Annotated in this window: 40 protein-coding genes, 1 tRNA gene and 2 pseudogenes (1 of these 43 only partly in view); 9 read left to right on the top strand and 34 right to left on the bottom strand. The window is 71.2% G+C overall.

The window, feature by feature from the left end; genetic code table 11:
* Positions 1-112: 112 nt before the first annotated feature.
* Positions 113-988, bottom strand: a complete 876-nt coding sequence (locus ACFV9T_RS02850; protein ID WP_385436293.1) for an RNA polymerase sigma factor SigF — start codon at positions 986-988, stop codon at positions 113-115.
* Positions 989-1,609: 621 nt separating this feature from the next.
* On the opposite strand from ACFV9T_RS02850, the gene ACFV9T_RS02845 reads away from it, so the two are divergent.
* Positions 1,610-1,686 (top strand) — tRNA-Thr (locus ACFV9T_RS02845).
* Positions 1,687-1,731: 45 nt separating this feature from the next.
* Here the strand turns inward: ACFV9T_RS02845 and ACFV9T_RS02840 are convergent.
* The 16 genes from ACFV9T_RS02840 to ACFV9T_RS02765 all read right to left on the bottom strand — a co-directional run bounded on the left by ACFV9T_RS02840 (position 1,732) and on the right by ACFV9T_RS02765 (position 13,318).
* A complete protein-coding gene (locus ACFV9T_RS02840) occupies positions 1,732-3,117 on the bottom strand; it encodes a tyrosine-type recombinase/integrase (protein WP_385436292.1) in 1,386 nt (461 codons plus the stop codon).
* Between the two features lie 61 nt (positions 3,118-3,178).
* Positions 3,179-3,376, bottom strand: coding sequence for a helix-turn-helix domain-containing protein (locus tag ACFV9T_RS02835; protein ID WP_385436291.1), 198 nt, complete (start codon positions 3,374-3,376; stop codon positions 3,179-3,181).
* A 238-nt stretch (positions 3,377-3,614) separates the two neighbouring features.
* Positions 3,615-4,997, bottom strand: a complete 1,383-nt coding sequence (locus tag ACFV9T_RS02830) for a phage/plasmid primase, P4 family (RefSeq protein WP_385436290.1) — start codon at positions 4,995-4,997, stop codon at positions 3,615-3,617.
* Between the two features lie 358 nt (positions 4,998-5,355).
* Positions 5,356-6,261, bottom strand: coding sequence for a bifunctional DNA primase/polymerase (locus ACFV9T_RS02825; RefSeq protein WP_385436289.1), 906 nt, complete (start codon positions 6,259-6,261; stop codon positions 5,356-5,358).
* An 85-nt stretch (positions 6,262-6,346) separates the two neighbouring features.
* Positions 6,347-6,622 carry a hypothetical protein gene (locus ACFV9T_RS02820; protein WP_385436288.1) on the bottom strand — a complete coding sequence of 92 codons (276 nt, stop codon included), beginning with the start codon at positions 6,620-6,622 and terminating at the stop codon, positions 6,347-6,349.
* Positions 6,623-6,873: 251 nt separating this feature from the next.
* Positions 6,874-8,994, bottom strand: coding sequence for an ATP-binding protein (locus ACFV9T_RS02815; protein ID WP_385436287.1), 2,121 nt, complete (start codon positions 8,992-8,994; stop codon positions 6,874-6,876).
* Positions 8,995-9,090: 96 nt separating this feature from the next.
* Positions 9,091-9,423 (bottom strand): hypothetical protein, encoded by a 333-nt coding sequence (locus ACFV9T_RS02810; RefSeq protein WP_385436286.1) that lies wholly within the window; start codon positions 9,421-9,423, stop codon positions 9,091-9,093.
* A 38-nt stretch (positions 9,424-9,461) separates the two neighbouring features.
* Positions 9,462-9,638, bottom strand: coding sequence for a hypothetical protein (locus ACFV9T_RS02805; protein WP_385436285.1), 177 nt, complete (start codon positions 9,636-9,638; stop codon positions 9,462-9,464).
* Positions 9,639-9,655: 17 nt separating this feature from the next.
* Entirely contained in the window at positions 9,656-10,123 is a 468-nt protein-coding gene (locus ACFV9T_RS02800) for a hypothetical protein (RefSeq protein ID WP_385436284.1), read from the bottom strand.
* Positions 10,120-10,464 carry an RRQRL motif-containing zinc-binding protein gene (locus ACFV9T_RS02795; RefSeq protein WP_385436283.1) on the bottom strand — a complete coding sequence of 115 codons (345 nt, stop codon included), beginning with the start codon at positions 10,462-10,464 and terminating at the stop codon, positions 10,120-10,122. Before ACFV9T_RS02795 ends, ACFV9T_RS02800 begins: the two co-directional genes overlap by 4 nt.
* A complete protein-coding gene (locus ACFV9T_RS02790) occupies positions 10,464-10,631 on the bottom strand; it encodes a pRL2-8 (RefSeq protein ID WP_385436282.1) in 168 nt (55 codons plus the stop codon). Before ACFV9T_RS02790 ends, ACFV9T_RS02795 begins: the two co-directional genes overlap by 1 nt.
* Positions 10,628-11,980, bottom strand: coding sequence for a hypothetical protein (locus ACFV9T_RS02785; RefSeq protein WP_385436281.1), 1,353 nt, complete (start codon positions 11,978-11,980; stop codon positions 10,628-10,630). The genes ACFV9T_RS02790 and ACFV9T_RS02785 overlap by 4 nt, the downstream gene beginning before the upstream one ends.
* Entirely contained in the window at positions 11,977-12,267 is a 291-nt protein-coding gene (locus ACFV9T_RS02780; protein WP_385436280.1) for a hypothetical protein, read from the bottom strand. The genes ACFV9T_RS02785 and ACFV9T_RS02780 overlap by 4 nt, the downstream gene beginning before the upstream one ends.
* Entirely contained in the window at positions 12,264-12,752 is a 489-nt protein-coding gene (locus ACFV9T_RS02775; protein ID WP_385436279.1) for a Pycsar system effector family protein, read from the bottom strand. The genes ACFV9T_RS02780 and ACFV9T_RS02775 overlap by 4 nt, the downstream gene beginning before the upstream one ends.
* Complete coding sequence (locus ACFV9T_RS02770) at positions 12,749-13,015, bottom strand: DUF6284 family protein (RefSeq protein WP_385436278.1); 267 nt, start codon at positions 13,013-13,015, stop codon at positions 12,749-12,751. Before ACFV9T_RS02770 ends, ACFV9T_RS02775 begins: the two co-directional genes overlap by 4 nt.
* Before the next feature lie 102 nt (positions 13,016-13,117).
* Positions 13,118-13,318, bottom strand: a complete 201-nt coding sequence (locus tag ACFV9T_RS02765; protein WP_385436277.1) for a hypothetical protein — start codon at positions 13,316-13,318, stop codon at positions 13,118-13,120.
* Between the two features lie 772 nt (positions 13,319-14,090).
* Between ACFV9T_RS02765 and ACFV9T_RS02760 the strand changes: the two genes are divergently transcribed.
* Together ACFV9T_RS02760 and ACFV9T_RS02755 are read left to right on the top strand one after the other, a co-directional pair.
* Positions 14,091-14,858 carry a GntR family transcriptional regulator gene (locus tag ACFV9T_RS02760; RefSeq protein ID WP_385436276.1) on the top strand — a complete coding sequence of 256 codons (768 nt, stop codon included), beginning with the start codon at positions 14,091-14,093 and terminating at the stop codon, positions 14,856-14,858.
* Positions 14,842-15,414, top strand: coding sequence for a GNAT family N-acetyltransferase (locus ACFV9T_RS02755; protein WP_385436275.1), 573 nt, complete (start codon positions 14,842-14,844; stop codon positions 15,412-15,414). Before ACFV9T_RS02760 ends, ACFV9T_RS02755 begins: the two co-directional genes overlap by 17 nt.
* 100 nt (positions 15,415-15,514) lie before the next feature.
* On the opposite strand, the gene ACFV9T_RS02750 is transcribed toward ACFV9T_RS02755, so the two are convergent.
* Positions 15,515-16,252: a GntR family transcriptional regulator gene (locus ACFV9T_RS02750; RefSeq protein WP_385436274.1), complete on the bottom strand. Its 738-nt coding sequence runs from the start codon at positions 16,250-16,252 to the stop codon at positions 15,515-15,517.
* Positions 16,253-16,412: 160 nt separating this feature from the next.
* Here ACFV9T_RS02750 and ACFV9T_RS02745 point away from each other — a divergent pair, with 160 nt between their 5' ends.
* Positions 16,413-17,168 (top strand): GntR family transcriptional regulator, encoded by a 756-nt coding sequence (locus ACFV9T_RS02745; RefSeq protein ID WP_385436273.1) that lies wholly within the window; start codon positions 16,413-16,415, stop codon positions 17,166-17,168.
* Between the two features lie 304 nt (positions 17,169-17,472).
* Here ACFV9T_RS02745 and ACFV9T_RS02740 read toward each other — a convergent pair whose 3' ends face one another.
* The 10 genes from ACFV9T_RS02740 to bldG all read right to left on the bottom strand — a co-directional run bounded on the left by ACFV9T_RS02740 (position 17,473) and on the right by bldG (position 33,589).
* Entirely contained in the window at positions 17,473-19,014 is a 1,542-nt protein-coding gene (locus ACFV9T_RS02740) for an alpha/beta hydrolase (RefSeq protein WP_385436272.1), read from the bottom strand.
* Positions 19,015-19,185: 171 nt separating this feature from the next.
* Positions 19,186-20,406, bottom strand: a complete 1,221-nt coding sequence (locus ACFV9T_RS02735; RefSeq protein WP_385436271.1) for a DNA polymerase III subunit delta' — start codon at positions 20,404-20,406, stop codon at positions 19,186-19,188.
* Positions 20,407-20,475: 69 nt separating this feature from the next.
* Positions 20,476-23,679 carry a dTMP kinase gene (tmk, locus tag ACFV9T_RS02730; RefSeq protein WP_385436270.1) on the bottom strand — a complete coding sequence of 1,068 codons (3,204 nt, stop codon included), beginning with the start codon at positions 23,677-23,679 and terminating at the stop codon, positions 20,476-20,478.
* A gap of 91 nt (positions 23,680-23,770) precedes the next feature.
* Positions 23,771-26,710, bottom strand: a complete 2,940-nt coding sequence (topA, locus tag ACFV9T_RS02725) for a type I DNA topoisomerase (RefSeq protein WP_385436269.1) — start codon at positions 26,708-26,710, stop codon at positions 23,771-23,773.
* 209 nt (positions 26,711-26,919) lie between these two features.
* A complete protein-coding gene (locus ACFV9T_RS02720; RefSeq protein WP_385436268.1) occupies positions 26,920-27,117 on the bottom strand; it encodes a hypothetical protein in 198 nt (65 codons plus the stop codon).
* Between the two features lie 173 nt (positions 27,118-27,290).
* Positions 27,291-28,853 carry a methyltransferase gene (locus ACFV9T_RS02715; protein WP_385436267.1) on the bottom strand — a complete coding sequence of 521 codons (1,563 nt, stop codon included), beginning with the start codon at positions 28,851-28,853 and terminating at the stop codon, positions 27,291-27,293.
* Between the two features lie 175 nt (positions 28,854-29,028).
* A complete protein-coding gene (locus ACFV9T_RS02710; protein ID WP_385436266.1) occupies positions 29,029-29,595 on the bottom strand; it encodes a small secreted protein in 567 nt (188 codons plus the stop codon).
* Positions 29,596-29,867: 272 nt separating this feature from the next.
* Positions 29,868-32,306, bottom strand: a complete 2,439-nt coding sequence (locus ACFV9T_RS02705; protein ID WP_385436265.1) for a sodium-translocating pyrophosphatase — start codon at positions 32,304-32,306, stop codon at positions 29,868-29,870.
* Between the two features lie 411 nt (positions 32,307-32,717).
* Positions 32,718-33,158, bottom strand: coding sequence for an ATP-binding protein (locus ACFV9T_RS02700; protein ID WP_385436264.1), 441 nt, complete (start codon positions 33,156-33,158; stop codon positions 32,718-32,720).
* An 89-nt stretch (positions 33,159-33,247) separates the two neighbouring features.
* Positions 33,248-33,589 carry an anti-sigma factor antagonist BldG gene (gene bldG, locus ACFV9T_RS02695; protein ID WP_009716787.1) on the bottom strand — a complete coding sequence of 114 codons (342 nt, stop codon included), beginning with the start codon at positions 33,587-33,589 and terminating at the stop codon, positions 33,248-33,250.
* A 54-nt stretch (positions 33,590-33,643) separates the two neighbouring features.
* Between bldG and ACFV9T_RS02690 the strand changes: the two genes are divergently transcribed.
* The gene (locus ACFV9T_RS02690; RefSeq protein WP_385436263.1) at positions 33,644-36,100 is read left to right on the top strand and encodes a DEAD/DEAH box helicase; all 2,457 of its coding nucleotides are present in this window, start codon (positions 33,644-33,646) and stop codon (positions 36,098-36,100) included.
* Between the two features lie 147 nt (positions 36,101-36,247).
* On the opposite strand, the pseudogene ACFV9T_RS02685 reads toward ACFV9T_RS02690, so the two are convergent.
* The 6 genes and pseudogenes from ACFV9T_RS02685 to ACFV9T_RS02660 all read right to left on the bottom strand — a co-directional run.
* Positions 36,248-36,445 (bottom strand): annotated as a pseudogene (locus ACFV9T_RS02685) (Rv3654c family TadE-like protein); the annotation flags it as partial.
* A 200-nt stretch (positions 36,446-36,645) separates the two neighbouring features.
* Positions 36,646-37,086 carry a TadE family type IV pilus minor pilin gene (locus ACFV9T_RS02680; protein ID WP_385436262.1) on the bottom strand — a complete coding sequence of 147 codons (441 nt, stop codon included), beginning with the start codon at positions 37,084-37,086 and terminating at the stop codon, positions 36,646-36,648.
* Positions 37,073-37,270 (bottom strand): DUF4244 domain-containing protein, encoded by a 198-nt coding sequence (locus ACFV9T_RS02675; RefSeq protein ID WP_385436261.1) that lies wholly within the window; start codon positions 37,268-37,270, stop codon positions 37,073-37,075. The genes ACFV9T_RS02680 and ACFV9T_RS02675 overlap by 14 nt, the downstream gene beginning before the upstream one ends.
* 78 nt (positions 37,271-37,348) lie before the next feature.
* On the bottom strand, positions 37,349-38,176 hold the full coding sequence (locus ACFV9T_RS02670; RefSeq protein ID WP_385436260.1) for a type II secretion system F family protein: 828 nt from the start codon (positions 38,174-38,176) through the stop codon (positions 37,349-37,351).
* The gene (locus tag ACFV9T_RS02665; RefSeq protein WP_385436259.1) at positions 38,173-39,093 is read right to left on the bottom strand and encodes a type II secretion system F family protein; all 921 of its coding nucleotides are present in this window, start codon (positions 39,091-39,093) and stop codon (positions 38,173-38,175) included. Before ACFV9T_RS02665 ends, ACFV9T_RS02670 begins: the two co-directional genes overlap by 4 nt.
* Positions 39,090-39,407, bottom strand: a pseudogene (locus ACFV9T_RS02660) (ATPase, T2SS/T4P/T4SS family); the annotation flags it as partial. The gene ACFV9T_RS02665 and the pseudogene ACFV9T_RS02660, both read right to left, overlap by 4 nt.
* 54 nt (positions 39,408-39,461) lie before the next feature.
* Between ACFV9T_RS02660 and ACFV9T_RS02655 the strand changes: the two are divergent.
* The 4 genes from ACFV9T_RS02655 to ACFV9T_RS02640 all read left to right on the top strand — a co-directional run.
* Positions 39,462-41,006: a recombinase family protein gene (locus tag ACFV9T_RS02655; RefSeq protein WP_385436258.1), complete on the top strand. Its 1,545-nt coding sequence runs from the start codon at positions 39,462-39,464 to the stop codon at positions 41,004-41,006.
* Positions 41,007-41,115: 109 nt separating this feature from the next.
* Entirely contained in the window at positions 41,116-41,337 is a 222-nt protein-coding gene (locus ACFV9T_RS02650; protein ID WP_385436257.1) for a hypothetical protein, read from the top strand.
* Positions 41,338-42,393: 1,056 nt separating this feature from the next.
* Complete coding sequence (locus ACFV9T_RS02645) at positions 42,394-42,870, top strand: hypothetical protein (RefSeq protein WP_385436256.1); 477 nt, start codon at positions 42,394-42,396, stop codon at positions 42,868-42,870.
* A 2-nt stretch (positions 42,871-42,872) separates the two neighbouring features.
* Positions 42,873-43,027, top strand: partial view of a hypothetical protein gene (locus ACFV9T_RS02640; RefSeq protein ID WP_385436255.1) — the 5' portion only. 334 nt of this gene lie beyond the right edge of the window; 155 of the gene's 489 nt are visible here — the first part of the coding sequence; the start codon lies at positions 42,873-42,875; its stop codon lies off the right edge, out of view.

The raw sequence follows: 43,027 nt of genomic DNA, 5'->3' as shown, positions 1-43,027 counted from the left end.
GCGGGGGGCGGGGGGGGCGGTTGTTATCGGTGGTACAAAACAAAAAAATGTGGGGGGCCCGCCGGTTTCCCGGGCCGGGCCCCACTCATATGCCCCTAGAGCGACCAGCGCCCTAGTCGGCCAACATCCCACGCCGCAGCCGCGTCAGCGCCTTCGTGAGCAGCCGCGACACATGCATCTGCGAGACACCCAGCTCCGCGCCGATCTCGGACTGGGTCATCTCCTCGCCGAACCGCATCTGAAGGATGCGCCGGTCCCGTTCACCGAGCTGCTCCACCAGCGGCTTGAGAGCGTGCAGGTTCTCCACGACCTCCATGGCCGGGTCGACCTCACCGATCCGGTCCGCGTACGTGGTGACGCGGGTCGTACCGGTCTCGGGATCGGCGGGCGCGTCCAGCGACGAGGTGCTGTAGCCATTGCTGGCCACCAGCCCGTCGAGGACCTCCTCCTCGCTCAGCTCCAGATGCTCGGCCAACTCGGTCGTCGTCGGCGACCGGTCGAACCGCTGGAACAGCTCCTCGTTCGCCTTGGCCAGATCGATCCGCAACTCCTGCAGCCGACGCGGCACATGCACCGCCCAGCTGGTGTCACGGAAGAACCGCTTGATCTCACCGACGATGTACGGAACGGCGAAGGTCGTGAACTCCACCTCGCGGCTCAGGTCGAACCGGTCGATCGCCTTGATCAGCCCGATCGTCCCGACCTGAACGACGTCTTCCATCTCCACCGAGCGATTCCGGAACCGCCGGGCGGCGTACCGCACCAGCGAGAGATTCAGCTCGATCAGGGTGTTGCGCACGTACTGATAGTCGTGCGTCCCCTCTTCCAACTCGGTCAGACGGTCAAGGAAGACCTTGGTCAGCGCTCGAGCGTCCTGTGGCGTCACCTTGGTCGGGTCCGCTACGGCCGGCACGCCCACCACCGCGCACGTCCGCTCAGCCTCCCCCGCCGTCAGCTCCGACGAATCCACGGTTGCCGTGCCGTTCACTTCGCCCTCCCTGCCCTTCGGCTTGTTTCAGCTGAACGAGGACCCGCCTACCCATCATTCACACCCCCATGCCCATTTTCCTGGAGCGATGAAGACGCGCCGCGGACGACCCGCACACTTCAGCCCCCAACTGACGTAGACAGTCGCCCCGTTGGGACTCCCCCGCAAAGACCACCACCCCGCGGCGAACCACCGGCCTTCCCCAACTCGTCTACGACGGTGATCAGCTAAGGAAGGTGAGAGCCAGATGGGCCCCCTGTTCAGCGTGTTGATGGTCGTCGCGACCTTCATAACGATCGCCACATTCTTCACTAAAGCGGCCAAATCCGAATCAAGGGACACCCCCCTGAACGGCAACCGCCGCAGGCGCGGCTCCGGCAGCTGGTGGACCGGCGGAGGCGGCGGCTCCTCCTGCGGCGGCGGCTCCTCCTGCGGCGGAAGCTCATCCTGCGGCGGAGGGGGCGGCGGAGGCGGCGGTGGCTGCGGCGGAGGCGGTGGCGGAGGAGGCGGTGGCGGAGGAGGCGGCTGAACCGAACTCCGTCGCCCCGGAACCTCGTACGGAGCACCCCCCGAGACTGTGTAGACTTGGCGAAGCTGCTGCTGCCGATCAGGCACCAGCATGCCGCCTTAGCTCAGTCGGCCAGAGCGACGCACTCGTAATGCGTAGGTCAAGGGTTCGATTCCCTTAGGCGGCTCCACTGGAAACCCCAGCTCAGACCCTGTCTGAGCTGGGGTTTTGTGGTTCAGCGGATACGTCGGCGACGCTTCGCACGGGCCGCACGACTGTCCGTGGTCTCAGTTGTGGTCTCAGTCGCGGGTTTCTGCTGCGGCATGAAGGCGTCCCCCATGCGGCGCATGGCGTCCTTCGAGAGGGTGGACCGGCCCTTCACATACCGCCGGGTCTGGCTGATCTGGGTGTGCCGCAGGATCTCCATGATCGTGGGCATGTCCACGCCCAGCTCATTCAAGATCGTGCCTGCGGTGTGGCGGCTGCCGTCGTACAGGCGACGGTCGCTGATACCCGCCTCCTCCAGCAGCTCCTTGAATTCTTCCCAGTCGGCCCGAGGATCGAGCGGTCGGCCGTCCGGCCGCGTGAACACCGCGTCGTGCTCCTCCCACTCCTCGCCCGTGACGGCCCGTACCTCCTGCTGCTGGGCCTTGTGCTCGCGCAAGTAGGGGATGAACGGCGGCGGGATGGGCACGGGGTTCTGGCTCTTCTTGGTCTTGGGCCGGGTGAAGACCAGCCCACCGCCCTTCCGTTCGGGGCAGGCACTCGCGTGCGCGTCGCAGGTCTTCGTACACGGCTCGGGGCAACCGCGCTTGTAGATCTTGTGCGTCCTGCAGTCCGGCGGGCACGGCTCGAAGCGGTGCAGCCGGGCGCCGCAGGCGTGCGGGGCCTTGCAACCGTGGCGCCACTTGAGCCGCTGGAGCTGCCACCGGGGGTGGAACAGCTCGTTCTCCAGGTCGACGTACGCCCACCGGAGCCCCAGCGTCTCCCCCTGCCGGAACCCCATCCCGACACCGACCGCCCACCGCATGAAGTTGGGCCGCTTGGCCGCAGCCTCCAGAAAGGCCTTGGCCTCCTCGGTCGTGAACGGGTTCGCCTCGGTCTCATCGACGCTCGGCGGGTCCACGAGCGTGGCGACGTTCTCCACGATGATCCGGCGTCGGTGCGCGATCTTCAGTGCGCGCGACAGGATGCGGTGCACCTTGAGCACGTGCGACGGCGCATGTCCCTCTTCGAGCATGTCCGCGTACATCCGCTCCAGGTGCTCCGGCCCGAGCTTGTCCAGCCGGTGCTGGCCGAGCCCCGGAATGATGTCGTTGCGGGTCTTCGACCAGTAGTCGTCCAGGGAGCGCGGCTTGAGCTTGAGGCTCGCGATCGTGGTGAGGTACGTCGTCATCCACTCGGCCACGGTCGGCTTCCGCCCGGCGATGGGCGCGCGCCCCTCGTCCCGCAGCTTCTCCAGCGCCTTGACCTTCCGGCGTACCGCTGCCTCGGTCCTGGCGCGACGGTGACGGCGATCCGGGCTGCCGTCGTTCTTGACGCCCATGGTGACGCGGCCGTGCCACCAGCCGTCATTTCCCAGGTAGATGGTCGATTCCATGTTCAGCTTGCGGGGGCTCACGTGGTCCTCCAAAACAAGGAGGTGGGCCGGATTCACCGGCCCACCTCGGGTTGAACAGTGTTCAGTTGGCGGTGGCGAGACCCGCCACGAAGGTTTCGAGGTCGGCCACGCGAATCCGTCGTGACCCACCGCGCATGACGTACTTGAGCGTTCCGTCTGCCATCAGCTCGTAGATCGTCGAACGCCCGATGCGGAGTGCTTCCGCAGCTTCCTCGGGCGTGTAGAGAAGGGGCATGACGGGCGCGATAACGGTGCTCATGCGTAGATCTCCCAGGGTGAGAGAAGGGTCGTACGGGATGTGGTTGGCGTCACAATGCTGTGGGTCGCGGCCCATCGCGGCCCAAGGCTGTGACCTGCTGCTTTACCTCGCCCCTGTGCGGCCCATCGCGGCCCACCCAGTTGGAGGGCGGGCCGCGACGGGCCGTGGTGAGGCTCGGGTAAATACGCAGCTCAGACGTGGTGGGCCGCGATGGACCGCGACCTAGCGGATTGTGGATTCAACCGCCGAGGCCGATGCCGTTGTAGGTGGCGATCCGCTCGCCGGAGGGAGCGCGGGGCCGTGTGCGGTTGAGCTGGGGGATGACGGAGAGCAGGTTGCGGCCGAATACCTGCTTCGTGCCGGGGCGGACGTTGTTGTCCTCGGCCCACTCCCGCCAGACGGCCCACAGGTCATCCACGGGAACGCTGCACGTCGGTCCGGTGGTGCAGCGTTCGCGTACGAAGGCGCTGGTGGGTGAGGCGGTGTCCTGCATGGTGGTGACTGCCTCGCGGCTGGACGCTGGCTCAGTGATCCGGCCCGTGGACTCCAGCCGGGCGAGTCCGTCAAGGGCCCAGTTGAGGATGCCGGGCATCTCGGCGGCGAGCTTGCGCCCGAGGGTGGGGTCTTCCTTGCCCAGCCACGACACTGTCGTGTTGAGCAGGATGAAGCGGCGGGCGATGACTCCGGAGGAGTCGCCGAAGTGTGGCAGCTCGTTGGACAGGACCATCAGACGGGTAGGCAGCTTGCCCGTCCACGGCTCGCGGTACTTGCGGTCGATGTCGATGGTGTCCTCACCGGAGATGGTCAGCAGCCGCTCCACCACCTGGCTGTTCTCGTTGCCGGACAGCCGGGCGTCGGAGATGACGGCCAACGGCTTGCCGATCAGCGTGGACAGACCGAAGTTCGTGCCGAGTCCGGCGAGGGTGGGCCCGGCCAGGTTCTCCTTGCCCACCAGCTCTTTCAGCACCCGGGCGATGGTGCCCTTGCCCGAACGCGACGGCCCGACCATCAGCAGGATCTTCTGTTGCTCGGTGCGGCCGGACAGGACGTAGCCGAACCACTCCTGCACTGCCCGAATGGCCTCGGGGTCCTCGGGCCAGACCTGCCGCAGGAAGCGTTCCCAGGTGGGCGCGCTCGCGTTCGGGTCGTAGGCGAAGGGGACGGAGACGAGGTTGAAGAAGTCGGGGCTGTGCGGCAGCAGCTCGCGGTCCCGGACGCGCAGCAGCCCGTTCCGGCACGCCACGATGGGGCTTCCGTCCTCGTCGGCCGCCTCGCCGTCCAGCCAGGCGGGGGCGTCCATGTCCGTGGGCAGGAGAGTGATGGCGCCCAATGCGTCCAGCAGGTTGCCGATCTTCGGTTTGGTGGGTGCCCAGTCGCGGATCTCGGGCTGCCCGTCCTTGTCGGTGCCTGCCTGGTAGGTGACGTGCTCCAGCCGCTCGTACATGGACTTCTTCACCTGCTGCTCGTCCAGCTCACGCCAGCAGGTGCCGGTCCAGCGCATCCACGAGCCGCGCCAGCGTCGGCACAGCAGGTGCCCCTCCCCGGACTGCCAGTCCGGGAGGAGACGGCGCGCGACGGCCATCGGGTTGGTGGGAGCGGGCAGTTCTTCGGCGGCGGTCATGCGGCGGTCCTCCCTTCCCGGGGAGCGCGGAGCGGGCAGGCGGTCTTGTGGGCTTCGTGGTCGGCGACCAGGGCGAGCACCCGGCGGCGGCCGACCGCCCTGCGGTCGCGGCCGCACGCGCACTTCGATGTGGCGGTGGGCACGACCTGCCAGCTGGGCGGGGCGGTGATGTGGAGCCACGCGACGGGGTACCGGCCGTCGCCCCGCTGCTCGTCAGAGCAAACAGCAGAAGGGACGCCCTGACGGGCGACATCTTTCGGCGCGCTACGGCCGTCCGGAGCCGGGGCCAGTTCGGCGGGGTGCGGCTGGTCGGGGGAGAGGGTGGGGCTTTTACCTGCGGGGCGGGGCCTGGGGGCGGTCATGCCGTTTCCCGGGGCCAGGCGGTGCGGATGGAGTAGTCGAGGGCCTTGCGGATGGTGGTGCGGCACTCGGCCGGTGACAGTCCCGCCGACTCGCCCCCGCAGGTAAAAGCCGCTTCTACGGTGGCGCGGTCGAGGTCGCCCCAGGCCACGAACCGGCCCACCGCCCGTACGGCCCGCAGGAGTTCGGCCTGACGGCCGCCCTCGGGCGTGGTGGCCACCGCCGCTACCTCGCGTCGTAGTACCGCTGTGGCGTACCGGTCGGTGTCGCGGGTGGGCAGGGGCAGGATCGCGGCCCTGACGGGCCTCGGAGGGGCCGTCAGGGCCTTTTGGAGCCATTCGGGCAGGTTTGTAACGGGCGCGTCGGCCAGGACCGTGTATGGGCCTTGTGGCGTCATGCTGCCGGGAGCGACGACCTGCCCGCCCCACGCTCGGGTGTCGACCTTGCCGGTGAGGGTGCCGGTGGTGTTGGTGAACCGGATACCGGGCGGGGTGGTGAAGTACAGGTGCTCTCCGCCGCTGGGGGTCCGGATGCGGCGGGTGGAGGGGACGGTCTGCCCGGCGCGCTCGCAGAGCGCCAGGAAGTTGGCCGCGCCGTCAGGCGTGCCCTCTTTGTCTGTGGGCTTGAGGGTGTCGAGGTCGACGACGAGCAGCCCGGCGGGGCCGGTGGCGATGCCGACGTTGAACGGGCCGGTGGCCCAGCATCGTTCGATGCGGGCGGGGTCGGTGGTGGCGCGCTGCTCGAACGTGCGGTGTCCGCCCGTGCAGTCGCCGGTACCAGGGCAGCGGCGTTCCCCGTGCAGGGCGGGGACCTTGCTGCGCGGGTGCAGTGGGATGACGGGCCAGCCGCGTTCGGCGGCGTCCAGGGCTGCGGACAGCAGCGCGGATCGTGCTTCATGGGGCATGCTGGAGACCTCCAACAGGTCTGTTGAGGGACCGGAGAACCGGGGCGGCCGTGACTTTGGCGAGAGACGGCCGCCCCAGCCGTTTCTAGAACGGGGCGTCGGCCCACGGGTCGACGTCGGGGCGCCGCCGACGCAGCCACCGGGGCAGGCCCGGGAGCGGCAGCAGGGTCCAGCGGCGGGCCTCGTCCCAGCAGTCGCACGGGGCCCAGTCGGTACCCGCGTATTCACCGGTCTCGTAGTCGCCGTAGTCGTGTGCGGTGCCGCCGTCCCCGTCGCAGCCGGGGCAGTCGGGGCGGGGCGTGTCGGTGAGGATGAGCGCGCGGCGGGGCCAGGTGGTGCGCTGGATGCGGAGCCGGATCATGCGGCGTTCCTCGTTTCGTCGTGGAGTGCTGGCGGGTCGGGGTGTATACGGAATCTGCTTCGGAAGCGGGTCAGGGAGGCGGAGGCACCCCCTGCCGGGTGGAGTGTGGAGGGGGTTTCGGGGTGCTGACCTGCGGTGCCTCCCTGACTCCCTGAACGATCATTCGCGCAGGTCAGAGCCAGGGAGGCGGGTCAGGGAGGTGTTCAGGGACTTCTCCCTGCATCCCTGGCCCGCGCGGGTTCGGCTCCCTGTCACTCGGCGGCAGAAGCGGAATCCGTCTCGTCCCGCTCGGCGAGGGCACGGTGGACGCGGTCGCGGCCGACGACCATGCGGCCATCGGACTTGTACGGCTCGGCTCCGGTGCCCTCCAACACGCGCTTGAGGTCGAGGAACGACCAACCGCCATATGCGCCTTCATCCAGCGCGGCGAGGCGCTTGAGCACGTCGACTGTGAGCACGCGCGAGGTGTCCCCGAGCACGTCGGCGATGTCGGCGAGCGGGTCACGCTCCTCGCCGCGTTCGATGACGTGCAGCGTGGTCACCCCGTCCCGCAGCGCCTTTGCCCGGTCGGCGATCTCAGCAGCGGTGTCGGTGTCGATGTAGTGCGTACGCACCGTGACGGACGCCTGCCCCGCCGGGATGGGGATACCGTCGCTGGCGACCACAACCGTGCCCTTGTCCAGGCCCGGGCGCAGCAGGTTCGGGGCGGCGCCACCGTCCACGGCCTTGTCCCCCAGCGCCATGCGTGCCTGGGACTCGGTGCCCAGAGCGAGGGAGGCACGGGTGTGGGCGCCTTCGCGGACCAGCTTGGGGAGGTTCTGGTCGGTGGGGTCCTGAGTGCCCTGCCACAGCAGCACGTTCACCGCACGCCCCTGGTTGTGGATCTTCCGGGCGGCCATGAAGTACCGGGAGGTGGCCTTGGACCCGCCGTAGGGCCGCTTCTCCCCATCGACCACCGGGCACATGAACGCCACCTGTGCCTCATCGACCAGCAGGATCAGTGGCGGGAACGCGGTGCCGGGCGGCGCCTGGAGACGCCGCTCCATCTCGCGGACCCCGCCTTCGAGCATGTCGGTCGCCTCGATCACATGGTCATCGGTCGGCCCCTGAATCAGCACCGTGGCGAGCCCATCGAACATGGCCCAGTCCCCGGCACCCTTGAGGTCGGCGATCCGGAACTCCACCATGCGGTCCAGCACGAGCCACAGCGCCAGCGCACGCAGGGCGGCGGTCTTGCCCTGGTTGGACAGACCGGTGATGAGCAGATGCCGCTGGTACAGGCTCAGCGCCGCCGCATCCCCGCGCAGGTCCTGACCCCACGGGGCGCGGCCGGTCTTGTAGTCGGCCCTCAGGGTCTCGTCGGTGGTAAGCGGGGACGGGCCGATCGGCTCATCCAGCGCGCCGGAGTCGGCGATCCACAGCCGGACGGTGCGCGCGGCCTGCGGGATGGTGATGAACACTTCGTGCTCGTGCCGAGCAAGGTTCTCCGCGAGCTTCCGGCGCCGGTTCTGCACCTCAATGGTCGACACCCCGGAGGGAAGGGTGACGTCCACCTCGACGCCGCATCCGGCGATCCGGATCGGGCCGAGCATGGCGGCGCCGGAGTCGCCCATCTCCTTGATGGCGTTGCGCAGCGCGGGGACCTGGAGGTCACGCAGGGCCTTGACCACGATCGAGGGGGTGATGGGCTCGCCCTCTCCGTTGCGGGCCTTGGCGGGCAGGGCCCAGTTAGGCGCGGCCTGCTGATGACGGCCGACCGCCCACAGGCCGAGCAGGGCAAGCAGCGGCCCGAGGGTGACCAGCGGGCCCCACACGATGGTCACGATGGAGATGAGCAGCCGGATGAACTCGATCACCGCCATCAACGGCGTGATGACGTCGGCGAAGTCCTGGTTGGCGATGGCCAGCACCACCCCGAGACCCACCAGGCCACCGATGCCCATGCCGGTGCCGACCAGGGCGCCCTTGGCCGCGTCGACCGGGGAGCGCAGCAGGTCCATCCGGCGGCGGTGGCGAGCGTCGCGGAAGCGCTGCCCGCGCTCCTCCCACTCGGCCGCCACCTCGTAGTTCCCGGCCGCCTCAGCGGCCCGCAGCATCCGTTCGTAGCGGGAGGCGGTCCGGCCGTCCCAGGTGCGGCGGGCTACGATCCGCGTCCCGCCCAGCACGTACATGTGGTGTCGCACGACCGCGCGGGCGGCGGTCCTGGTGCGCTCATGGACAACCGCGGTTTTCACGGCGCGGCCGGAGCGCACCCACAACGGCACCGGGGCCGGGGGCGGGGGCGGGGTGTCCGCCACGACGGCCAGCGTCGGCCCCTCGTTCGTGGCGGGGGTTTCGGTGTCCTTGTGGAGGTGAACGACGTTGTCGCTCATGCTGGAACTCTCCTGACTGCCCCTGCTGGGGGCGGAACGGGGTGCCCGGGGCGGCCGGTTGTCCTTGGCCGGAATGGCGGCCGCCCCGGGGCGAAGTCACAGACCCGCGCGCCGGATCGCCTGCTCGGTGGCGCGGGCCCGCCTCTCGGCCTGCTTCCGGGCCTCGCGGGCGGCGGTCCGGTCTTCGCGACGGGCGACGCGCTCGGCCGCCTTGGCGGCGGCGAGTTCGGCCTTGGCCTTCTCGTCCTGACGGCGCAGGGCCGTCGCCTCGCGCTGCCAGCGCTCGGCGGCGATCGCGTCGATGCGCTCGATCTGCCGGTCAAGCTTGGGGTCCACGGCGTCGGCGATGGCCTGCTTGGTGCCGCGCAGGATCAGGCTCGCGCGCTTGCGCTTCTCGGCCGGGGTGTATGAGCGGTAGACGTCGCTCACGGCGGTGTCCTCCTGATGGGTGCGATGCGGTGGGGTGATCAGGACGCCTTGGGCTTGCGCAGGCGCCGGGGCGCCGGGGCGCCAGCCGGGCTGTCGGCAGGCCGTTTCCCGTTGCGGCGGTGCTTGCCCGGCTCGGTTCCTGCCGGGTTGACCGGGCCGGGGTCCGGGGCCGTGATCTCCTGGCCGCGCGGCGTGATCCAGAAATAGCTGCCCATGGCGGGTTCCTTCCTGGTCAGCGGTTGCGGATGGTCGTGCTGGACTTGCCCCACCACCGGTTCGAGACATGGTGATGAGTGATGTAGGTGTCACCACCGCCACGGCGCCCGGGGAACAGGGCCACACCAGCGGCGACGGCCCCCGCGACGAGGGCCTTGACGAGGGAATCCACGACGATCGCGACGGCCCCGGCGGCGAAGTACGCACCCACCCCGGTCCCAGCCGAGAGCAGGCCTTTAGCGGCCAGCCGCTGAGCGTGCGGGTCCACACCGGACCGGACCGGCACGGGGGCGTGGATGGTGGGCAGATCCTCGCGGCGGACGGCCACGAAACCGCCGTAGGCGCCGGGGACATGGACGACCGGGCCGCGTTCGGCGGCCAGTTCCACGGACCCGCTCAGCGGCTGCTGGACGAGGCCATAGGGGTCGGGGGCGGGCCGGTCGGGGACCGGCCCACCGGGGCGGTAGAGCTGGGGCTCGTTCATGCTGCCTCCGCGAAGTCATCGGTGGGGTAGGCGCAGGTCACGCACACCCCGAGCGAGGTGGAGATGCAGTAGTCACGCGTCACGCGGCACTGGGGGCAGGTACGACGGGCGGCCATGGCCTTGGCCAGCGCCGCCCACCTGGCCTCGGTCATCGGACGGACCGGCTTGGCCAGGTCGATGCGGTAGAGGTAGGCGACCAGCGGGGGACGTCTGCGGCGTGGCCGTTCAAGCTGCGCGGCCACACCCTGACCCCCCGGGCGCAGACCACGAGCACGCAGCTGCCGGAGCGTGGCGTAGCCGTCCGGAGCCAGGCGCCACCCGAACGTGGGCAGCGCGCCCATCAGGCGTCCTTGGGCACGATGTACGGGCAGCCGTTGCGCAGGTGGTCCACGCACTGCGGGCAGTCCTCCCGGGGCCCGAGGTGGCGGTGCGCACGCCGGTCGTGGGCGTGCTGCCAGCCCTGCGGGCACTGGCCGGGAGGCGTCTGGGCAGCGGGGCCGCGCGTCATGCCGCCACCCCCTCGGGCACTGCCGCATCGGTCACGGATCGCGGCCGGGACGCGGCGTTGATCTGCTTGCGCGCCCACGACTCGCTCATGCCGTACGCCTCACCGAGCGCACGGGCGCTGAGCGTGCTGCCCTCCCGTGCGGACTCGGCGTACGTACGGCGTGCGTCCTGCCGCATCCGCTCCAGCACCGCGTCATCGAAATCCGCCTCCCGGTCCGCGACCGGGGCAGGGCGTGCGGGGGGTGTGCGGAGCTTGCGCGGGCGCCTGCCGTACGACGTCCGCACGGTGTGCGACCTGCTCCGTTTCCCCCGCAGCAGGAGCGTGCGGCGCTGAGGGGACGGGGCCGTGCGGGGGGTGTGCGGAGCCTGTACGGGTGTCTCCTGTACGGGCTCCGCACACGGTGCGGGCTGCTGGACTTCCGCCGCCTCGGGGGCGGGGTGTGCGGGCACCTCTGCACGGTGGCGGCGGAACAGGCCCGCACGGTGTGCGGGTGTGCGGGAGGCGGTGAGCCTGCCGGACGCACGGGCGGCCCGCTTCTCCAGACTGGGGGTCATGCCCGGGACGCTGGGGCCGTGCACGACGGACCACGCCAGCGCCCAGGCATCCTCCGCCGAGAGGTCCCCGTACGGGGCGGCGGAGATGAGCCGGTCGGCCACCCGGACCACTCGCCGGTGATGCCGACGTCGGCGCACAGCGTGCCGACGTCGGCCCCGCGCGTCGTCATCGGCCACCGAGGCGGACAGGGTGGAGACCCACTGGCGGATCTCGAATACCAGCGGCCCCAGCAAGGTCACGGCGGCCAGTCCCAGGCCGACCGTGCGGGCATCCGTCGCGCTCAGCCCTTGACCGGTCAGGGACAGGCCGTAGCCGTAGTTGATGTACGCGGCGAATCCCGCGAACGAGGCAACCAGCGCGCGCAGGAGCCACCGCACCCAGCCGGGCAGCGAACGGGCGTCCGCGTAAGCGACCCCGGCAGCCATCACCCAGGCCGCGCCCTCCAGGGCCAGCGGCAGGGGCAGCAGCACCCAGGTGATCCCGACGAAGTGCATGATCTGAGCGGGCAGCGACGCCAGCGCCGACGCCGCAACCAGACCCAGCGTGCCCCGCTGGTAGACCAGCCCCGGCGACAACGCCACCGCCCGCCGCTGGGCCCGCTCACCCCGCCGTACCTCACGCTCCGCGCGCTCGGCCCGGCGGTCGGCGCGCTGCTGCTCACGCAGCCGGGCGGCCCGCTCGTCCTGGGCCCGCAGCCGCTCCGCGCGCTGCTGCTCGGCGGCAGCGGCATCCAACCGCCGCTGCTCTGCCCCGGCTGCCCGGTCCTCCCTCAATTCCTGACGGTAGGTACTCACCGGGCATCCCCCTTGCTGTTCCAGGGGGTGTAGGTGACCGGCCAGGCGGCCGTCCACTGGCTCAGCATCTCGGCGGCCGTCTCCATCCTGAGGCCCCTTTCCAGAACCCCGGCCAAGACGATCCGCGCACGGGACGCCCGGAGGGGGAGCAGCCGGGCGTGTTCCTGCTCGTCTTCCTCGGTCAGGCCCGGCAGCGGAAGGTCCAGCGCGTCATGCACGGCCCGCAGCAGCGCCGTCATGGCGTCCGCCTCAGCGGGAGCCGCCTTAGGCGTGGTGGGCTCGCTCACAGCGCACCACCCACCGCGATCACGGCGGCCGCGACCAGCAGTGCACCGGCAGCGCAGGTCAGATCGACCGCGCGGCGCAGGTTGGCGAACTTGGCCACCGCGATACGCGAGAGGTTGGCGATGTCCTGCTCTCGCCGAGCCTCGGCCAGGTGGGCGCGGATCTGGTCGGCGGTGAGCGTCGCCCACAGCGGGAAGCCCATCGGGCGGGAGCCGCCGAGGTTCGGCCGCACGGCCCGCAAGAGCAGGGCTGCAGCACCGAGCAACAGGGCCACGCCCATGCCGCCGACCACGTACGCGGCGGCCGGAAGGGAAACGCCACTCGCGACCGTCCACACACCCGCCAGCAGGGCACCGATGAACGCCAGCAACAGGCTGGTCTTGCTGTCGGTCCGGGCGATCTCCGCCTTCACCTCCGCATGCGCGGCGGCGAGAGCGGCGTCCATCCGGTCCACCGAGGAGACCGGCGTGGTGTCGGGGCTGCTCATGCCGACACCTCCGCGTCCTGCTCGGTGGTGCGGTTGGCGAGCTTGGCCCGCGCGTCCATCAGACGGCGCTCCGCGCGCCGCAGCCGCTTCGCGTCGATCGGGTACAGCTCGCGGTCCAACAGGGCGATCTGCACGTCCAGCAACTCGACCTCGGCGGTGATGACGGGCATCTCGGCCGCGATCGCGTCCAGCTCGGCGGCCGTCGGCCCGCCGTCGTACCCGGCCTTGGTAACGGCCGCTTGAACAGTGCCGATGAACTTCATGGGTCGTGGTTCCTCTCGAATGGGACGGCCCGAAAGCGGCCCCGGTGTTCCCGCACCGGGGCCGCGCCGTTTCGTGGGGTGGGGCCAGTAGGCGCCGAGTTCTCAGGGCTTCCAACCGCGCTTCATCGCCTGGCCGATGGTCTCGCCGGGGTGGTCGTCGGCGCGGACGCTCGTGGGGTCCGGGGCGGGGGCGTCCGCCCTCCAACCTCGCCGCATGGCCTGGCCGATGGTCTCGCCCGGGGCGGCATCGTGCCGCCGGACGCTGTCGCTGATGGTCTCGGTGTCCTTCTTGCGTCCGAACACGCTTGATTCCTCCTGGGTATGGCGGTCGTGCGGGGGTCGGGCCGGTGTCTCCGGCTCCCCTCAGCCCCGCCCGTACAGCGCAAAGCGCCGGACGGGCGAGGGAGGCAACCGGCCGCAGCAGCGGCTGCGGTGCGGGTCGAACGCCGACGGGCGACCACGGACAGGTCCGGGGCCGCCCGTCGGCGGGTGGTGCGGTGACGCGGTGGGCGTTGCCGCCGTGCCGGTCCAGCACGGTCGGCGCCCAGATATGTCGACGGTTCACGACAACCTCCTACGAGGCGGAAGGGGGCTTTGCTGGGCGGCCGTTGCCACGACGTTCCAGTCCCGGGCCCCTGAGAGCCGGTGCGTCATCGTCGCTGCTCTGACGCCAGCAGGGCGGCGCGTACCAGGTGGCACCACCGGGGTTGACCTCCAGCAATGAAGGGCTGATCCCCAGGGGTGTTCTCCAGAGCCAGTACGCGGGACAGGCCGTGTTCACCTGCCTCGAAGTGGCCGCCATCGGCCATCACCCGGGCCGTTGCGGGGACGGGGACTCACACCCCGTCGTCTCGTGTTGACACCCTGTTGAGTTCTCAAGGAACAAGCACTTCCTTCAGGCCCGTCTCACGGGGCCCTCCGGGCGCACAGCAAGAGGGGTGGCACCTGTGGTTCCTGTGGTTCTACTGGTACCAACCACTTGCTGGATATGATGCTGCACCCCGGACCCGGGTGACGTCAAGCACTTTGGTTCAGCTCGTTGGTACCAGTTAGCTGCATGGGGCAAGATGGAGCCATGGCGACGGCATCGGAACCCCTGTACATGCAGCTAGCGGCCACCCTGCGGGAGAAGATCGCCAAGGGTGAGTACGCACCCGGGAGCAGCCTGCCCAGCGAGCGGAAGCTCTGTGAGGCGCACAACGCCTCCCGCAACACCGTGCGACTGGGATTGCAACGGCTCGTAACGGAAGGGCTTATCTCTCCAAGCCATGGGCGCGGCTATATCGTGCGCCGACCGGACGTCCTGGTGTACAACGCTTCCCGCTCAGAGGATCACAATCGGCGCGTTACCGCCGGGGTCGATGCTTGGGTACAAGACATCCAGGAGCAAGGACGCACACCCAGTCAGCGCATCTCTGTCGCCATCGAAAAGGCGAATCCTGATATCGCGGAGCGACTTTCCGTGGAACCCGGAAGTCTGCTTGTGGTTCGGCGAAGGCTGCGTTTCGTAGACGATCAGCCTTGGTCCACTGAGGACTCTTACTACTCTCACGAAATTGTGCACAACACGCCAATTGCCGAACCGGCCGACATCGCGCAAGGCGTCATCGCGTACATGGCTTCCCTGGGATATCGCCAAGTGCGCTACGTCGATGACGTCACGGCAGCGATGCCGAACCCCAAACAAGCTGACGAGTTGGCCATAGAGCCAGGGGTTCCACTCCTGATCAGGACACGCGTCGGGTACACGACGACCATACCGATTCGGGTGACAGTCACGGCCATGCCCACCGATCGAAACGTGCTTCGCTACGAACTGGGGACCCATGAGCAGCGTTCTTGAAGGCATCACGATCCGCCCTGCCGACAAGACAGAGGCGGACCTTATCGCCTCGATGTGGGCCGAAGCCTCCCAGTGGCTTAAATCGCGCGGGCTAGATCAGTGGCAGTATCCGGCTGACGCGGAGAAAATTGCTCGCGACATTGAGCGCGGGAACGCCTACGTAGCTCACAGGGTGCGCAATCACCAGAATGCCATTGAGTACGTGGGGACCATAACCGTAGATAACTTCGCCGATCCAGAGTTCTGGACGGCGCACGACAATCCGGATGAAGCGCTGTACGGGCATCGAATCATCACCCTCCCCGAACTCCGGGGACAGGCCGTAGGGCTTACGCTTCTCGACTGGGCATCGGTAAAGGCCGAGGAGGAAGGAAAGAAGTGGTTCCGAGTCGACGCCTGGAAGACCAACGCCGAACTTGGCAGCTACTACGAACGGCAGGGGTTTGAGCACGTGCGGACGGTGGACCTGCCCCATCGGCGGTCCGGTGCCCTGTACCAGCGCCGGGCGGGGATGGTCAGCGACCGCGCACCCAAGTTCGTCGGCTCGGAGACCTGACCGCCACTGAGCGCCATCCGGGTGCGCCAACGGTGGCGTGCAGCCAAGGGGGCCAAGGTGCGCCCAGGGAGCCACCGTTGGCGGGCTTGATCAGTTCTGCTCAGTCCATGCTGTGGTACTCCATGACGTACGCCCCGGCATCCAGCAGCATCCGGTTGACCTCGACGGGCTTGCCTTCCTCGGTGAGGGCCGTGCGGTAGATCTCCACGACGGGAGTTCCCTCGGCCAAGTGCAGGCGTTCGGTTTCGTCCTGGCTGGGCATTCGCGCGCGCAGTTCTTCGACGAAGCGGACGGGCTTGGCGCCGAGTTCGGCGAGGCGTGCGTACGTGCCGCCGGGTCCGGGGTCCTCACGAGCAATGGCCGACTCCCTGACCAGGTCGGCAGGGTGGTACGAGACGGCGGCCTGCACCGGCTCACCATCCACGACGAGCAGTTGATCGCGAACCACCACGCTCGCGCCCTCCTCCAGGTCGAGGGCACGAGCCACATCATCCGGCGCCGGAGCCTCGTAGACGCGCAGCCCGGTCACCGCCATGGGCCGCTCACCGAGGTCGGCACTCCAAATCGAGCCGCCCTGGGGCCCTCCCTCCTGGGCAAGTCGCCGGTTGGCGACGCGCCGAATCGGCTGGAACTCCCGGACAAACGTGCCGCTGCCTCGTCGGCGGACGGCCAGCCCCTCGGTCACCAGCAGAGTCAGAGCCCGGCGGGCCGTCTCCTTGGCGACCCCGTACTGCCGAACGAGGGCAGGCTCGCCAGGAAGCCGTGCGCCGGGCGCCAACTCGCCAGAGCGGATGCGCTCTCGCAGATTGTCGGCGATCTGCCTGGCGGTGTGCGCCATCAGATTTCTCACTTCCCTAGGGTGGTCTCTCAGCTTGGCATGCGTGCGGCGGATTGCCTTCTGCGAGGGGAGCGGCAAGAAGGGCGTGCTGCGGCCTGGCGGGGCCCTGGCGCACAGTCCCGGGACTGTGATGGGCTTGAGCTGTCGAGGGGAGTCCGGAATGGCGCCGAAGTGGCGAGAGTTGGCGGACAGGCTAGCCGAGCGGATCAAGAGCGGCGAGTACGAACCAGGCCAGCAGCTTCCGCACATCAGAGATCTTGTCGAGGCGGGCGAAGGCTCGAAGTCCACCGTTCACCAGGCGTACAAGGCTCTTGAGGCTGAGGGTCTGGTGACGTCATCGCGGGGTCACGGCACCGTTGTGCGGCGTCAGACCCCACTCAAGCGGCTCGGCATCGCGCGGTACGACAAGGCCAACTGGCGGTGCAGCGAAGAGGCGGCGCTCACCTCTGGGCGCGGCCGCAGCGACGAGCAGACTCAGACCGTCAACCGTGTGGCAGCACCGCCAATCGTCGCAGCAGCGTTCGGCCTGCCTGATGGCGCGGAGGTCTACATGCGGGGGTGGCTCGTGAGGGAGGGCGAACAGCCGACGCACACCCTGACCAGCTACTACCACCCTGAACACGTTGAAGGCACCCGGTTGGTGGACGCGGCTTCGGGACCGGAGGGCAGGGACGACTGCTTCCAAGTGCTGTGCGACATGGGGTACGAGATCGACCACATGAAGGAAGAGCTTTTTGCGCGCGTCTCCACATCGGACGAGGCGAAGCTGCTGCACCTGTCACTGCGTGAGCCCGTGGTCGAGTTGCGCCGGACGACCCGCACGGCTGACGGCACCGTGGTCGAATTCGCCATCGACGTGCACGTCGCGGCGCGGTTCACCTGGGAGTACGAGTTCAAGGTCCCGAACTCGGCGTAGAGCGAGTGGGCAGAGTGCCCGAGTAGCAGACCCAGACGGTATGCGGCGAGCGATGAGGCACGGTCTCAGTTCTGGTCTCGGTTGCCGCTCATTCTGGGATCGTCCGGGGCTGTCCGCAGAAGTCCATCACGCCACCTGACCTGCTGCGATGCGGCACCAACGGACATCCCCGGACTGCCCCGGACGAAGATCGGACAACTCGTAATGCGTAGGTCAAGGGTTCGATTCCCTTAGGCGGCTCACCTGAAGCCCAGGTCACACACATCGTGTGACCTGGGCTTTTTGTGTGGGTTCCGCCGGGCGGTCAGGTGCAGCGGCGGTGGGTGGGGGTGCGGCCGGTGAGGAGGTAGGTGTTGATCGCGGTGTCGACGCAGCGGCTGCCTCGGGCGTAGGCGGTGTGGCCGTCGCCGTCGTAGGTGAGGAGGGTGGCGGAGGTGAGCTGGGAGGCGAGGGCGCGGGCCCAGCGGTACGGGGTGGCGGGGTCGCGGGTGGTGCCGACGACGACGATCGGGGCGGCGCCCTTGGCGCGGAGGCGGTGGGGGCGGCCGGTCGCGGGGACGGGCCAGTAGCCGCAGTTCAGGGCGGACCAGGCCAGGGACCTGCCGAAGACGGGGGATGCCTTCTCGAAGGCGGGGAGGGACGTGCGGACGTCGGCGGGGGTGCGGAAGGCGGGTGGCAGGTCGAGGCAGTTGACGGCCGGGTTGGCGTACATGAGGTTGGCGTAACGGCCGTCGGTGTCACGTTCGTAGTAGAGGTCGGCGAGGTTCAGCAGGCCCTCGCCGTCGCCGCGCCGGGCCGCGCGGAGGGCGGTGCGCAGCTGGGGCCAGGCGCCCTCGTCGTACATCGCGGTGATCACGCCGATGGTGGCGAGGGATTCGGTCAGGGCGCGGGAGCCGCCGGTGGGGACCGGGCGGGAGTCGATGCGGCGGAACAGGGCGCTGAGCTGCTTGCGGGCGCCCGCCACGGTGCCGGTGCCGAGGGGGCAGCCGGAGCGGCGGAGGCAGTCCCGGGCGAAGGCGGTGAAGGCGGTTTCGAAACCGGCGGTCTGGTCGCGGTTCATGCGCCGGGAGGTCAGCGTGGGGTCGAGGGCGCCGTCGAGGACGAGGCGGCCGACGCGGGCCGGGTAGAGGTCGGCGTAGGTGGCGCCGAGGAAGGTGCCGTACGAGGCGCCGACGTAGGCGAGTCTGCGGTCGCCGAGGGCCGCGCGCAGCAGGTCCATGTCGCGCGCCGCCTCGACGGTCGAGACATGGCGGAGGACTCTGCCGGAGCGGGCGGCGCAGCCGCGGGCGAACTTCTTGTACGCGGCGACGAGGCGGCGGGTTTCGGCGGCGTCGTCGGGGGTCTGGTCGGTCCGGGTGAAGGTGTCCATCTGCCGGTTGCTCAGGCAGGTGACGGGTTCGCTCCCGGCCACGCCGCGCGGGTCCATCGCGACCAGGTCGTACCGCGCGCGGACCGCCGACGGGTAGCCGATCGCCGCGAAGCTCTGCAGATAGCCGATCGCGGAGCCGCCGGGGCCGCCGGGGTTCACCTGGAGCGACCCGATGCGGCGGGCGGAGCGGGTGGCCTTCTTCCGGGAGACCTCCAGCTTCACGTCATGGCCGGTGCCGGGCCGGGCGTAGTCGAGCGGGGCCTTGAGCGTGGCGCAGTCGAAGCCCGCGCCGCCGGGGCACTTGTGCCAGCTCAGGGTCTGCTCGTAGTAGGGCTTGAGGGCGGCGGGGACGGTTTTCGGCATGGAGGCGGCGGCCTCCGGCGCCGGGGCTCCGGCGGAGCAGCCGGAGAACAGCACGGCGGCGCCTGCGACGGCGACGCCGATGGTGGTGAGCGTGCTGCTGCGGCTGGTGGCCATCGGCGGGTCCCTCGGGTCGCGGGTGCCGCCGAGGAGTCGACGGCGATACGGAGGGTATCCGTCCGGCTACGCTCCATCGCCCGCGTCCTCACTCGTACGGGTGAGGGCGCACGGGACGCACGGGTGAGGGCGCACAGGGAAGGGCACGCGCGCCAGGGCCCCGCCGGGCGCTCAGCCCGCGCGCAGTGCCATGGTCATCGCCTCCACCGCCAGCAGCGGCGCCACATTGCGGTCCAGCGCATCGCGGCAGGCCGAGATCGCCTCGATCCTGCGCAGCGTCCGCTCCGGCTTCGAGCCCGAGGCCACCCGCTCCAGGGCGTCCCGTACGTCGGTGTTGGCGAGCGCGACCTGGGAGCCGAGCTGGAGGGCCAGCACGTCCCGGTAGAAGCCCGTCAGCTCGGTCAGGGCCAGGTCGAGGGTGTCGCGCTGGGTGCGCGTCGCGCGGCGCTTCTGGCGGTCCTGCAGGTCCTTCATCGCCCCGGCCGTGCCACGCGGCAGCCGCCCGCCCGTACCGGCGGCGGCGCCGAGCGCGGCGCGCAGCTCCTCGGTCTCCTTGGCGTCGACCTCCTCCGCGACCTGCTTGGCGTCCTCGGCCGCCGCGTCGACCAGCTCCTGCGCCCCCTTGAGGCAGCCGCCCACGTCATCGACGCGCAGCGGGAGCTTGAGCACCGCCTTCCGGCGCGTCCGGGCCCGCTCGTCGGTGGCCAGGCGGCGCGCGCGGCCGATGTGCCCCTGGGTGGCGCGGGCGGCGGAGGCGGCCAGCTCGGGGTCGATGCCGTCACGGCGGACCAGGATGTCCGCGACGGCGTCCACCGGAGGCGTACGGAGGGTCAGGAGGCGGCAGCGGGAGCGGATGGTGGGCAGCACATCCTCCAGGGAGGGCGCGCACAGCAGCCACACGGTGCGCGGCGCGGGCTCCTCGACGGCCTTCAGCAGCACGTTGCCCGCGCCCTCGGTGAGCCGGTCGGCGTCCTCCATGACGATCACCTGCCACCGGCCGCTCGCGGGGGAGAGCTGGGCCCGGCGGACGAGTTCGCGGGTCTCCTTGACGCCGATGGTGAGCATGTCCGTACGCACCACCTCCACATCGGCGTGCGTACCGACCAGCGCGGTGTGGCAGCCGTCGCAGAAGCCGCAGCCGGGGGCACCGCCCAGCGCCCGGTCAGGGCTCACGCACTGCAGTGCGGCGGCGAAGGCGCGGGCGGCGGTCGCCCGGCCGGAACCGGGCGGTCCGGTGAACAGCCAGGCGTGCGTCATCTTCGAGGACGCCATGGGCTCGGAGCCGGGCTCGGCTGACACACCGGCCGTGACCAGCGCGTCCGCGTCGCCCGCGGCAGCGGTCAGCTGGGCCGCTACTCGGTCCTGTCCGACCAGGTCGTCCCATACCGCCATGGCTGCCTCCGCCGTTCGTGCCCAACGCGTCCCATTGTGGGGCACCCCACCGACAACGCCGCCAGGCGGTCAGCGCCGACGCCGACCGCCGCCGCCCTCGTCGTCGCGGTCGCCGAGGAGTTCGTCGGCGAGCGTCGGGAGGTCGTCCAGCGGGGTCTCCTCCGCCCAGTCCGGACGCGGGCGCCGACGGCGCGGCTGGTCCTGGCCCTGGCCCTGCGGCTGGTGCTGGTCGTACTGCGGCAGCTCGCGCGTACGGTCGCTCTCCTGCGCCTGGTCCTGGCGCTGGCCCTGCTCCCGCTGCTCCTTGCGGAACATCCACGGCGGAACCCGGTCGGCCGGATCGGCGGGACGCTCCTCCCGCACGGGCGGCAGGACAGCCGTCTCGTCGGTCGCGGAGGACTCCGGCGCCGGGGACTCAGGGCGGTGCTGCGGCAGGACCGTGGTCTCGTCGGCGTCCGGATCCCGCTGGGGGCGCACGGGCGGGAGTACGGCCGTCTCGTCAACGCCCGGCCCATCCGCGCCCGGCCCATCCGCGTCACGCTCACGGGGATCACGGGCCGCCTGCGGGTCGAACCGCGGCGTACGCACCGTCTCCGCCACATCGGCCGACTCCGGCGCACCCGCCGACTCTGCCGACTCCCGCGTCTCCTCCGCATCGGCCGACTCCGGCACCTTCGGCAGCTCCGTCTCCAACGTCGGAGCGTCCGCCGCCATCCGCGCCTGCTCCGACCGCAGCAGCGCCTCCTCCATCTTGCGCTGCTCCTCCTGGCGGCGCGCCGCCGCCTCGGCCCGCTCCTGGGCCTGCGCCTCCGCCTTGAGGCGCAGCCGCTCCTGTTCGGCGGCGCGGGCGCGGTCCTCGGCCTCGATGCGCTTGCGGTCCTCCTCGGCCCGGCGGCGCGCGTCCTCGGCCCGCTTACGGGCCTCCTCCGCCTGCCGCTCGGCCTCACGCTGCCGCGCCTCCTCCAGCTCGCGGCGCTTGCGCTCCTCCTCCTCGGCGCGCGCCTTGGCCAGCGCCTCCTGGCGCTCGCGCTCCAGCCGCTCCTCCTCCGCCTTGCGGGCGGCCTCCTCCTCGGCCTTGCGGCGCGCCTCTTCCTCCGCCGCCTTCCGGGCCTCCTCCTGGGCCTTCAGCTCCGCGTCCGACAGCGGCAGCATCTGGTCCAGGCGGCGGCGTACGACCGTGGTGACCGCCTCCGGCACCTGCCCGGCGTCCACCACCAGATAGCGGGCCGGGTCGGCGGCGGCGAGGGCGAGGAATCCGGAGCGCACCCGCTGGTGGAACTCGGCGGGCTCGGACTCCAGCCGGTCCGGGGCCTCGGTGAAGCGCTCGCGCGCGGTCTCCGGGGAGACGTCCAGCAGCACCGTCAGATGCGGCACCAGGCCGTCGGTCGCCCAGCGGGAGATGCGGGCGATCTCGGTCGCGGCGAGGTCGCGGCCCGCGCCCTGGTAGGCGACGGACGAGTCGATGTAGCGGTCGGAGATGACGACCGCGCCGCGCTCCAGGGCGGGACGGACCACCGAGTCGACGTGTTCGGCGCGGTCCGCCGCGTACAGCAGCGCCTCCGCGCGGTGCGAGATCCCCGCCGACGAGACGTCGAGCAGGATCGAGCGCAGCCGCTTGCCGATGGCGGTCGCGCCCGGCTCGCGGGTGACCACCACCTCGTGGCCCTTGGCCCTGACCCATTCGGCCAGCGCCTCGACCTGCGTGGACTTGCCCGCGCCGTCACCGCCCTCGACGGCGATGAAGAAGCCGGTCTCGGCCGGGGCCTCGTCCGCGCCCCCGCCGCGCAGCAGCGCCTCGCGCAGGTCGCGGCGGAGCGGGACGCCCTGCCGGTCGTCGGTGCGGCCGAGGACCAGCGCGGCGATGGGCAGCAGCAGCGCGCCGACGAGCATGAGCGTGAAGGCCGCGCCGCCGTGGGCGAACACGAACTCGCCGCTGCCGAGCCGGTGCGGTCCGATCACGGCGGCGAGCAGCGGGGCGACGACCGCGCCGAGGCCGACCGCGACGCGGACGACGGCGTGCAGATGCTCGGTCATGCGGTGACGGCGCGACTCCTCCAGCTCCTGGTCCAGGAGGGAGTGGCCGGTGTTCGCCGCGACACCGGCCGACAGACCGGCGAGCAGCGCGATCATCAGGACGGTCGTCGCGTCGTGCACCAGACCCGCCGCGAGCAGCGCGAGACCGGTCAGCGCGACCGAGAGGGCGAGCAGGCGGCGCCGCGAGAGCCCCGGGAGAACCTTGGGCGCCGAGCGGATGCCGATCGCCGGGCCGCCGCTGAGTACGAGGACGAGCAGCGAGAAGCCGACCGGGCCGCCGCCCAGGTCCACGGCCTGCAGCGCGGCGACGCCGACGGCCGCGGCGATCGCGGCCGCCACTCCGGCGCAGGCGAGGATCAGCAGCGGTGCGGCGCCGGTACGGCCCTTGTCGGCACCGGTGCCGGAGGCGGCGCGCGGACGGCGCAGTCCTTCGAGCGGGGAGCGCGTACGGGGCGTCTGCGCGCCGGGCAGCTCCACGAAGTAGAGGACCGAGATGGACGCGGCGAACAGCCCGGCGCCGACGTACGAGCCGAGCGCGGCCTGATGGGCGTGGAACCAGCTGACGCCCGTCCCCAGCAGCCTGCCGATGAGCATGACAACGAGAAGCCCGGCGGCGGCCAGCGGCACGCTGAGGAAGTTCGTCCGCAGCGAGAGCCGCCGCAGCGCGTCCATGTGGTCCGGCAGCGGACGTACGGCGGCGCCCTCGACGGGCGGCGCGGGGAGCAGCGCGGGGGCCGCGTCGTCCTTGGCGATGGTCCAGAAGCGTTCGGCGACACCCACGACGAAGGTCGTGATGAGCAGCCAGGCGATGGCGTCGTCGGGCGTCCAGTCGATCCACAGCGGTGCGATGAGCAGCAGAACGAGCCGCAGCCCATCCGCGCCGATCATGGTCCAGCGGCGGTCCAGCGGGCCGGACGGGCCGATGAGCGCGGAGAGCGGGCCGAGGAGGACCGCGCCGAACAGCAGGGTCGCCAGGAGCCGCATGCCCAGCACGGCCGCGACCGCCAGCGCCGCACCTCGATAACCTCCGCCGAACGAACCGGCGGCGACCGCGGCCTGCAGCGACAGCAGTACGAGCACCAGCACGGCCAGCGCGTCCGCGGCGCCGCCGACGAGTTGGGCGCTCCAGAGCCGTCGTAGCGGCGGATAGCGCAGGAGGGCTCGGACGGCACGCTCGCGGGAGTCCGCGGCAAGGGCGCCGGAAGTGGGGGTCACGTCCGTAGGCTGCTCTCGCGTCATCCCGCCAGCCTATCCGGATCACGTGAATCCACGTCCCCCCGGCCGAACAAACGGGCGGGGGCACGCGGATGACATGGCCGCGACCAGGCGTTTACTCCGCCTTGGCCGCCGTTTTCCCGGCCGAGGCCGTCTTGGCCGCGGTGGTCTTCTTCGCGGCCGTCTTCTTGGCCGTGGTCTTCTTCGCCGCGGTCGTCGTCTTCTTCGCCGCGGTCGTCGTCTTCTTCGCCGCGGTCTTCTTGGCGGCCGTCTTGGTGGCCGTCTTCTTCGCAGTGGTGGTCTTCTTCGCCGCCGTCTTCTTGGCCGGGGCCTTCTTCGCCGCCGCCTTCTTGGCGGTCTTCTTGGCCGGGCCCTTGGCGCGCTTCTCCGCCAGCAGCTCATAGCCGCGCTCGGCCGTGATCGTCTCGACGTCGTCGTCCCGGCGCAGCGTCGCGTTGGTCTCGCCGTCCGTGACGTACGGGCCGAAGCGGCCGTCCTTGACCACGACCGGCTTCTCGCTGACCGGGTCGGTGCCCAGCTCCTTCAGCGGCGGCTTGGCCGCGGCCCGGCCGCGCTGCTTGGGCTGTGCGTAGATCGCCAGCGCCTCTTCGACCGTGATGGCGAAGAGCTGCTCCTCGCTCTCCAGCGAGCGCGAGTCGGTGCCCTTCTTCAGATACGGGCCGTAGCGGCCGTTCTGCGCGGTGATCTCGGTGCCCTCGGGGTCGGTGCCGACCACGCGCGGCAGCGACATCAGCTTGAGCGCGTCCGCCAGGGTCACCGTGTCCAGGGACATCGACTTGAAGAGCGAGGCGGTGCGCGGCTTGACCGCGTTCTTGCCGGTCTTCGGGGTGCCGTCGGGCAGCACCTCGGTGACGTACGGACCGTAGCGGCCGTCCTTGGCGATGATCGGGCGCCCGCTCTGCGGGTCGGTGCCCAGCTCGAAGTCGCCGCTCGGCTTGGCGAGCAGCTCCTCCGCGAACGCCACGGTCAGCTCGTCCGGCGGCAGGTCGTCGGGGACGTCGGCGCGGTGGCCGGTCTCGCCCTCGGTCTGGGACGGGCGCTCGACGTACGGGCCGTAGCGGCCGACGCGCAGCATGATCCCGTCGCCCACGGGGAAGGACGAGATCTCCCGGGCGTCGATCGCGCCCAGGTCGGTGACCAGCTCCTTCAGACCGCCGAGGTGGTCGCCGTCGCCGTTCCCGGCCTCGGCCGCGGCGTTCGCGCCCGCGTCACCGCCGTCGGCGCCCTCCGCGCCCTCACCGAAGTAGAACCGCTTGAGCCACGGCACGGCCTGGGCCTCGCCGCGCGCGATGCGGTCGAGGTCGTCCTCCATCTTCGCGGTGAAGTCGTAGTCGACCAGTCGGCCGAAGTGCTTCTCCAGCAGGTTGACCACGGCGAAGCTCAGGAAGGACGGCACCAGAGCGGTGCCCTTCTTGAACACATAGCCGCGGTCGAGGATGGTGCCGAGGATCGTGGCGTACGTCGACGGACGGCCGATCTCGCGCTCTTCCAGCTCCTTGACCAGCGACGCCTCGGTGTAGCGGGCCGGGGCCTTGGTGGCGTGGCCGTCGGCGGTGATCTCCTCCGCGGTGAGCCGGTCGCCCTCGGAGACCTGCGGCAGACGGCGCTCGCGGTCGTCCAGCTCGGCGTTCGGGTCGTCGGCGCCCTCCACGTAGGCCTTCATGAAGCCGTGGAAGGTGATCGTCTTACCGGAGGCGGAGAATTCCGCGTCCCGGCCGTCGCTCGCCCGGCCGCCGATCTTGACGGTGACGGAGTTGCCGACCGCGTCCTTCATCTGGGAGGCGACGGTCCGCTTCCAGATCAGCTCGTACAGCCGGAACTGGTCACCGGTGAGACCGGTCTCCGCCGGGGTGCGGAAACGATCACCCGAAGGGCGGATGGCCTCGTGCGCCTCCTGCGCGTTCTTCACCTTGCCCGCGTACGTCCGCGGCTTGTCCGGCAGGTAGTCGGCGCCGTACAGCTGCGTGACCTGCGCCCGGGCCGCCGCCACCGCCGTGTCCGAGAGGATGGTGGAGTCGGTGCGCATATAGGTGATGTAGCCGTTCTCATACAGCTTCTGCGCGACCTGCATGGTGGCCTTGGCGCCGAAGCCGAGCTTGCGGCTGGCCTCCTGCTGCAGCGTCGTCGTACGGAACGGGGCGTACGGCGAGCGGCGGTACGGCTTGGACTCGACGGACCGCACCGAGAAGGCGGTGTCCGCGAGGGCGGCGGCCAGGGCGCGGGCGTCCGCCTCGTCCAGGTGCAGGACGTTCGCGCCGTCCTTGAGCTGCCCGAGCGAGGTGAAGTCGCGGCCCTGGGCGACCCGGCGGCCGTCGACTGCGGACAGCCGGGCGCCGAAGGTGCCCGGATCGCTGACGTCACCGGCGCGGCCGGTGGCGAAGGTGCCGGTCAGGTCCCAGTACTCGGCGGAGCGGAAGGCGATGCGCTCGCGCTCCCGCTCGACGACGAGCCGGGTGGCCACCGACTGGACGCGGCCCGCGGACAGCCCCCGCATGACCTTCTTCCACAGGACCGGCGAGACCTCGTAGCCGTAGAGGCGGTCCAGGATGCGGCGCGTCTCCTGGGCGTCGACCAGGCGCTTGTTCAGCTCGCGCGGATTGGCGACGGCCTCGCGGATCGCGTCCTTGGTGATCTCGTGGAAGACCATCCGGCGGACCGGGACCTTGGGCTTGAGGACCTCCTGGAGGTGCCAGGCGATGGCCTCGCCCTCCCGGTCCTCATCGGTGGCGAGGAAGAGTTCGTCGGACTCGGCGAGCAGCTCCTTGAGCTTCTTGACCTGGCTCTTCTTGTCCGCGTTCACCACGTAGATGGGCTGGAAGTCCCGCTCGACGTCCACACCGAGCCGACGGACCTCGCCGGTGTACTTGTCGGGTACCTCGGCCGCACCGTTCGGCAGGTCCCGGATGTGCCCGACGCTCGCCTCGACCACGTAGCCCGGGCCCAGGTAGCCCTTGATCGTCTTCGCCTTGGCAGGCGACTCGACGATGACGAGTCGGCGGCCGCCCTGTGCGGTCTCGCTGGTGGTCGGGGACAACTTCGCTCTTCTCTCCGGTCGACGCTCGGTGAACGGGCGCTGCAGCGCGGGTAACGCGTACACGGCCCTCTACGGTGACGCTGCGGAGTGTGACGGTACATCCCGCCCCCGTGTCAAACGGAAAAAGCCCGCAACGCCACTCGAACGGTAACCCGACAAGCGTCCTGTCTGCCGCCCGGACCGGCACAAGCCTCGCGGAAGGCGCCCTGTCAGGCGTAACCGAGGCACCAGATCCCGCCGCCCAGGGAGGCGGCGGCGAAGAGAAGGGAGAGGGTCGCGGAAGCGACGGGACTCACACCGTCGGCGACCGGCGCGCGCAGCCGCAGCCGCACCGCTGTCCACAGCAGCAGGGCCGCGCCGAACAACACGAATGCCGTTCCGGCGAAGATCGCAGGTCCGCTCTCCATGACCGGAGCGTGACACGCGTCGGAGGCGTACGGACGAAACCCGGGTGAACGGCGCACGACCGCCCTTTCCGGACGCGTTCACTACCCGGGAAGCCACCACCCGGGCAGCGGCTTCCCGCCAGGCGGGGGCAAGGGGGCGCGCGCCCCGCGCCCCGGCGTACGCCCCGCGTGTACTACGGAACCTCGTCGGCCACCGGCTGCAGAAACCCCTGTTCGACCAGGAGCCGGATGGACTCCGGGGTGCGGTCGCGCAGCACCACCGGGTCCTCCCCGAGCAGCTGGGCGATCGCGTCCAGGATCCGGCCCGCGCTCAGCGTGCCGTCGCACACCCCCGCGAACCCCGCGCTCACCGTGTCGACCTTGGTCGCGCGCCGCATGCCCCGGTTCTGCCGGAGCACCACATGCTCGGGGTCCTCCATGCCGGGCAGCCCGACCTGCTCCTGGACGACCTCGTCGGCGAGCCGGAAGCGGGCCGTCAGCAGCGCGGCGTCATCGTGCGCGCGCAGGAAGTCCTGCCGGTCGAAGTGGGCCGCCACGGCCTCCCCCAGCGGCTGCTCGACCGGATGCGGCCACTCCTCCACCGTCACCGACGGCCTGTCGGCGCCGGACTTTCGCAGCGTGATCCAGCCGAAGCCGATGGCCGTGGTCCCGCTCGCCTCGAACTCGTCCAGCCAGGCGTCGTAGCGCGCCGCGTACGCCTCGGGCCCGGCGAGATGCTCGCCCGCGTCCCGCAGCCACAGCTCGGCGTACTGCGCGACGTCCTGCACCTCGCGCTGCACGATCCAGGCGTCACAGCCTGGCGGCACCCAGGAGGCCAGCCGCTCGCGCCAGTCCTCCCCCTGGACGTGCTGCCAGTTGGCGAGCAGCTGGCACCAGCCGCCGTCGCCGAGATGCTCCGCCGACTGCTGGACGAGGGTGCGGCACAGATCGTCCCCGGCCATGCCGCCGTCCCGGTAGACCAGCCGGTCGCCCTCGGCCGAGCGGGGCGAGATCACGAACGGCGGGTTCGACACGATCAGGTCGTACGTCTCGCCGCCGACCGGCTCGAAGAGCGACCCCTCGCGCAGATCCGGCTCCGGCGCCCCGGACAGGGCGAGGGTGAGCCGGGCCATGTCGAGGGCGCGCGGATTGGGGTCGGTGGCGGTGACCCGGGCGGCGTGGCGGCTCGCGTGCAGCGCCTGGATGCCGGAGCCGGTGCCGAGGTCGAGGGCGCGCTTGACGGGCGTACGGATGGTGAGCCCGGCCAGCGTGGTGGACGCGCCGCCGACGCCGAGGACGAGCCGCGCGCGGTCCTCGGCCCCGCGGGCACCGCCGGGTCCGCCGATGCCCGCGGCGCCGCCGACCGCGCAGCCGAGGTCGGAGACGATCCACCAGTCCTGGCCCTCGGGGCCGCCGTAGGGGCGCACATCCACGCTCGCGCGCACCTCGGAGCCGTCCGGCACGAGCCAGCCGTCGGTGAGGCAGTCGGGCACCGGCAGGGCTTCGGCCGCCCGTTCGTGGGGGACCGAGCGCTGCAGCAGAAAGAGCCGCACCAGGATTTCCAGCGGGCTGCCGCCCCGGGCCGCGCGCAGCGCGGGGACGGTCTCGCCGCGGGCCAGGGCGGCGTAGGCGGACGCGCCGAGCAGATCCAGCAGGCCGTCAGCGGTGAACGAGGCGGCCAGCAGCGCTTCGCGCAGGCGGCCGGTGCGCTCGGGGTCGGGGATCGGGAGGCGGGACGAGGGCTGGTGCGTACTCACGCCCCCATTGTCGGGGCAACCGCCGACCGTCGGCGACGACGGGCGGCGGCCTGTGGACAAGCCACCCTGTGGATAACTCGGCAACTCGACAACAGGGGCGTGCGGCCAGGCCTTCTCGCCCTCCGAGGAACTGGCCTCCACGGGCTGGCCTACGTGGCTGGTCTACGTGGCTGGCCTACGTGGGGCTGGTGGCGCCCGTCTTCGGCTTCTGGCAGCCGGGCTGCTTCGACATCGCGGTGCCGACCTTGCCCTCCTGGAGCTGCTTCAGGGCGTTGTCACCCGACGTGCTGAGCTTGTCGAGGTCGTCGGCGACGCCCTTGAGGCCTTCGGCGAACTTGGACTTGTCCGAGGTCTCGAGCTTGTCGACGGTCGTCTTCAGGTCGTTGTACGCCCCGGACGTGGCGTTCAGCTCCTTGACGGCCTGCTTCTGGGTCTGCTCGCCGTTGTCGACGGGCGGGGCGCCCGCCTTCTGCACCGCCTTGGCGAGCGCCGCGTAGGACTCGGAGATCTGCTGGAACGCCTTGGAGTCCGTCTGCTGGAGCTTCTTGGTGTCCTGCTCGTCGGACGCCGCCTGGATGGAGGCGTTGGCGCCCTGAATCTTTTTCAGCTGCGGCTGCACCTCGTCACAGACCGATTTGGCCCAGTCGTTGACCTTCTTGTCGCCGTCATCGCCGCCGCCGCAGCCGCTCAGCGCCAGTACGAGTGCCGCACCGCCGGACAGTGCCACAAGCTTCTTGTTCACCGGATTGGTCCCTTCCATGGCTCTCGGCCCCGGAACATACACGGCCAAGCCGCTCCGACCGTCTGCCGAGCATCCTGTATGGATACTTTTAAAGCCATTTGAACCAAGCTCGGTGTGCCATCCGCCTCATCGCGTTCTCCGCGGCAACCAGGAGACGGACCGGCGGACAGACCGGCGGAAGGCCGGACACGGCTGCGGGCGGACGGCGTGCCCCCGCACACCGTCCGCCCGCATGCCGCGGGGGCTCATACGGCCCCCTGACCGCTCCCGGGTCAGGACACCACCGCCGCGTCGGCCGACTTCGCGACGCGTTCGGAGTTGTCTTCCTCACCCACGGCGATTCCGCGCCGCTTGGAGACGTAGACGGCGCCCACGATGATCGCGACGGCCAGCGCGGCGATCACCGCCCGCATCCCCGGGCTCGCGTTGTCGCCGTAACTGAACTTCACGACCGCCGGGGCGATCAGCAGCGCCACCAGGTTCATGACCTTCAGCAGCGGGTTGATCGCGGGACCCGCGGTGTCCTTGAACGGGTCGCCGACCGTGTCGCCGATCACCGTCGCGGCGTGGGCCTCGCTGCCCTTGCCGCCGTGGTGCCCGTCCTCCACCAGCTTCTTCGCGTTGTCCCAGGCGCCTCCGGAATTCGCGAGGAAGACCGCCATCAGGGTGCCGGTGCCGATCGCCCCGGCCAGGAACGAACCGAGCGCGCCGACCCCGAAGGCGAAGCCGACGGCGATCGGCGCCAGGACCGCCAGCAGACCGGGGGTGGCCAGCTCGCGCAGCGCGTCCTTGGTGCAGATGTCGACGACGCGCCCGTACTCCGGCTTCTCGGTGTAGTTCATGATCCCGGGCTTCTCCCGGAACTGCCGCCGCACCTCGAAGACCACCGCACCGGCCGACCGCGACACCGCGTTGATCGCCAGCCCCGAGAAGAGGAAGACGACGGCAGCGCCGAGGACGAGACCGACCAGGTTGTTGGGCTGCGAGATGTCCAGGCTGAGGTTCATCTGCCCGGTCGCGGAGATGTGCACATCGGAGACGGCCTCCGCGATGGCGTCGCGGTACGAGCCGAAGAGCGCCGCCGCTGCGAGCACCGCCGTCGCGATGGCGATGCCCTTGGTGATCGCCTTGGTGGTGTTGCCGACCGCGTCCAGGTCGGTGAGCACCTGGGCGCCCGCGCCCTCGACATCGCCGGACATCTCGGCGATGCCCTGCGCGTTGTCGGAGACCGGACCGAAGGTGTCCATCGCGACGATGACGCCGACGGTGGTGAGCAGACCGGTCCCGGCGAGCGCGACCGCGAACAGCGCCAGCATGATCGAGGTGCCGCCGAGCAGGAACGCGCCGTAGACGCTGAGCCCGATCAGCACCGCCGAGTAGACGGCGGACTCCAGCCCCACCGAGATGCCGGAGAGCACCACGGTGGCCGGGCCGGTCAGCGAGGTCTTGCCGATGTCCCGCACGGGACGCCGGGTGGTCTCGGTGAAGTAGCCCGTGAGCTGCTGGATGAGCGCGGCGAGCACGATGCCGATGGCGACGGCGACCAGCGCGAGCACGCGCGGATCACCGCTGTGGCCGAGGATCTCGCGGTTGGTGACACCGTCGAGGTCGGCGTAGCTGGACGGCAGATAGGCGAAGACCGCGGCCGCCACCAGCGCCATCGAGATCACCGCGGAGATGAAGAAGCCGCGGTTGATGGCCGTCATCCCGCTGCGGTCGGAGCGGCGCGGGGCCACTGCGAAGATCCCGATCATGGCCGTGAGCACGCCGATGGCCGGGACGAGCAGAGGGAAGGCGAGGCCCGCGTCGCCGAAGGCCGCCTTGCCGAGGATCAGCGCGGCGACCAGGGTCACGGCGTACGACTCGAACAGGTCGGCGGCCATGCCCGCGCAGTCGCCGACGTTGTCGCCCACGTTGTCCGCGATGGTCGCGGCGTTGCGCGGGTCGTCCTCGGGGATTCCCTGCTCGACCTTGCCGACCAGGTCGGCACCGACGTCGGCGGCCTTGGTGAAGATGCCGCCGCCGACCCTCATGAACATCGCGATCAGCGCGGCACCGAGGCCGAAGCCCTCCAGCACCTTGGGCGCGTCGGCCGCGTACACGAGCACCACGCAGGAGGCGCCCAGCAGGCCGAGGCCCACGGTGAACATGCCGACCACGCCGCCGGTGCGGAATGCGATCTTCATCGCCTTGTGCGAGACCGCCGTCAGATCCACTCCCGGCTTCCCGGGAGCGGACGAAGCGGAATCTCCGTTGACCGGGGTGGCGGGGCCCTCGGGGGTCGCTTCCCGGGCCGCGGCGGCGACGCGCACATTGCTGCGCACCGCGAGCCACATCCCGATATAGCCGGTGGCCGCCGAGAATCCCGCGCCGATCAGAAAGAACGCCGACCGCCCGATGCGCTGCGACCAGTCATCCGCCGGCAACAACAGGAGCAGGAAGAACACGACCACGGCGAATCCGCCGAGGGTCCGCAGCTGCCGGGCCAGATAGGCATTCGCGCCTTCCTGAACGGCCTCGGCGATCTTCTTCATACTGTCCGTGCCCTCGCCGGCCGCGAGCACTTGTCGTACCAGCACCACGGCGACAGCGAGCGCCGCGATCGCGACCGCGGCGATCACCATCACGATCACACGGTTGCCGTCGGTCAGCTCTGCGGCGGCCAGGGTCGTGGTGAGATCCAGCTGATGAGGGGTGAGAGGCCCCGCCATTCGTCCTCCTTGACGTTTGGCACATGGGCGCGCAGCAGTTCTGCGACCGCAGAAGAGCCGCCACGCTCAGGCGTCCTGAGCTCAAGATGTGGACGGATTGTAAGTAGCGTCACACGATCAAAACAGGGCGCCGGAATGGGAATTCGCCTGCACCAGCGAAGATCAATAGGTTTGGGCCAGGAAATTCCTCCGGAAGGACGAAGGTCAACAATTCCCTGACGGGCGTGGAATGATCTCCATAAACGATCTCAGTGCACTATGAAAAGTGCTGTTCAGAGCGGTTTTCCGGCCACTCGGAAGGACGAACGGAACGACGGCAGGAACGACGCCCCGGAACGACGACCGGGCCGGCCGTCACGAGGACGGCCGGCCCGGAGGTCACGGCAGATTGAGCGGAATGGAGGCGGATCGTTACGGCACGAGGGACTGGGGCGAGGCCGGCCAGCTCATGCGGATCACACCGCCGGTCTCGCTGGTCGTCACCTCGACGTCGTCGACGAGCCCGCTGATGACCGCGAGGCCCATCTCGTCCTCGCTCTCGGCCTCGGCCGCGCCGTCGTCGTCCACGTCCGGATGGGAGCCGGGAGTGTGCCCCGCCGAGGTCGGGGACTCGTCGCCGACCTCGATGGAGAACTTCTTCTCCTCCTCGGTGAGCGCCACCCGAACCGGGGCGTCCACCCCGTTGCTCAGGTGCAGCCCCACCGCACGGGTGCAGGCCTCGCCGACCGCGAGCCGCACCTCGTCGAGCACGGCCTCGTCCACCCCCGCCCTGCGCGCCACGGCAGCCGCGACCAGCCGGGCGGTCCTGACGTGCTCGGGAAGCGCGCTGAAGCGGAGTTCGACGGTGGCCATGCCATCCCCCTCGGGCGTATGGGCGTGCAGATCAGGGGGCCGGGCGAAACCGCCCGGAACCCCCTTGTTGGTCTTCCCGCGGTGACTGGTCAGTCAGTCGCCGCGACAGCGTCCTCGACCGAGGTGTGAATGGGGAACACCTTGGTCAGGCCGGTGATACGGAAGATCTTGAGAATGCGCTCCTGGTTGCACACCAGACGCAGTGAGCCCTCATGGGCACGTACGCGCTTGAGCCCGCCGACGAGCACGCCGAGCCCGGTGGAGTCGAGAAAGTCGACGCCCTCCATGTCGACGACCAGGTGGTAGCTACCGTCGTTGACAAGCTCGACCAGCTGCTCGCGCAGCTTGGGCGCGGTATATACATCAATCTCGCCACCGACCTCGACGACCGTGCGGTCGCCAACGGTCCGAGTCGACAGGGACAGGTCCACGGATCCTCCAGCACCTTGCATCGAGCGGTCGCCCCCCATGGATCGGCAGCCGCGATGGCATTCAATCACTTACCAGCAGGCGTGCACGACGCCTTGAGCCCATTGTCCGTCAGACCAGTGACACACTCGGTGTCGATGGCCCACAACCAACTCCCGCGGCAGGCGGGCATACGCCCCTCGCCCCGGGCCGTTCTCGACCGGCTCGGCACCGGAGCGGGCCGAGGCGCGCGCATCACTCATACGGAGCACTTGCCCCCGCGTCTCGGCAGCCATGCCGACTGGCCGTCGCCGATCCGACCGGAAGTGATCGACGCCGTCCGGGCCGCCGGAATCGAGCGCCCGTGGGCCCACCAGGCGCGCACGGCCGCCCACGCTCTGCGCGGGGAATCGGTGGTCGTGGCCACCGGCACCGCCTCCGGCAAGTCCCTGGCCTACCTCGCCCCCGTGCTCAGCACCCTGCTGGACGGCTCGGAGGAGCCCAGCGGGCGGGGCACGACCGCCCTGTACCTCTCGCCCACCAAGGCGCTCGCCGCCGACCAGCGCCGCGCGGTGGCCGACCTCACCGCCCCGCTGGGCACCGGGGTGCGGGCGGCGGTGTACGACGGCGACACGCCGGTGGAGGAGCGCGAGTGGGTCCGCCAGTACGCCAACTACGTGCTCACCAACCCCGACATGCTCCACCGGGGCATCCTGCCGGGCCACCCCAAGTGGTCCTCCTTCCTGCGCGCGCTGCGCTATGTCGTCATCGACGAGTGCCACACCTACCGCGGCGTCTTCGGCTCCCATGTCGCCCAGGTGCTGCGCAGGCTCCGGCGGGTCTGCGCCCGCTACGGCTCCTCGCCCGTCTTCCTGCTCGCCTCCGCCACCTCCGCCGACCCGGCCGTGGCGGCGACCCGGCTGACCGGGGTGCCGGTCGCGGCGATCACCGAGGACTCCTCGCCCCGCGGCGAGGTGGTCTTCGCCCTGTGGGAGCCGCCGCTGACCGAGCTGCACGGCGAGCAGGGCGCCCCCGTCCGCCGCACGGCCACCGCCGAGTCCGCGGACCTGCTCACCGACCTGGCCGTCCAGGGCGTCCGCACCGTCACCTTCGTGCGCTCCCGGCGCGGCGCCGAGCTGATCGCCCTGATCGCCCAGGAGCGGCTGGCGGACGTCGACCGGTCCCTGCCCGACCGGGTGGCCGCCTACCGCGGTGGATATCTCCCCGAGGAGCGCCGCGCCCTGGAACGGGCCCTGCACTCCGGTGACCTCCTCGGCCTCGCCGCCACCACCGCCCTCGAACTCGGCATGGACATCGCCGGTCTGGACGCCGTCGTCCTGGCCGGCTATCCCGGCACCCGCGCCTCCCTGTGGCAGCAGGCGGGGCGGGCCGGACGCACCGGGCAGGGGGCCCTCGCGATCCTGGTCGCCCGGGACGACCCGCTGGACACCTATCTCGTCCACCACCCGGACGCCCTCTTCCGGCAGCCCGTCGAGTCCACCGTCCTGGACCCCGACAACCCGTACGTCCTCGCGCCGCACCTGTGCGCGGCCGCCGCCGAGCTGCCGCTCACCGAGGCGGACCTGGCTCTCTTCGGTCCCGCCACCGAGGAGCTGCTGCCGCAGCTGGAGCAGCGCAAGCTGCTGCGCCGCCGCGCGACCGCCTGGCACTGGACCCGCCGCGAGCGCGCCGCCGACCTCACCGACATCCGCGGGGAAGGCGGCAGCCCGGTCCAGGTCGTGGAGGCGGCGACCGGGCGGCTGCTGGGCACCGTGGACGCCTCGGCCGCCCACACCGCCGTCCACGAGGGCGCCGTCCACCTCCACCAGGGCCGGAGCTATCTCGTCCGGCAACTCGACCTGGAGGACTCGGTCGCGCTGGTGGAGGAGGCCAGTCCGCCGTACTCGACCACCGCCCGCGACACCACCGCGATCTCCATCCTGGAGACCACCACCGAGATCCCGTGGGGGGACGCGCGGCTGTGCTTCGGCTCCGTCGAGGTCACCAACCAGGTCGTGTCCTTCCTGCGCCGCAAGCTGATCACCGGTGAGGTGCTGGGCGAGACCAAGCTCGACCTCCCGCCCCGCACCCTGCGCACCCGGGCCGTGTGGTGGACGGTGACCGAGGACCAGCTGGACGACGCCCGGGTCCACCCCCAGGCCCTCGGCGGAGCCCTGCACGCCGCCGAGCACGCCTCCATCGGCATGCTGCCGCTCTTCGCGACCTGCGACCGCTGGGACATCGGCGGGGTGTCGGTCCCCCTGCACCCCGACACGCTGCTGCCGACCGTCTTCGTGTACGACGGCCACCCCGGCGGGGCGGGCTTCGCCGAGCGCGCCTTCCACACGGCCGCCCGCTGGCTGACGGCCACCCGCGAGGCGATCGCGGCCTGCGAGTGCGAGGCGGGCTGCCCGTCCTGCATCCAGTCCCCGAAGTGCGGCAACGGGAACGATCCGCTCGACAAGAGGGCCGCCATCCGCCTGCTGACGACGCTCCTGGCCAAGGCCCCGGACCAGCCGCCCGCCACCGACTGACCGGTCCGCGCCACCCGCTGCCGGGGGCCGCGCGGCCCGCTCCCCCGGATGCCCGCCATTTCCGGGCACGGGCCCGGGCGTGTCGGCGGGGCCCGCCCGCGACCGGACCCGGAGGGCGAACGGCCCGGCCCGCACCTCCGCCGTGAGATCCGCGATCTCACCGCTCAGGGCGCACCGCACCACGCGCGCGTCCTGAGCGGACGCCACCCGCCGGGCGAGGCGGCACGCCGCACCGGGCCCCTCCAGGCCGTGGTCCGCCGCGGCGAGCGCCGCCAGGTCGGCGGCCCCACCGGCCCGGTGGCGCGCCACCATGACCTGCCCTGCCGTCAGCACGACCGCGAACACCGCGCACAGCGCCGTCGCGGCGAGCGCCGCCCACACCGTCGCCGACCCACGATCGCCCGCCCCGCGCACGGCCCTCAGAGGGCCGCCCCCGCCCCGCGCACCAATCCAAACGGGACCGTCGCCCACTCGGCGCCGCGAACGCCCCAGAGGGCCCACGGAACGCCTCACGGGGCCCTCAGCCGCCCCGCACACGGATCGCCTCACCCGACCCTCCCCCGACCCGCGTCGACCGCTCCTACCGTGTCCTCGGCGAGGGCGACCGCCTCCGCGTGCAGCCGGAGCGCCAGCGGGCCGGGGCCGACCGCATGGGTCCGGACCCGCACTCGCACCAGGTCTCCGTCCCGCCACAGCTCGACCCGCGCGCCACGCGGCGCGGCCGCCCGGGCCGCGTCCATCGCGGCGTCCCGCGGCTCCGACCTCGCCGCGGCACGGGCCCCGGCCCGGGCCGCGTCCACGCAACTCAGCTGCGCGGACGCGGCCATCAGGCCCCAGATCAGCATCAGGGCGAACAGGACCAGCACCGGCAGCGTGACGGCCGTCTCCGCGGTGACGAATCCCCGGTCGGACCCGGTGCGGGCCGCTCGCGCACCGGCCCGCCCGTCCGGCCGCCCCGCCGTGGGCGACGCCTCAGAACGGCCCATCGAGAGCCCGTCCGATCACCGATTGCAGCGCACTGCTGACGGCCCCGCTGGTCACCACCTTGTACAGCACCGCCGCGAAGGCGCACCCCGCCAGCGTCCCCATCGCGTACTCGACGGTGGCCATGCCCGCCTCGGCCCGCATACGCGCCGCCGCCCGCCGCCGGGCCCACCACTGCTTCATCATTTCGGTCCCCCTCGTAGTCGTCAGATGTCGTGCGGAATACAGGCACCTCTCGCCGCAGCGGGTCAGAGGCGCCCGCGCTCAGGGGTGGCCCGCCAGACCGCCCGCCAGCCCGGTCATCACCGGGGCCACCCCGATCAGCAGATACGCGGGCAGGAAGCAGGCCCCGAGCGGGGCGGTGGCCAGCACGCTCGCCCGGTCGGCGCGTCGGCCCGCCTCCCTTCCCCGCTCGGCGCGGCAGTCGGCGGCGAGCCGGGACACCGGTTCCACGGCGGGGGCGCCGGTGGCCCCGGCGTGCTCCAGGGCGCGCGCCAGCCTGCCCGCGCCGGGCAACGCGCCAAGCCGCCCCCAGGCGTCGGCGGGCTCCCCTCCCAGCCGCAGCTCCGCAGCGGTCCGGACCAACCGCTCGCCGACCGGGCCACCGAGCGATTTGCCCACCGCGTCCGCCGCCGAGCGCGGGTCAGCTCCGGCGGCCAGACAGGCCGCCAGCAGGTCGGCGGCCAGCGGGATCTGCCGCGCCGCTTCGGCCGCCCCGTCCCCGGCGCCGCCGGTCCGCCCGGCGGTGGCCTGCCGCCGGTGCCACCGCCGGACGCCATACGCGGCCGCCAGCCCCAGCGCGCATCCCAGCGGCCCTCCGACGAGGACGACACCGGCCAGCAGGACGCCGAGCGAGGCCGCCCAGCCCAAGGCCGCGCCCTCGCCCGCCCGGGCGCGCCACCGCGCCCAGGGCCGGGCCCGCTTCCGGACCACACCGGAGTCCGCGTGCGATCCCCCGCCGGGCAGCAGCGCCGCCAGACGCCGCCCGGCGGCGCGCTCCCGCCGGTCCTCCACCAACGCCATCGCCCCATACACGACGGCGGCCATGAGGGGCAGCACGATCCCCAGCCTGTGGACAAGGACCACGCTCATCGGACGGGTGCCTTTCCAGGAGCGAGCGCCACCCGCATCGACCGTCTGAGCCAGGCGAAGCCCGCCCACTCCAGGAGACAGCCGACCGCGAGACAGCCCAGCCCGACCGGGGTGTGCAGGAGCTGATGCAGTGGCTCGGTGCCCAGCGCGGTGCCCATCAGGAGCCCGAAGACCGGCAGCACGGCCAGCACCGCGATGGTGGCCTTGGGCCCCGCCAGCCTGGCGCGCATGATCTCCCGCTGCTCGCGCTCGGCGCGCAGCGCCGACGCCACCCGGTCGAGCCCGGCGGCAAGCCCCGCGCCCTCGTCGACGGCCACCTGCCAGCAGGCCGCGACCCCGGTCAGCCCCTCCGCGCCGGGCTGCCGGGCCGCCCTGCGCAGCGCCTCGGGCACATCCCCGCCGAATCGGGCGGCCGCGGACACCAGCCCCCAGCGCTCCCCCAGGTCTGCCGAGGGCACGGACAGCAGCGCCTCGCCGGGCTGCCGCCCGGCCCGCAGCTCGCCCGCCACGGTGCCGCACAGCTCGATCACCCCCGCGGCACGCCGGTCGTGGGCCCGGGCGCGCTCCCGGGTCCGCAGCCACCGGCCGACGAGCGGCACGGCCGCCACCGCGACGAACAGCGGCAGGACCGACGCGCCCAGCACCGCGAGCACGCAGCCAAGCGGCAGGCACAGCAGCTCACGCCCCATCCGCCCGCCGTATCTGACCCGCCAGCTCTCCTTGAGCCAGGCGACCGTCTCGGACAGCCGCCGCACGGGGTCCGGCCCGGTGGGCACGGCGGGCCCGCCGCCCGCGAACAGCAGCCTGGCCCGGCGCAGCTCCCGGTCCCGCCCTGAGAGCAGCCACGCGGCCACTCCCGCGCACAGCAGCGCCGCTCCGACGGCCAGCACCCCGGGGTTCCCTCCGGTGCCGGTCATGACGCGCCTCCGCCCCGGGTGCACAGCTCCTTGAGCCGCTGCCAGCCCGACGCCCGCTCGAAGCCCCGCGGGCTCCACACGGCGGCGGGCACGGTGGTGACGAAGCCCGCGCGGTCCCGGTCCAGCACATGCAGCTCGGCGATCCTGCGCCGCCCGCCGCGGTCCCGCACCAGATGGACCACGACCGACAAGGCGGCCGCCAGCTGGCTGTGCAACGCGGCCCGGTCCAGGCCCGCGGTCGAGCCGAGCGCCTCCAGCCGGGCCGGTACGTCCCCCGCCGTATTGGCGTGGACGGTGCCGCAGCCGCCCGGGTGAACGGCATAGCCGTCCACATACACTCAACGGGCGCCAGACAGAGGGGAACGCCCGTGCCAACCTGCGTCATCTATGACCGCCTCTCCCGCCTCTTTGCGGAGGAGGCCACGGATCACCGCATCGCCGCATGCCGTACCTACGCAGAGCAACGCGGCTGGGAAGTCGTCCACGTCGCCACCGACACGAACGTCAGCGGCGCCTCCGCCCTGGAGGACCGGCCCGGTATGCGGGAGGTCCTGGCCTGGCTGCCGCGCGCCGACTACGTCCTGGCCGCGAAGCTGGACCGTTTCGCACGCAGTGTCCTGGAGTTCCAGCGGCTCCTCCGGGCCGCTGAGTCGACCCGGACCACGATCGTGACGGCCGATGGCGTCGTATCGCCGGAGAACGCCTCCATCATCGTGAACGTCCTGGCTGCCTTCGCGGAGTACGAACGCGACATGATCAAGGCACGCATTACGGACAGCAAGCGGCACTTCCGCCAGCGCGGGAACCATCTGGGAGGCGTCGCCCCGTACGGCTACGCCGTGGAGGGCCCCGTGAACGACAAGCGGTGGGTCATCGATGAGACAGCCGCCGCCATCCTGCGCGAGGCCGCTGACCGGCTGACTAACCACGGCGGAAGCCTGACAGCTCTGGCACGGGAGCTGAACGAACGGGGCGTCCTCCCTCCCGCGGAGCACGCACGCCAGCGTGACGGCCGGAAGCTGCGGGGGCAGCGCTGGCACTCCACGACGCTGCGGGATGTTCTCTACTCGCCTGCCGTTCGTGGCTGGGCTGTCATGGCCACCCCCGGCACGCGCCGGAGTGCGTTGACGAACCAGCCTGTCCTCGACAGTGAGGGCATGCCCGTGAGCGCTGGCCCGGCCATCCTTGACGCCCAGACCTGGTCCGCTGTCCGCGCCATCATCGACGGGAAGGCCGTGGGCCGTGGCGCTCCACGTGGTGGGAAGTCGCTCCTCCTCCACGTCGCGCAGTGCTCGAAATGTGACGGCCCCATGTACCGCCAGCGCCGCGCCGTTAACGGCGTCGACTACTCCACTTACGTCTGCCGGAACGGCGTCGGGAAGCACGGGACGCACCGCCCCAACGTGATCACCGCCCGCTACCTGGAGGAGATGGTGACAGAGGACTACCTGGAGCGGTTCGGCTCCTTCGCCCTCATGCGCTGGCAGGAGCCGGACGGGTCCGCAGTGCTCCAGCTCTCCGAAGTGTCCGACCAGTTGGACAACCTGGTGGCGAACCTGGCGAACTTGCCAGCGGGGGGCCGGGCGGCCCAGCGGGTCACAGCGCAGATCACTGCCCTGGAGGCGCGCCTGGAAGAGCTGGAGGCGGAAGCGGCACACGCTGTCGGCCGCTGGGTGGACGCTGGCGGGACCGTGGCGGACGCCTGGAGCCAGCGGGACGACGACGGGCGCCGCAGCCTCCTGGGCGACCTGGGGGCCCTTGTCGTGGTGCGCCCGGCCACGCCTGGCGCACCGAAGCGCTTCGATTCAGGGCGGGTGGACGTCACCTTCGAGGGCCCGGCATGGGTGCGGGACGCCGACCCTGAAGAGCGGCGCCGCATTGAGATCGAACTGGAGGAGGCCCTGGCGGACTAGGCAGCCGCGCGTTACGCGCTCCCCCGACATTCAGTAGGCGCCGGTCCGGACATCAACTTGCCGGAAGAGACCGGACCGGCGCTCCGCCCGTAAGCGGAAGGACCAGTCTATGTCCGAGATCTCCCGTACCCACCTCCAGGAGCTGGCTGTACTCCAGCGCCAGGCGAACCTCCTTTGGGCCCAGATCCTGGGCGGCCAGGACACGCCCCGTCTCCGCGAACGTGTGATGCGCCTGGAGGCGGTCCAGGCCGCGCTCCTGTGGGAGGCACCCCAGATGCTGGCCGCGTGCGGATCGTGCGGCCGAGCGCCGGAGGCGTTGCCCGCCGCGTGAAGGAGGCATCGCCACTGACGACGGAGGAGTGACTGGGGTCGGCCCGATGGGGTCGGCCCCTTTCTGCTGTGTCGGAGGTCACGGCAGGGGAGGCGGGGCGGACAGCGTGGAGGGAAGTGTGACAGCAGAGAGGGCCTCTGACCTGGCAGTAGTAACTTTTCTATCCAGACGTCCAACAAAAATAGAGAGTCTGTAGAAAACTCCCCTCTCCGGCTTCATCAGGACGGCTGGACAGTCCGCCACTTCTGTGACAAAGCCCAAGCCAGCCGCCCTTCGCACCCTCTCCGCTGGCCCCGGGCCCGTCCAGCGTCAGGGTTCACGACAGGCTCCAGGCGCCCAGGAAGGCCGCTACATGCCCGCCTGGCGGCCTCTGGCGCCTCCCTGGGTCCAGGCGTCCAGGCCCAACTCCAGTCCCTCCAGGGGCCGTCCAATCCGGACCACAGGTAGAGGGGCGCTCCGACCCACCAGGGGAGGTCCTCACCTGTACAGGATCGAGGGCCCGCGCTCCTCCTCGCTGTCCAGGGGACACCCTCACCGGTCAGTAGTAGAGGCCGCTGCGGCGGCTCCTCCCGCTGGCCGACAGGGTTTCTCACATCCTCCCCGGTCAGCAGAGAAGGAGTTTCACTCCTCCACCGCGACCGCCCGCCAGGCGCTGGGTCGCTGCATGCTCTTCGGGCTGTCTGGTCCGCTCCACCCACCTGGCGGGGGTGTGAAGCGACCGGACGGCCCGTTTCTGCTTCTTGGGCACCTGTCTGGTGAGTGACGATCTGGCCGGGGCGCCCCGTTCTCAGCCGGGTCACCGACGGGGTGCGCAGCACTGCGGCCCTGGGGGGTCAGTGACCCGGTCCAGCCTTCCTTCCACGCGCAGGCCCACCACGCTGATGCGCGCTCCTCTGTTCTCCGGCCCCGGACGGCCGGTCCCAACGTCCGAACACTCCCAGGCCGACGCGGCTGGAGGGGTGACAGCCGAGCGCCTGTGGTGGGCCCGCTCCGCTGTCGCCTCCCCTGCCGCCGTCGGCCTTTTCGTATCCCGAACGCAGGAGGCCCACCACCGCCATGCCGTACCAGGAACACGAACTTGAAGATCGCTGCGAAGGCTGCGGCGACTCGCTCCCGGAGCCGAAGACCAGACCGCTCCGCTCCGACCCGAAGAAGGACGACGGACGGACCATCCGCCGCCGGGCCGTCGCATGCTCCGCGAAGTGTTACAAGCGCGTCCAGCGTGCCCGTGCCGGTCAGCGGAAGGAGCCGAAGCCGTGCCGCTTCTGCGGGGACCTCGTCTGGGACTACGTCGGCAACGACGTCCGGTGTCCGGAGGACGACCGCACGGACCACTGTGACGAACTCCAATACATGGCGGAGGCCCGCGCGGACTACGTGGCCGACCGCCGCGAGGAGCGCACCGTGAAGTGCCTCGCCCCCGGCTGTTCCCGCCCCGTCACCTGGTCGGGCAAAGGCCGCGTCAAGACGGCCTGTTCGCCCCGCTGCCGCCAGGCCATCCGCCGTGCCCGCCTTCGTGGAGAGGACATCTGATCGTGAACGCTTCCCTGATCACAGACATCGTCAACGACATCGCGGCGGCGGGCTTCCGCAAGGCGCCGCAAGGCTGGCGCCAGCACGGCAAACCTGCCTCCCCCCTCGACATCCAGGACCTGTCCGTCCTGGCCCTGAAGAGTCGCCAGGAGCGCGC

This window comes from Streptomyces sp. NPDC059850, assembly GCF_042731515.1.
In the GTDB taxonomy this organism is placed as follows: domain Bacteria; phylum Actinomycetota; class Actinomycetes; order Streptomycetales; family Streptomycetaceae; genus Streptomyces.
The sequence above is the reverse complement of the archived record's forward strand: the minus strand, read 5'-3'. Positions and strand labels throughout refer to the sequence as shown.

Bases quoted from the DNA above. Each gene is read 5' to 3' on its own strand.
- ACFV9T_RS02835 (WP_385436291.1), bottom strand. From the start codon at position 3,376: ATGAGCACCGTTATCGCGCCCGTCATGCCCCTTCTCTACACGCCCGAG.
- ACFV9T_RS02830 (WP_385436290.1), bottom strand. From the start codon at position 4,997: ATGACCGCCGCCGAAGAACTGCCCGCTCCCACCAACCCGATGGCCGTC.
- ACFV9T_RS02825 (WP_385436289.1), bottom strand. From the start codon at position 6,261: ATGCCCCATGAAGCACGATCCGCGCTGCTGTCCGCAGCCCTGGACGCC.
- ACFV9T_RS02820 (WP_385436288.1), bottom strand. From the start codon at position 6,622: ATGATCCGGCTCCGCATCCAGCGCACCACCTGGCCCCGCCGCGCGCTC.
- ACFV9T_RS02815 (WP_385436287.1), bottom strand. From the start codon at position 8,994: ATGAGCGACAACGTCGTTCACCTCCACAAGGACACCGAAACCCCCGCC.
- ACFV9T_RS02805 (WP_385436285.1), bottom strand. From the start codon at position 9,638: ATGGGCAGCTATTTCTGGATCACGCCGCGCGGCCAGGAGATCACGGCC.
- ACFV9T_RS02800 (WP_385436284.1), bottom strand. From the start codon at position 10,123: ATGAACGAGCCCCAGCTCTACCGCCCCGGTGGGCCGGTCCCCGACCGG.
- ACFV9T_RS02795 (WP_385436283.1), bottom strand. From the start codon at position 10,464: ATGGGCGCGCTGCCCACGTTCGGGTGGCGCCTGGCTCCGGACGGCTAC.
- ACFV9T_RS02790 (WP_385436282.1), bottom strand. From the start codon at position 10,631: ATGACGCGCGGCCCCGCTGCCCAGACGCCTCCCGGCCAGTGCCCGCAG.
- ACFV9T_RS02775 (WP_385436279.1), bottom strand. From the start codon at position 12,752: ATGAGCAGCCCCGACACCACGCCGGTCTCCTCGGTGGACCGGATGGAC.
- ACFV9T_RS02770 (WP_385436278.1), bottom strand. From the start codon at position 13,015: ATGAAGTTCATCGGCACTGTTCAAGCGGCCGTTACCAAGGCCGGGTAC.
- ACFV9T_RS02760 (WP_385436276.1), top strand. From the start codon at position 14,091: ATGGCGACGGCATCGGAACCCCTGTACATGCAGCTAGCGGCCACCCTG.
- ACFV9T_RS02755 (WP_385436275.1), top strand. From the start codon at position 14,842: ATGAGCAGCGTTCTTGAAGGCATCACGATCCGCCCTGCCGACAAGACA.
- ACFV9T_RS02750 (WP_385436274.1), bottom strand. From the start codon at position 16,252: ATGGCGCACACCGCCAGGCAGATCGCCGACAATCTGCGAGAGCGCATC.
- ACFV9T_RS02745 (WP_385436273.1), top strand. From the start codon at position 16,413: ATGGCGCCGAAGTGGCGAGAGTTGGCGGACAGGCTAGCCGAGCGGATC.
- ACFV9T_RS02740 (WP_385436272.1), bottom strand. From the start codon at position 19,014: ATGGCCACCAGCCGCAGCAGCACGCTCACCACCATCGGCGTCGCCGTC.
- ACFV9T_RS02735 (WP_385436271.1), bottom strand. From the start codon at position 20,406: ATGGCGGTATGGGACGACCTGGTCGGACAGGACCGAGTAGCGGCCCAG.
- tmk (WP_385436270.1), bottom strand. From the start codon at position 23,679: ATGACGCGAGAGCAGCCTACGGACGTGACCCCCACTTCCGGCGCCCTT.
- ACFV9T_RS02720 (WP_385436268.1), bottom strand. From the start codon at position 27,117: ATGGAGAGCGGACCTGCGATCTTCGCCGGAACGGCATTCGTGTTGTTC.
- ACFV9T_RS02705 (WP_385436265.1), bottom strand. From the start codon at position 32,306: ATGGCGGGGCCTCTCACCCCTCATCAGCTGGATCTCACCACGACCCTG.
- ACFV9T_RS02700 (WP_385436264.1), bottom strand. From the start codon at position 33,158: ATGGCCACCGTCGAACTCCGCTTCAGCGCGCTTCCCGAGCACGTCAGG.
- ACFV9T_RS02690 (WP_385436263.1), top strand. From the start codon at position 33,644: ATGGCATTCAATCACTTACCAGCAGGCGTGCACGACGCCTTGAGCCCA.
- ACFV9T_RS02680 (WP_385436262.1), bottom strand. From the start codon at position 37,086: ATGGGCCGTTCTGAGGCGTCGCCCACGGCGGGGCGGCCGGACGGGCGG.
- ACFV9T_RS02675 (WP_385436261.1), bottom strand. From the start codon at position 37,270: ATGATGAAGCAGTGGTGGGCCCGGCGGCGGGCGGCGGCGCGTATGCGG.
- ACFV9T_RS02670 (WP_385436260.1), bottom strand. From the start codon at position 38,176: ATGAGCGTGGTCCTTGTCCACAGGCTGGGGATCGTGCTGCCCCTCATG.
- ACFV9T_RS02665 (WP_385436259.1), bottom strand. From the start codon at position 39,093: ATGACCGGCACCGGAGGGAACCCCGGGGTGCTGGCCGTCGGAGCGGCG.
- ACFV9T_RS02650 (WP_385436257.1), top strand. From the start codon at position 41,116: ATGTCCGAGATCTCCCGTACCCACCTCCAGGAGCTGGCTGTACTCCAG.
- ACFV9T_RS02645 (WP_385436256.1), top strand. From the start codon at position 42,394: ATGCCGTACCAGGAACACGAACTTGAAGATCGCTGCGAAGGCTGCGGC.